A 56,388-nucleotide genomic window follows, 5' to 3' on the forward strand; every position below is an offset into this window, starting at 1 on the left:
AGCATTTAGCTGGCTGTCAGATCTGGACAACGGCAGTGTCGATACGTCAATCCATATCATTTGGAAAGAACATATCATAGGTTCTCTCTTAGCTTAGCTTAACTTAGCTAAACCGCTGCATTTAGAATTAGTCAGGCAGTTTTGGGGTGTTTAAACGAATAAATTCAAAATGAGGCAGACTCGAAAGGTTATAGAGCAGTTATAAGTTCGTCTTTCGATCTTATATGCGACGGATGATCACACTAAGTAAGCACATTGTCTTTGACTTGATTTTAGTATGGTAATTAATATGAGATTGATTCCATATTTTATGTTTTTAACCATCACTATTTTTCCAATGTTGAGGTGTGCATGAGAAATCGTTCTATTTTTGGGTGGAAGCTAAGCGAGAGTAGAGTTGTTTCTGTTGTTGAGCTTGAAAGTGGCACTCAGGATGACGTTGTCTGCCCTTGCTGCGGAGACTTCATGGTTGCCGCACATAGTAATAAAGGCATAGCTAGCTACTTACGCCATCAAAGTAACGCAGAATGTCGCTATTCGTATGAAACCCAGTTGCATTTGAGTGCAAAGGAGTTCATTGAACGGGAGAAGCTCATTCCTCATCCATATTCCAGTGGCATTTTTGATTCTAGTGATTGTGAAATGGTAGGAGTGAAAAATGTCCGGCTAGAGGTCTATCGAGACGGTAGGATTCCAGATATCGTCTGCCAGATTGGCAGGGAAGAGTATTATGTGGAAGTTACTAATACTCATGAGACCCCACCAGATAAAATAGTGGACTTTCGAAAGCAGGGTAGGAGTGCCCTTGAGTTATTTCTTGTTGGATTGGACTCAGATTCGCTGCTGAACAGCTATGAAAATGTAAAAGTTCAGATAACAGCATTAAATCCGCTAAATCCATTCTGGGATTTTATTGAGCAGCAAGCTGCGATGAGTATCAGCAAAGAAAGAAGTATGTTGTTGAGAAAGATAGCAAGGCACCGCAAACAAGTTCAAAGAATCACTGATAACATTTCTGAGCGTGAGGAACAGGCTGAGGAAAGGGTAGCCCGAATCAAACAAAGAGTTGAAAAGTGGCAAGAAAAAGAGCGGGAGCAAAAAGAGCTCTATACGCAGATAAAGTCCCTCGCTAATGACCTTCAAGTAGCGGTATCGCGGCTTGAAGAAGAGAAGTCATCTTTAAATCAAGAATTAGAACAACTCAAGCAAACCATTTATCTTAACAAGTTAGAAGCGGGAAGAATCATTAACAATGCGAGAGTTGAAGCAGAACAACAACGTGAAAAGGTCAGAGTAGAAGTTAGAGATGATGTTCTAGTTGAGTTAGCGTCGGAAATAGAAGATGCAAGAAAGAATGCTCAAATGATTACCGAGAATGCTCTAAAGCAAGAGCTATCAGTGATTGAAAGCGCTCAAAGAACAGCGCAACAAATATTGGATGGAGCGCATTACAAAGTCACGAGTGAGCTTGAGGCTGCACTAGATAGAAAAGGTGTATCAAGTGAAGCGTTGACCGAGTTAGAAAACCGTGTCAAATGGTTAAGGCAAGAAACGGAGAGTCTAGAGGAAAAGAAAGCTGAGCTCGAGAGTGGTGTAAATTTAGATGAACTTTGGAGTAAGCAACAACACTTGCTAGGTGCGATTGGCAAGGAGACAAAGCGTTTGAATGAGCTTAAAGAAGTTGGTGATAAATATGTCAAGATCATTAATGATATTGCCTTAGATTTTAAACAACTAGATACTGCGGAGTATGCCTCTCTTTTGCCTGAACGTATTCAAAAGAAAATAAAAACTCATCGAATGATCTTAGAGATGCAAAACTCAATAGAATACGAGCCGTTGTAACTAGCGGTATGTGCTTCGGAGTCTATGACTGTTACCAGCATTCGAGCAGAATCGAAATAATGATTAGTTCTGTTCCTACTCAGATCAGAGATAGGAGTCTTTTCTACTATACTTACTCTAGTGAGTTAAAACGGGACAAGGTAAAATTAGCTAGGGTGTATGCGTAATGAAATGCTTTTTTCTACCCAACTTGTAAGTTGAGCATAAATTCAAAGAGTTATATTTCTAGGTGTTAGGTCTCACTCACCGCCACATTCTTGAAAAAAGACGTCCTAGGGCGTCTTTTTTTGTATCTGCAGTTTAGAAACAACAAAAGCCCCGAGAGTTCGGGGCTTTTCGTTTTTGGCGAAGCGAGTGCTTGTTTAAAGTCGGTCTTATTGAGGTTGACTGAGCACTTGAACCTTTCTATTTAACAAAGCTTGTACCGCATTGGAATCTTTCTCGAAGCTTAAGATTGAGTTGCAAATATCGACGTTTGCAAGCATCGACAGAGACTCACTTAACTCTAGCTTGGAGTTAGCTCGGTTCACCTCTCGCTCTTTAGGGCTTATCTGCACAACGGTTCGACCTAGAAACGAGCCTTGCTTTACAGAGGCTGTTTGCTCGGTATGTTCTAACCGGTCGATAGACAAGTTCTTTGGTGTTGGTTGGATGTCATTGGACATAGGGTACCTAAACTCTTAAGTCCGAGCTCTGAAGCATAGATGGTGAAACTTCCATTGCGATATGGGCAGACAACAATGACTCCCAAGACTCGCTCTGTGTGAGCAGTTCAGCAAGTGCACTCTCAAACAACTCATAGTCGAGCTGCTCGGTCTGAAGCAACCTGTTTAAACAAAGCTTGTGCCTGTGATTATCTAGGCTAAAAAACAGTTGATGCTCAGACCAATGATAGTTGAATGCCAAAAAAGAACGATAAAGATCAGAATTAACAATTTGTAGGTCGACAATCTCTGCTTCTAGTTGAAGCGTTTCTGTATCTGGGTGGAAAATGAAATGCACTCTTAAGTTATCGTCAAAAGCTAAACCCAGTTCGTCTTCAGTCAAATGTAATTCAGGCAAACCTATTTGATGAGCAAACTTAAGCAAAACCTCATCTACGATTTGGCGCGCTGACATAGAAGCAGTCCTTTTTAGAATTTTATCATCGAAATTATGGAAAGTTAAAACTGATGTTTATCAATATTGGTTGGAATTTTTTATATAAGCGTTTTTTCTATGCGGATAATAAAAACTTATCAACTATGTTGCTTATGTCTCAAGTGTTGTACCACTTACCTTTGCAGAAAGTTTGAGCATTTATTTGGAAGCAGTATCAACTATAAAATAAAGGCAATAAAAATTCCTTATCAAATAATAATGAGTCTTACTTTTGAGAATCTATATTGTCCGAATGGTGTATAAAATAATAGTTGATCTTTTATATATTTGTGTACCAAAATTGCGCCTGCTCATTTTTATTTAAAACATATTCAGTCAAATAGAATCCATAATGAAATGTAATACGTATATTCCGATACTAAGTGCATTGCTTCTCAGCGCTTGTGCTACCACAAATACGGTATCAGATGGGTTTTCTAATCATATTCAAGGAACGCTATTTGGTTGGATAACGTTTGATGATTACGTCGCTCCAGTGAGTACTTCTGTAAACGTCGAAGTATGTCAGGTTTCAGATAATCAATGCTTTACAGTTGTACAGCAAGACTATCAAGGGGTTCAGTTACCTGTTCAGTACTCGGTTGTTATTGCTCCAATACAAGCTGGAAATGGCGAAATGAAAGTGCGCGCTATATTGCGTTCTCAAGGTGAAATTATCGCAAAAAAAGAAGAGCAGTATATTTTTACGCAAGGCAGTGTACATAAGGACTTAAAGCTAGAAGCTTATAAGAATTACTAAAAAAAGTAATCGTTTTCATTTGTCTTTATTATTTAAAAAATTAAGACAATTGAAAGTAATATCTCCAGACCTAGGTCTCTATTAATCAATCAACTTAGGTCATCGGGTCAGTTTGTCTTTATATGAATATCGGTTGCGCCCATCATAATTTTTATGGTTATATCCACCGCCTTGGATACGTTGGCTAGGTAGAATGGTTTAAAAATAAACAGCTCAAAGTTGTTAGAAATATCAATATAAATGAAGTGGACTTTAACATTAGTACTTTCATTTATTCTAATATAAAAAGAGTTTTTGCTGTTTTAGTATCACTAGTTATAAGTTGAACTTTAGCAAAAGCTTATTAATTCCCGAAAACAATACATAACAATATCGGGAAGGTTTCTTTGCCAAGATTATTTTGCTACCAAAGGTAGCGCTTGAGCTATTCGTTATTATTCGGGGGGTATGGGAGTGTTATGCGCTTCTATGCTCTTTTCTTTGCTTCTTTAATTGAAATTGTCCTGCGTTTGTCTTCGCACTGCGGGACTTTGACAGTTTCTCTGATGGGGATTAGAGAAATTAAAATTATGAAGGGTAGAAAATGGATGTGTTAGGCCAACTAAACACAGAAAGGGTCGACTCGCGCTTGCGAAAAATCCATAGTGCTTGCTGCTATGAAAAACACGATGAAGTATTTCATTCTAGTCAATCTCACATTGTTGTCGTTCACAATGGTCAACTGAGAGTCCAAACAGGGGATTGCACGCTAGACGTTGTTGCTGGTTGTGGAATTTATCTATCTCAAGGGGATTACTTACTAGAATACACACCGATAGATGGTCAATATACGGCTTCTGTTATCGAGTTTGACAATGAACTGGTGAGTCAACTATTGCAAAAGCATAGTGATCTTTTGATGTCGTTGCCAAAGGTTGAGAATGTTCAGTCTGGATTATTCCCTTTTACTCTCAACTTATTGATAGAACAGACACTATCAGGGATGAAGACGCTAGAAGAACAGTCTTTTCCTGATGCTATTATGCGCTTAAAGTATGAGGAAATGCTCATCTTATTGTTGCATGGGGACCAAGGTGAACACCTCTACGCGTTGTTATCACAACTGACAAACCGAACCTCAGATCGACTGCGTCGCTTTATGGAGCTTCATTACCTTAAAGAGTGGAAACTGACCGACTACGCCCAAGAATTTGGTGCGAGTTTGACTACGTTTAAAGAGCTCTTTAATGAATATTATGGTATTTCTCCTAGAGCGTGGATCAGTGAACGTCGTTTATTGCATGCTCACAAGCTATTGCTCACAAGCAAAATGAGCATCGTCGACGTTGCGATGGAAGCGGGGTTCTCAAGCCAATCTTACTTTACACAAAGTTATCGCCGCCGCTTCGGAACGACACCAAGTAAGGTTCGTTCTGGAGAGGAACAAGTAGCAATTGCTAAGTGAAATGTCTGACGACTAAAATTTTCTGACTAATTTTGAAAGGCATTAACTGACGTAAACTCTATTATGCTCAGCGTAACAACGAACAAAACTATTACCTCTACTTCCTTCTGGATTGTTCGAAGTAGATGCGGAGAAGAACACAAATGAAAAAGCAGCATTGGCGACGCCGTTCGCTTTTTCCTAACAACATTGTGACGCAAAGGAAGGTCACTGTATTACAGCGAGGCGCACGATACGAAGGTTTATCCCAATCATCGCAAGAGCCCAATGTTGTTAATGTCAATCACCGACAGCTACTCAGTGAAGGCGTTCTGAGTTACGACCAATTGTCTTTACTCCAGCGCTTGCTTGATCGCAATGTCGTCGATTGTTTATGTGCTAGTCAGCTGATTAAGACATATCAAAAGCTTGGGACGTATCTAGATCGATTTGCTATGCGCCTCTTTTTAGAGGTGGGTGGGCAACTCAGTGACAATCGTGCGTTGAGCACTTTTGAACAAAGACTGGATTACATTAATCACCGATTAGGTTACCGCTTCAATCTAGCGTCACCTAAAACGCTGATCCTTTCGATGTACTTGACTCTAAATGAGTGGGTTAATCAGCAGACGGATCAGACGGTGTTGCATGATTCCATCAAGCTTGAACAGTTAATCAATCAACTGAGTATTCAGAAAGAGTATTGGTTGAGATTGTCTGGAGAAGAGAGCAGTGCGATTTTTGCAGAGCAACAACTGGAACTGATTAAGAGCCAGCAGAGTGAATTGCATGAGCAGCTAAGTGTTCTCAATGAGCAGCAAAACCAAGTGGTTGAATCTCATCGAGCATTGGTTGAAGAGTGGAAACCAACTCTAGAAAAACTCAAGGGCTTATCTGAGTACAGCAGAACGTCGGATAAGTTTATCTCTGAATGGAAAATATGGTGTAGCGAAGCGCGAGTACAAGCGCCTGAGCTAAACGATGTTTGGGATGCGTGTGATCTTGTATACAGCGACCTAAATGCCGTCGCGAAAATTTGGCAATGGTTTCAAGACATGCAAACCGTTGGCAGCGTAGATCATTACTACTTTGACATTCAGAGCAACCAGTGCGGTCAAGCTTGTAACCATCTCAGCCAGATTTAAATAGGGCTAAATATGTTAGATCAAATGATGAAATCTCTAGCGGCAACGCTAGGGGTTGGGGATTTTATTGCCTCAAATAATGGTTCCTATGACATCGAAGTCGACCAGATGCTGCTTAACATTCGGCAGCAATCATCATGGGTCTTGTGGGAAACCGTTCTCCCATTTCAGTTTGAACAGCACCTTGATTATCAAAAAGAACAGGCGCTAAAGCACTGTATGCAGCTCTCTTTGAAAACGTTGCGAGATACGCGCAGCACGTTAACGGTGAACGACAAAGCGCAGTTGATTGTGCAAGGCAAAATGAATATGGAAAGCGCAACGACAGAAGCGCTTTGTTCGCAACTTTCTCAACACGTGAATTTGGTGGAGCAGTTCAGCGATTTGCTCGAGCACCAGCGTGTTAATCATACCGTTAGCCACAGTGTTTGGATTCCATAATGCTTGCAGTTTTAAAGACACAAATGCGCAGACTCGTGTTATCAGCGGTGTGTGCTTCAAGCTTGATGATGGCACTTCCTTCTCATGCTTCTGAGCTTAATTGGTCTGATCAACCGTTTCGTTACTACGCGGACAATGATTCGCTAAAAGAATTACTGAACAACTTTGGCGCAAACTACCGCGTTTCTGTATCGGTGAGCGATAAAGTAAATGACCGTGTCAGTGGTCGATTTACACCAGAAGACCCAGCCGAGTTTCTCGACTATTTGGCGCAAGTTTACAACTTGATGTGGTACTTCGATGGCGCGGTACTTCATGTATACAAAGCGACGGAAACTCGTTCGCGATTGCTACAGCTAGAACTGCTAACGGCTCGTGAACTGCGTAGCACGCTGATTTCAACCGGGATCTGGGACTCTCGTTACGGTTGGCGCGCAGCAGAAAATAAAGGTCTGGTTTACTTGGCTGGTCCTCCGAGGTACGTCGATCTGGTTGTGCAAACGGCAGAAGCGCTGGAAAGCCGACTGGTACAAAAATCCAACTCTACGGATGAATTGTTTGTTGACATTATTCCGTTGAAGTACGCCTCTGCGACGGATAGAGAGATCACTTATCGTGACCAAGGGGTGACGGTGCCAGGTATTGCTTCGGTATTGAGCCGAGTTCTATCCGGTGTTCAAACTCAAGTTAAGGTGGCGAATGAGAGCGACGAAGCAGGAGCGAGTAAGTCTGCGACAGTGACTAAAAAAGCTTCTGTCCATAGCGGCGCATCGGTAGAAGCTGAGCCAGGGTTAAACGCGATCATTGTGCGCGATACGCAAGCTCGATTGCCGTTGTATCGTAAGTTGATTGCTCAGTTGGATCAGCCGCAGTCAAGAATCGAAGTGGCGCTTTCAATTGTTGATATCAGCGCGAACGATTTGAGTCAGCTTGGTGTTGACTGGCGAGCTGGTGTTGCGGTTGGTAACAACAGCATTCTGGATCTCAAAACAACGGGTGACGTCGGTGATGGCGATGTCGAGCTTGGCAGCGGACAAACCTTTAAGTCTTTGCTTGACGCAACGAACTTGAATTACCTATTGGCTCAAATCCGTTTGCTTGAATCTAGAGGCAGCGCGCAGGTGGTTTCAAGACCAACCTTGCTAACACAAGAAAACGTGGAAGCCGTACTCAATAACAGCAGCACCTTTTACGTCAAGTTGATCGGTAAAGAGACGGCAGCATTAGAGCAAGTGACGTACGGTACGTTATTGAAAATCGTGCCTCGTATCGTCGGCGATCGATTTGTGGAAAGACCAGAAATCAACCTGAGTCTGCACTTAGAAGATGGTGCGCAAATCTCTGATGGTGACATCGACGGTGTGCCTTCAATTCGCAAGACAGAAATCAGCACACTGGCGACAGTGAAACAGGGACAAAGCCTGCTCATCGGTGGTGTATACCGTGACGAAATCAGCAACAAGCTGCGAAAAGTCCCTTTGCTAGGAGACATTCCATACCTTGGTGCTTTGTTTAGAAGTACGGAAAACACCACAAGAAGAACGGTACGTATGTTCATTATCGAACCAAGAATTGTTGTGGATGGTATTGGCGACAACGTTCTCATCGGCAATGAATATGATTTAAGACCAAAGATTGGCACGTTAAACAACATTTCAAACAACAGTGCAGACCTTAAATCAGCGCTTGCTCTATACAGCTGTACGACTCAAGTGCAAGCCGAGCGTTACCAGCAAGATTTGTTGTCACAAGGAAAGTCATCGTTGCTAGCAGAATGCGAGCTTCCTACGGGACAAAAAGGATGGCGAGTACAAATTAAAGAGTGTAATGGCTCAGAGAATCATTGCGTTCGACCATTAGAGGAGCAGTAGCCTCAATGCAGCAATGGAAAATTCGTATCCTCTCCGGTGTCCATTCCGGAGTGGAAGTCACCTTACCCAATGATTCATTGGTATTAGGTAGTGATGATTTTACTGCAGATTTGGTGTTAACCGACTCTGGCATCAAAGCAAGTCACCTTGTTTTGGTTTGCGATGGCGAAACAGTTTTATTGCGCGATTGTGAAGAGGTCTCCATCAACAATGAGAGTGTCACCGTGGATGCTGGTGGCATTGAGCTGGCGCGAAACGCGCTGGTCTCTGTGGGTCGTTTAACCTTTGCAGTCGGTTATCTAGAAGACGATTTGGTTATCGATGTGGCAAGCGATGCATCAGACAAGCAAGCTGCCCCCGTCAGCCATAAACCATCGTCAGGTTGGAAGAGAACACTGCTCATTGGATTGATGTGTAGCTTGATTCCAAGCGTGATATTTGCAGGCGTTTGGTACAGTCAAATTCATGCCAGTGACAAAGACGCCATCACCGCAGCAGAACCGATTGTCTTGGTGCGCAACATTCTTAGCGAGCTCAAACTTGACGATGTTCGTGTTGAATGGAACGCAAGTGCTCGACAGGCGGTACTTGAAGGTTACGTCGAAGACAGAACACAGAAACTCCAACTACTTGGTCGGATTGATGCCTTGGGTATCAACTACAAAAGTGACCTGAGAACGATGGAAGAGATACGCCGTGGTGTGCGCTTTATCTTGCGCAACCTCGGTTATCACCAAGTCAAAGTCGAAAATGGTGATGAGACAGGCACGCTGCTGCTAACGGGCTATATCGATGACGCAAGTCGTTGGAGCCAAGTTGAGCAGATATTAGAACGCGATGTCCCTGGACTTGTTGCTTGGAAGGTCGAGCTACAAAGAGCGGGTGCGTACATGGATACGCTTAAAGAACTGTTAGAAAAAGCGGAGCTCTTGAAGAAAGTTCAGCTTGTGACTAGCGGTGACCGCATCGAAGTTCGTGGTGAGCTTGATGACATTGAGACCACTCGATTTTATGGCGTAACGAGAGATTTCCGTGAGCAGTATGGCGAGAAACCTTATTTGGTTTTGAAGTCCATTCCTAAGGTAAGCAAAGGAACCAACATCGATTTTCCGTTTCGTAGCGTGAACTTTGGTCGAGTCCCTTACGTCATCCTCACAGACAATGTTCGTTACATGGTAGGTGCCCGCACTCCTCAAGGATATCGCATTTCTAGCGTTACTCCTGCAGGGATTGAACTCGTAAAAGGCGGGCGAGTGATCACTATTGATCTAGGGTACGAAGGTGAAAATACCAATGACAAATCTTGAGCAGTTATTACAAGGCGATTCAGGACAGCAAGAAAAAGAGGCGATCATCCTCAAGTTCAAGCAAGCGCAGTCAGCAGTAAAGCGTCAGCTCGATCTTGGTTGTTCACCACAAGAATATCAATTGCTACTCAAACAGCATGAGGCGTATCAAGCAGCCTTAACTGTAATTGAAACTTTCAAAGACAATAAATAAAAAGAGGCGATACCTATGTCATTTTATGATTCGAGTAAAAGTGTTTATCTCGACGACGTTAAGGCGAAACTAGAAGCACAAGCTCAAAAAGCGAACGAAGACGTAAACACGGCAATCAAAAACCTAGAAACGAACGCAGACGATCCGTCGAAGCTTGCAGAGCTGCAGCACACAATCAACAAATGGTCTGTGGTTTACAACATCAACGCGACCACAACTCGTGCAATCAAAGACGTGATGCAGTCGATTCTGCAGAAGGTGTAAGTTATGGATAAAGACATGCGTTTGCTGCTGGCTGAAACAGCGTTGATGGCAACCGGTCTGCATCGTCATGAAGAGGCAAATACCATCGCGGAATGCCTTGAGTCACAAGGTGGTGCAGAAGAAGTCGTCGCTATGATTCGTTCAATGAGTTTGATGAATCGTGGCTTGTACGAAGACGCTCATCGTCTACTTGAACCGCTTTGTATGACGTACCCAGACTTAATCAGTCTGGCAGCGTTAGCAGCAGGAAAAGCTGGGCTATCAAGCAAAGCGGAGTCTTGGCTAGATATGGCATCAAAAGGCAGTGAAGAAAACCAAGCCTTTGCCATGAGTTTCTCTAAGGACATCAGGAACCTTTAATGAAGGTTGAAAACAACGCATTCAACTACACGCTCGGTCATGTGCAGCAACCTTCTAGAGTTGATGCACATGATGCGAACAAGATGAGCCGGTTAATGAGTGATAGCTCATCAGATAAGAGCACATCGTCGACGCAAAAGAGCGCGGACAGCGTCACACAAGCCGAAGCCAAAACAACGGCGATAAAGGAATGGTACGAGACGCTAAAACGTACTGGAAATTTCAGTGCTACTACGCTCAACAGTACGCTTGAAGGTGCGTTTTCCTCGCCTAGCGAGAAGAAAGAAGCGTTATGGTACGCCTTTAGTCAGGAGAGAAGTGCAAAGGGCACCGATAAAGCGTCACCAGAATTGTTGGCATCATTAGAGCAAGAGTTGTTGGGCAGTTTTTCGGGGCGCTTATTAGCGGAACCCCCTAAAGACCGCCAAGAGTTGAAAGCGTTGCTTTCTGAGCATTTCCCGCTTGGCGCGCAAAAAGAACAAGCGCTTTGGCACAGTTGGGCAGAGTTGAAAGACATCCCCGATCAAGCCCCAGTGTTGGACATGGTCCGAAAAGAGCTGAGCTTTGTTATACAAAAGAATGCCATGGTCAAGAACATGTTGACTTACAGCCACAAACTAGACCTCTCATAGGAACGGATATGATCAATACGCAGTACACAGAAGTAATGCAAACCAACCTCGAGCAAGTGCAAGACGCACAAGCTGAAGAGGGGCTTAGTGAGCGTTTCGAGCAAGCGATGCTAGCACCGGAGGGAAACCACGGTTTAGAAGGTGGCTTGTTAGAAAACATTAGCGAACTGAAAAATACCATCGACAATGCAAAAACCAGTTTAACCGACAGCATGAAAATGGTCGGTGACGATCCCGCTCAACTTTTGCAGATGCAGTGGGCGTTGACTCGAATTACCTTTCAAGAAGAGCTGATTGCTAAGACGGTAGGTAAAACGACACAGAACGTAGAAACACTGTTGAAGGCCCAATAGTCATGATGAAGACAATGCGTGCCGCGTGCATGTTACTCGTTTTATTTTTAGTCGGTTGTCAGACGGAGCTATACACTGGAGTAAGCCAGAAAGAAGGCAATGAAATGCTGTCTATTCTGCTTTCTGAGGGCGTAGTGGCAACGAAAGAGCCAGATAAAGACAACACCGTTAAATTGATGGTCGATAACGCCCAGATTGCGTTTGCGGTTGATGCACTGAAACGTAAAGGTTATCCGAGAGAGCAATTTTCAACACTGAAAGAAGTGTTCCCGAAAGACGACCTGATCTCGTCTCCGCTTGCTGAAAGAGCGAGACTTATCTACGCGAAATCGCAAGAGCTGTCTTCAACCTTGTCACAAATTGATGGTGTGCTAGTGGCTCGCGTTCACGTTGTACTTGAAGATCAAAACCTTCGTCCAGGTGAGCGTCCGACGCCAGCATCGGCATCTGTGTTTATCAAACACGCAGCGGATGTCGCTCTGGATTCTTACGTCCCTCAAATCAAGCTGCTGGTGAACAACAGTATCGAAGGGCTGAATTACGATCGTATTAGCGTGGTTATGGTGCCATCTTCAGAAGTTCGAGTGACGGCTCAGGGCAACCAATTTGAAAGTATTTTGTCGATTCAAGTAACCAAAGACACGGCAAGCCATTTGATTGCAATCCTCGTATTCTTAGTGCTACTCGTCATTGGTTCTAACGCGGCGACGTTTGCATGGTGCCGCAGGAATGCAAAACGTGGTTAATTCTGATACGCCGGTTTCTCAGATTCAGCATCAGTTTAACTATTGTCCTTGCAGCTATATTGATGAGAGCTGGGTAAGCGAAAAACAGCCTTGGTTGTTACGACTCCAAGGCTGGAGGGAGCAAGCGACAATCAATCAGTGGTGCATTGAAGAGTGGCAGCTATCGTCGATTACTGACCATATCTTTAATCATCCATTTAACAGTTTGGCACTGTTGCCAGCCGAAGCGACCAACAGATTGTTGTTGATGATTGGCGGAGCAATGTATTGCGAATCGATGCGCCAAGTCGTATTGAAACAGCCTAAACAGTGTCTCAATCATGTTTTTGGTGTTGATGAAACCCGCTTTCTGATTCAGCAAGGACCAATGATGATTTCAAACTGGCCAAGCGGTTGGCAAAAATTGCTGCCGCCGACTTTAGATGAAGCCAGCTTTGAAAAGACTGCCCGTGAGCTCGGCTATCTATGGATAAGATTCCTATTGGCAAAATCGCCCTCTGAGCTCGTGCAAAGATGGCAGTTCAAACTCGAACGTTCACTCACTCAAACCACACTCAATGCAGATTGGTTGGATGAAACGCATCGAGATCTTGCTTATCGACTTATAAAGAAAATCGCAAAACAGGTAATTCCTCAATGGTTTCATTTGTTGAAATAAAAACCGACAACTTACAGTTGGCTCCGGGTCTAAAAATTCTCAAAGCAAAAGATTATGTGAGTTACTTAGATTCGCAACATTTGGTTGAAGCAGCACATTCCAAAGCCGAGAGCATTGTTGCTAAAGCCGACGAAGCCTATGAGTTAGAAAGACAACGTGGTTATCAAGATGGTATCGATCAAGCGAAGATCGAGAACGCGGAAACCATGATGGCGACGCTAGCAAGATGTAATGAATACTACTTGCAGGTCGAACAAAAAATGACAGGTGTAGTACTGGATGCAGTCAGAAAGATCATCAGCAGCTTTGATGATGTGGATACAACTGCAAGTGTCGTAAGAGAAGCACTTCAACTGGTTAGCAACCAAAAACAAGTCATCTTGCATGTGCACCCAGAGCAAGTGACTGAGGTTCGAGAAAAGGTTTCTTCAATACTCAGTGACTTCCCTGAAGTTGGTTATGTTGAAGTGATTGCCGATGCGCGACTCAAAAATGGCGGATGTATCTTAGAAACGGAAGTCGGCATCATTGATGCCAGTATCGACGGACAGTTGCAAGCGCTCAAACAAGCGATTACCAAGCAGTTCAGCGAGCGCCAACAGGTACTCTCATAACGCCTATCTTTGAAACTTGAAAGCTCAGCGATGCTGGGCTTTTTTGTTTTCAGTGGCTGGCTATTTCTAGATTCAGCATCAACTTTCTCTCACTAGCATGCAAATGAAAGCAGCGAGCGCTAACTGATAAAAGCCGCCCTAAAAACTTCTGACCAAAAGTGATATATGGCGAATGCCCTTGCGCTTATCGTTTTGATTATTCAATACGAAAAGGGGTCCTCGCAATGAACAAAGAAGAAATCATAAACAACTGGCTATCCGACTTATCTGGTGGGCAATGGCAGCTTTTGAATGGTCAATGTAACTTGGTTGGCGAAGACGGTATGCATTACGCCACGATTTTCAATTATGAAAATCGCATGGTGGTCATGTTCCCTTTGTCACCAGCCAAACAGCCAGAAGGGGGCATATCGCCTTCCAAACTGCTGGCGCTTAATTCTCACCCTGATGTCGTCGGCATTGCGTCGTTCTCGTTAGCGGCAGACAACGCTACTGTTGTACTCAATTTTGCTCTGCCGGATGACTCCGTGGTGAATAGCGACCTCAATGTCTTTTGGCAAAATGCGCTCAGTTTACGCAGTGCCTTGTTTGATGCGATCACTGAATCCACTGCGGGGTGAGCGATGCAAACGACGATTCGCACAGACGGGGCGACAAGCACCGCGGCTTTACTGTCCTCGCAACAGACACCAAGAGCGGTTAATACCTCTTTAAGTCAGACCCCATCGGTCTCCGTTTCCCTAGTTGGTAATCAGCCGCCGCTGAACACGCAACCTGTCTCAATGCCGCCATTGCGTCAGGCTGTGGAGGAGTTTAACCATGCCATCATGCGTGCTGCACAGTATGAAGGCAGCATTGAAAATTTGGTCCGAGATAAGGTGAATGCGCAGTTTCCAACAACCTCTGACGCGGTGAAAAACCAGATAGTTGCTCAGTCGGTGGAGAAGATTGCAGAAGCCAATCAAGCATTTGAGTTTAACCATTTGGGCAATGACCTGCTGCAGAACCCTGCAGTTGAGTACATGTCTCAATCGTTTTTGCGTCGAATCCTAGAAAATGTAGCGATCGCTCAAGCGAAAGATCCTTCAGTGCCAGTAGCAAAGACAAATGAAGACGCAGGTATCGGTTTTCTGGACGGCTGGAGTGACGACGACGCTAAGTGGGCAGAGCAGCTCAACAGCGTACTCAATGACCCTAAAGCCAATGCTCGGGTACTGACTACATTAGCTTATAGTCATTTGAGGGTATTTCGTGATCCTTCGCGACTTAAGATGATGGGCGATGCCGTGAATCAGCCATTGCTGAATGCTAAAGAAGCGAATCAAAGGCTGAACATTTTCCACTCACACGGTGCAGGGGCAAAACCTGAGATCTCGACTCCGACCACAACCCAGCCCCACGGTTGGGCATGGCTTAAGTATGCCGATTGGAATACAAGTGAAGCGCTTGGCAACAAAACCGGCAATGACTTTATCGGCAGTCGTCAAAACGGCGACCCTCATAAAGGGACCGGATTCAAGTTTCAAGGAATGCAGGAGGCCATGAAGCCTGCGGCTTATCACAACGACGCCGTTGCTTTAAAAGAGCGTTCAGAGCATGAGTCCGGCTATGGTGGTTTCGTTATCAATGATAAAACCTTAACCACGATTGGTCAGGATGAGCCAACTTCAGTCAACTGGCGCCAACAGAACATGGATAAGAAATTACCTATGTTTGCTGGACCATCTAGTACCACCTCTTTTATGTACGAAGTGGCACGCCTTCTCAAAATGCCCGCTTCTGAAGCGCAAGCATTTCGAGCCTTGCTATTGGGGTGGATGATTCAGCCACGTGATCACAGTTTTACAGAGATCATGGGAGCACTGGATGCTTATGCGATGGAGCACAACGACCACGGCGCTGCGACGGTAGACAGTGATGGCATGATGGCGTGGCAAGCGCGCGAGACGGGCAATTGGCTTGGTGCTTACGAGGGTCTAGTGAGCCAAGACATCGACTTACCCGGAATGGAAGCCAAGACAATCACGCTAAATGGGCAAGAAATTCATTTACCTGCGATTGAACCGGTGAAAATGAGTGTTGAGGAGTTCGACCATTCTGTGACTCAAGGGAAAGGCTACCCATCACAATATGCTGGGAGTGAATATCTTGATGCACTGGCGCAGGCTGCTCAGAGTCATCAAGAGGCGGACGATACCTTTGGTCTGGCTTCTGAGAAAATTCTCTACGCTGCGCAAAATATGAACGACTTGAAGTTATACAATACCGAGCAGAGAACCATGCCGGAATTGCCTGAGCGAACACCGTCAGGACAGCCATTCATTGACGGTGTTAAAGCGGAAGCGTTAGGCAATTGGTTAGAGCGTCAGTCTCCTGAGCAATACCAACAGCTTCTCAGCAATGCTGCGTCTTTGCTGGCGGAATCTTCACAGGAAGGATCGCTGAGTAATGTTTTTCGTTACGGCGACCGTAATGATGTGTGGGATACTTTTCGTACGGTAGATAAGTCAAACATGCTTGATGCTCAGTTGGTGCTAAAAAACAAACCTGATCACCAAGATGCGTTGGCCTTTTTGCAAGATGTCGTGAGTAGCAAAGCTACGCCAGCTGAACGCCAACAAGCGGTATTAGAAGCCATTGGTGATGATGCGAATAACCAAGCGACGTTGATTAACGTGATGCTGCTGGCGACGACTCGATTCTACACAGGGAATGGCGCGAATATTATCAACCCAGGCTACGGCGACTTTGCTCCGCCAAAGAACGAGAGTGAAATGGAGATTCGTCTTCAATCGTTCCTAAAACGTAACCAATACACCAGTTCTGCTGAGCGAGCGCAGGCGAAGAAAGAGTATCGCCAGACCGTGGATATGTTGCAGGCTGCGCTAGACTCTCCAATGTTTGAGCGATACTCCGGTAAAGTCTGGCATGGCTGTCACACTAGTGTCGCCGATGCGGCGTTAGAGAAAGGAACCGGTTTTCAGTTTCCTGGATTCATGAGTACAACGCGTGCTCCAGACGTGGCACAAAGTTACATGGCGAAAGGTGCACTTTTAGTCATCAACCCTACGCCAGACATCGGGATGAATATTGAACCTATCAGCAAAGCTGAAGGTGAGAGAGAAATCTTGGTTCCTGCGGGGACGTCTTTTACTGTTGAACAAAGCTACACCTTACATCTCGAGAAAGGTTACCCGTCTTCAGCCAATACTATGATGAAAAAGCGAATCCACGATGCAGAAGTTGCGATGGGTCGCCGCCAACCTCATGTGACCATACGTGTGACGACGCCAGAGATGGAAAAAGCGGGTTTGAGTGGTAAAAGCGATCCAAAAGGAGAGGCGGAGCTTGCTGACTTGATTGATCATATCAAGAAAAATAGCTCGAACATGGAAGAGCAAACCAAAGTTGTGGTTTTGAGCCGAGAATCCAGTGCACCAAACGTCAGTGTGGCGAATGCGGATAAACTGGCAACAGAAGCCTTTAAACCGATGTACTCTGGCGGCTTTGTTTAGCTAAGTCCTCATCTAATTAACGAAATCCATTCAACTTGAAGTATCTCAGTAGCTGTAACTTGCTTGAGATTGAAAGAGTAAAGATGTGTACACCGTGGTGAGATTCTTTGATTCTCACCATATACCTTTCTATAAACGGCTTAAAACGAAAAAAAGCCGACCATATCTGGCATATTCTGTCGCTGTTATTGAGCACAATACTCCCATCAACTGACAATCTGTTCATCTTTAAAGGCTTTACTCACTATTTAACTATTGCCTCATAAGAGCGGAACGTTTGCTCAAGAATACTTAATTTGGTTTTTGCAGTAATGGTTAGTTTAATAAAGTTAACCATAGTAATAAAAATAAAACAAAAATGATGTGATAGATGTATTTTAAATTCGATATTTTATATCTGGTTGTTAAATTAATACATCAATATTAAATATCAGGATAGTAGTTGAGTATGGATAAGGTGAATACCTTACTAATTGAACTTGGTAACACGCTCGATATTGATCGAGTGACGGCATATGATAATCAAATGTGGGCTGTATATATGTCTGCAGGCAAAGAAGTTGAAGTTCAAAGCTTGGATGAGAGAGAAGAACTGTTATTTTCAATCAAGGTTTGCCAAGGTGAAGAAGCATTTGAGCTTAAAAAACTGCAGACACTTTTAGAATATAACTTCTTATACCGCGAATCAGGTGGCGTGCAGTTCTGCATAAACCCAGAAAACCAAGAAGTACACATGCAAGTAAGCATGCCAATGACGTCAGAAGTGAGTCGAGTTTCGACCATGATTACTCAGCTTATGGAGCTTTGCCAGTTGTGGAATCAATATCTAACGACTCAGCATCAGTCGGCTGAACAACACGAAAAGCTGCACTCTTTCATCTCTGTTTAAAAGGTTATGGTCATGGTAAATATCAATACATCACATATGCACTCGCTCAGCGAGCTGACTGCACACCTATCTACGCAAAACCAATCAGACGACAAAGAAGTCCGAGCTCATGGTGGCAAAGATATCTTTGTTAAAGAAGGTGCGCCGAAAAACACAAGTGTAAGCGCTCGTATCAATCACCAAAACAAAGCGAAAGCGATTGTAGTGGGTTTATTGGTTAAGCAAGGTCTGCCGAAAGACGTCGCAAAAGCCATGATGCAAAACGTACTTAATGGTGAGAATAAGCTGACTCTTGGAAACCTTAAAGATTTAGAGCGACTATCGACAGGACCACGAGAGAACTGGCCGAGTGTTTCAAGCACTTCAAAGCCATCCAGTACGGGTAAAACTGACCCTGCAGATGCCCTGATCAGAAAGCATCAAGGCGCACTGCAAAAGCTGGGTGATTTTGCCTGTACTGACCTTAATACGTTCGGTGACAAGCGATCTGAGTTCTATCAATCGAAAGCGAAACCAAGATTAGAGGGGTTCTACGCCAACCCAGCGAGAGTTCAACAAGATAAAAAAGCAACCATGTCGGCAAACATGGTTCAAGTCGCAGCGCAAAGAGGCAATAGCCCTCAAATGGGCACACTGCAAAACATCGCGAAATCTGTTCAAGATGCTAAAGCCGGTTGCTGTACGACGTTTGCCTTTGCCGCCGCCTCTGAAATGATTCAAGGAATGCAAGGTGAAATGGATCAAAACACCAAGGTTGAAGTAGTGGCATTCAAGAAAGGACACTCAGGAACGCACTTGTATGTTCTGGTTGGTCGACAAGATGGTAGTGATATCAAAGACCCAAGTACATGGAATAAAGATGTGAAGATTGTAGACCCTTGGGCAGCATCAGCTTTTGGCGCAAGAATGTTTGGTGATATTGCTCATCCACCTGTTTCTAATATGTTCCCACCGTCTGAAGTTATTTTTGATAGCCATAAGCTAAATTAAAGATTTCATAATCGGTTGTTAATATTTAATCTCTTAAAAGAGCAGCATTTCGCTGCTCTTTTTTCATTTATTAAACTCAAAATTACTCATTGTTTATTTCTCATTTTTTGTGGCGCAAATCACGACAGTATCGTGAAACTAACAAAATAAAAGCCATTTTCGACATCGTAATTATGCCATTCGTTGTTTACTAGCAATAGTGAAACAGAAGGAATAAACGATGAATACATTACAAGTTCTATTGAAAGAGTTTTGCGAAATAAACGAGCTACCACCACTTTCTTTTTCTGAAGAAAATCGTTGCCAGTTATTGGTTGATGATCGTTACGTTATTTACTTTAGTGCAACAGAACAAAACGATCTTATTTTATCGGTGGCTTTTGGTGGGCTCGAAAAAAGCGGTGAACTGAGACTGAAAGGTCTCGAACTTCTCGCCCATGCTAATTATTTCGGTATTGCGGATGGGAGCTTAACGCTTTCACTTGCACCCAATGGTCGACAGTTGGTTCTTGCAGGGCGAAAGCCAATTGAGCATTTAAACGCAGCGAGCCTATCAACTTGGTTCCATGCCCTCAATGAGCAAACGCAACTCTGGCAGGCTCGATTTGCGATGCTAGACCAAGACCCAACCCAATTTATCAATCAAGAACAATCTCACGTTCAGACGCTTCGAGTTTAAGGAGTTCTCCCATGGTAAGTCCAACCAGCAAAATCAGTCAAAGCCCCGTTCCGAGCTTGGATCAATTCCGTTCTGTCGCGGCACAAAAAGATGATCGCGTTATCAGTAAGCGCGGTGAAGTCAAAGAGCCATCGACCTTCCATAAAGGGCAAAAATTCGCAGCGGTGAGTGAAAACGTGCTGCGCTCGAAATATCAAAAGTACTTCCAAGAAAACATTAAGACTCACTTAGATTTAAAACAGGCGCTGTTAAAAGAAGAAAAACCAGAAACGGCATTATTGGCGTTCTCTCTTGTTAGCCCATCAGGTTATCGCGGCGAGCCTTTGACTGAGCGTAAGATCCTTGAAGTCGTCAGCCTATTGGAAGAAGTAAAGGTTGACGGAAGCGCTTATGAAAATCTAAAAGGCACGTTCGATTCGATCAGCAAAGACCCACGTTTACAAGTCAGCATCGAAAACCAATACCCAGGAAAGATGGATGGCTTTGGTGCTGAGTTACTTGAGATGGCGAAAGAGAAGATTAAAGGGACTGGTGTCAACGCAGCGATTAACTTGGCGCTACCGGGTGTTGGCTTGTTGGTTGCCACTGGGCGTGAATTGCATAAAGCCGCCGTCAATGGCGATGCAGAGGCATACCACCACCAATTGGATCAAATTGCCCAGTTACCCGGTCGCGACCAAAGGTTGGCACTGCCAATGCAGCAAGCACTTGCACACGGGCACGCCACTCTGTCGGCAGAAGGCGCGATTGGTGCCACGTTAGGTATGGCAACAGGTGGTCTTGGAGCATTTGGTGTTACCTCCGTAGGTACCGCAGGTGTACTTCCTGTAGCAAAAGAAGCACTAGGCAGTGTGGCAGCATCGGGCTTAATCAGTGGCTCTGGTTTTGTTGCTGGTCAAGCTGGCTCTTACGGCTTGAACAACGAAGTTCAAGATCAACTTCGTCAAGAGCCGATGTCTGGCGTGTTACCACGTATTGAAGTGTCTAACAGCAAGGGTGACTTTACTTTCAGCATGCAAGATGCAGCATCAGTGCGCGCTTTAATGGCGTACTTAGGCCCAAAGGAAGACAAGTCTATGACATCGCCTCAAGCACCAAAAGAAGCGCAAGAAATGGAAGCTGCGCGTTTGACGCTCAAGAAGATGTTGGGCTCAGATGCTAGCGAGCATTTAGTACCAGATGTCGATCCTATGCTTAAACTGAGTGTGGAAGATGCTCCAAGTCAAACTGAATCGGTGGCGAATGGTGCGTTTAAGAAACTGCTCAATGAAGATTGGGACTGGTTGATGCCAGCCGTCCGAGCCATTGATCAAGGTAAGGCACAAGACATCAATAAGACTTTGACCTACAAACTGCCTCTTGATGCAGCGAACGGACGTGTGTACTTGGATAAAAGCCCGAACCTTGATGATGGGCAACTTTCGGCGCTGGAAAAGCTAGGTTCGCCAAGCCAACTACGTTTGATGTACTTAGCAGAAGGTTGGATTTAACTGATTTGGCTTTAAACCAAAGTCCGCAGTGAAATCCTAGCGAACAAGAAAACACAAAAGGGAGCAGATGCTCCCTTTTGTTTTTGATGAAAAACCGTCTAATGAAAAAACGTCAAAACAACCGTGGTCAAGGCTTGCTGTTGTAAAGACAAAACTTGCTTCTTGCTTATTGCTCTTCAGATTGCTCCAAAGACACAACCCAACGTAAGATCTCTGCGGTGGCTTCAATAAGATCGCCAGGTATGTATTGGTTTAGCTGGCCATCCGAATATAACGCACGTGCGAGTGGCACTTTCTGCATGACAGGAATCCCTTCTTCTTTGGCTATTGCAATCATGCGTTTCGCCATCGCATCGGTCTCTTTCAGGGTAATTACAGGTAGAGGTGTTTCGCCTTTCTTGTAGTACAAACCAATGGCAATGTGCGTTGGGTTTGTTACCAAAACATTCGAGCGTTTAACGTTATCTCTTTGGTTGGAGGCTTGTAGCTCTTGGTGCAACTGACGACGCTTACTTTTGATTTCTGGACTGCCTTCCATCTCTTTGTATTCGCGCTTCACTTCATCCTTGGTCATCTTCAATTGTTTGGTATGGTCAAACTTTTGGTAAGCAAAGTCGGCAGCAGCAATCACAATAAAACCAACTGCCGAAATGATCATTAATTGTTTGATTAGCACGCCAGTGATGGTCGGTACACACTCTAATCCACAGGTAGGAATCTGCAGTAAAGTGTTTAAGTTACCTTTTAACGTTACCCAAATAATGCATGAAAGCAGCGAAACTTTAAGGATCGACTTAATAAACTCAATAATGCTCTTTAACGAGAAAATTCGCTTGGCCCCTTCAACAGGGTTGATCTTCTTGATATCTGGTTTGACAGATTCGCCACTAAACAGAAAGCCGAACTGACCCATGTTCGCCATGATGGCAATGAGAGCGGCGACTAAGATGATCGGCGCGAGCAGATAAACCATTTCTTTGGCAATGGCGATTGCTACATCGAGAAGAGCATCTTGAAAGCCCTGATACGCCAGTTCACTTGGCAATAAAAGCAGGGCGGAGATATGCGACATATAGTAATCGGCAAACGCAAATAGCACGGTGATCAAAGCCAGAATCAACGCCGATGAAACGATTTCCTGACTTTTTGCAACTTGCCCTTTTTGACGGGCATCCCGGAGTTTTTTCGGAGTGGGGAGTTCTGTTTTTTCTCCGCTCATTACTGGGCCTGTTTATCTTTCATAGTTAAATTTAGTTCAATCTAAAAGCGTTTTAATCATCGGAGAGGAGGAAGCTAGTGAACAGTCACCTATTCGCCTCTCTCCACTGTGTTCTTATGCGATCACCAAATGGTATTGAGCTGCTCTCTGAACAGTACAATTTCAGAGAAAAGTGCTTGAAAGTGATTCATCATCAACGCCAAGTACACAATCAACAACACACTGGCGATGGCACTTTTGATTGGCATTGCCAAGAAGAAAACGTTCAGCTGTGGTGCAAAACGGCTGATCAATGCCAGACCAAATTCGGCAAGGAACATCGCCAATACTAAAGGCGCAGACATCAATACCCCAAGCCACATTAATTGTTCGAACTGGGCATAGAAAAAGTGTACCCACTCTTCCGTTACGGACGGGAAAAAGCTGATGACGGGCCATGAAGCGTAGCTGTTAAATAGCGCGTAAATAAAAGCGACAAAGCCACCGCCCGAGAAGAACAAGGTGATGAGAGTTTGAGTCAACAGTACTGCGGTTGGCGTCGATTGTGAGCCGAGGGTAGGGTTGAACATACTCGCCATTGCTGCGCCTCGTTGGTTATCCACGAGAAAGCCTGCCGCCTCGATTGCCCAAAAAGGGATCGCCGCAACAAAGCCAATCAGCAGACCTAACAGTACCTCTTTGCCCAAGATGATCATCAACCAGATCCCATCCGTTTCTGCGGGCAAATCCTGCTGGTTAATCATCGGAAAAATAAACAACGCAAGGGAGCACAAGACACCATTTCTCACCATGGTGCCGCCCAGAGTTTGCTTGTTTAAGATGGGCAGAAATATAAAGCAAGCCATTAACCTAGGAAGCGTTAAGCTGTATAGGAACAACGCTTGGTGCAAATCATCGTAACTCATCGTATTTGCGGGATTTTATCCAAAGCTAATGTTGCAAAGGCATGCAGTTCTGCGCCTAGCCACTGTGTGGTGACGAACAAGGTAATGATGACGGCGATCAGTTTAACGACAAAACCCAACGTCTGTTCCTGTACTTGAGTTAACGCCTGAATGAGCGAGACCAAAGTACCAACCAGCGCCGCAACGACAATCGGTGGCAACGACAAGAACAGAACAAGCGTCAAAGCTTGAGTGGTAAAGTGGATTATTTCAGCCGGATTCATGCTTCTCTCCTTACTATCCGTAACTGAGCACTAAGCCATGAGTCAGCTTGGTCCAACCGTCTAGCAATACAAACAGCAGCAGTTTGAACGGTAGCGAGATCGTCATCGGCGATACCATCATCATGCCCATTGCCAATAGGATGTTGGACACGATCAGGTCGATTGCGATGAAAGGTAGGTACAACAAGAAACCAATCTCAAACGCCCTAGTCAACTCGCTTACCGTAAAGGCGGGGAGCAACAACAATAAGCTGTCTGATTCCAAACGATCGACGTACTTTTGTGGCCACAATGTTCTTGCCGCATCGGTGAAAAATACCGATTCGGTTTCACGAATGTGCTTCTTCAAAAACTCACGATACGGTTGCAATCCGCTCTCAATCAGTCCTTCGATACTCTCGGAATCTTCTAAGGATATTTCATGCTGCGTCACGTAGTCATAGGTTTCAAAACCCACTGGTGCCATGATGAAGATCGACAGAATGATCGCCAATCCATAGAGCGCCATGTTAGGTGGTATTTGTTGTACACCCAGTGCGTTTCGCAATAGGGAAAACACCACCGCCAGCTTAACGAAAGAAGTCGCCATCATTGCAATGAAAGGAATCAAAGCAAGTAGGGCGAGTGTGACGATGAGGTTCAGTTCATCAGGTAACTGGATCATGCTGGCTCCTGACTACCGCCAAACAGTTCGAGTACACGCACACCTAGGCGTTCATTAATGTTCACCAATTCGCACTCACCAATGATTTTGCCATTTGCTCGCATTGTCACTGGGTTAGAAATTGGTTGGTTAAGTTCAAAGGTAAAACCAGGTTGCAGAGCGTTAAGTTGCTCTAAAGTAATGGTCTGCTGACCAACATCAAACGTGAGTTCAATTGGCAGTTGTTGGTGGTCGGTAAGTGCTTCAGAGCTATTGATATCGTTCATATTGGTTTCTTTTTCTAGGATATGGAGTGTGGTTTCGTCGAGTTTGCATCGCCAAAGGTTTTGATTGGATACCTGAAAGAGCACTTGATGTTGTGCGATGTAGCAATCATCGAAGAACACCACATCGCCCAGTTCCAATTGTTCAAATTGACCGAGTGCTAAACGTGTTTTGCCAAAGCTCAGCCAGAACGGCAGCGCAATGTTTTGGCTTAGGTAAGACGGTGCCTGTGGCAAGGCGTCAATCAGCACATCTCGACCTTCATTTACCCATAGGCTAAGAGAGGCGTCATCACGGTTGATGGTAAGCATCAACACATTCTCTTGCTGAGCTTGCTGTTCATGAGCTTGCAACTTACTCAACACTGGCAGTTGCCCAAACAGACGCTTAATGACATCGGTGTAGGGCTCAATCTGGCTGCTGAGTAACGCCATTTGCAATGAGTTTGGCAGCGATTCAAATGCCGTTGAGTCAAGCATGCCATGTAGCCACTGTTGTAACTGCGCACCACAAAAATCGATTTGAATCGTTTGTCCGCCAATGAGTAGCGTTAAACGGTAGCCCGAAAATTCAGGCTTTTGTCCAAGCGTGACCGACAGGCTGTTGCTCTGGCTATCTTGAAAGTGACATTGCTTCGCACACAGTTGGTTGCTTAGTGCGATGCTCGATGCGTCGACCTTGGGAAAATCAAGTATCATCGTTCGTCCTCAGGTTTCCATTCATCATAAATACTGCGTTGTTGTCGCGAGCGTTGTTGATCTTGTTGTTGGTTCATTTGTTCGCTGACCGAGATTCGAATTGGTTGGTCGATACCCAAGCGTTGCAAGCGCTCAACCAATTCTTGTTTAGCGTTTTGATTGATCAGTGACAGGGCATGCTCTTGCTTGATCAGGACGCTGTAACCAGAACTGTCATGTTTAATCGAGATCTCGCCACCTTTTAACTGACCTTCATTGAGAAGCAGTCGGACTTCCTTCTCGTTCGCACTTGGCAAAGACACATAGATCTTGTCAACCAACTTGCTGATCAGCTCGTTCACATCTCTTGCCGAACTTTGTGGTGCTTGCGCCTCCATACTCTTGAGGATCACATCACCTTGGGTGGTAGGCTGGCTTATATTCGACGCCGAGAACAGTTTGATGTCGGCTTCAGGCGTCGAATGATGTAAATCAATTTGCTTCGAGTGCTTTAGCTTCTCTTCAAATGCTGACAACGCAGCTTTCGTTTCTGCATTAATTTGCGCGTTACTTAAAGTGCCTGCTTCTTTTGTTGTCGTATCTGGCTTTTGTCGCTGACCATTTAATACGTTTTGCACGGCGGTAGCAGCTTTGCCATCAAGCTGGATTGGCGTTGGTTGACTATTCAAGTCTTTTTGGAAACCGCTAATAATGGCTTTAGGATCGTGATACAGACCATCAAGAGATGCGGTTGAACCTGCTGAATCAGCTTGGTTATCACGAGTCGTTTTTTCTTTTGTTGCTGAGGAACCGACGGATTGGTTTTTCACAATGATTTCCTCTTGCTGCTGTGCATGTTTACCTGCCATATTACTCAGAGGCGCTTTTTCAGATAGAGATTGAGCAGCGTCTTTATCTTTGTTTTCGGCAGGAGATTTGTCCTTACTTGGGCGCTCTGTTATCCCTGTATTGTGCAAGCTGTTCTCATGCTTTATGCGTTCTTTATCGCCAATAGCTTGCTCGACTAACGAGTTAGGCTTAACGGGTTTTGTGATATCTGATTCCGCTTCTGTCGCGGTCTTTGGCTGTTCTACAGCATCGCTGTTCGAAGCGTCTTTTGAAGCTTGATGATTTGTGCCTAGCGTAGAGTCTTTTTCTAACGGAGAAAGATTGGCTTTAGCAGCATGTTTCGCACTGTCTGAACTGTCAGCACCGTTTGTACTGCCAGCTTTGTCCGTTTTTTCAGAAGAAGCTTGGTCTTTGGCTCTTTCTTGCTCAGGCTGAGCTTTAGGCTTCAGGGGCTCAAACTTATCTAAACTCAATGCCGCTTTGTACAAACGAGTCGTCTCTTGACCATGCTCCGCTTCTGACGGCATTGGCTTAAGAGCGTTGTTAAAGCGAGACTCAAGTTCTTCAGAGATGTTGCTTGCTGGACTCTGTTGACCTTGTTGTGAGAATTCTGTTGTGTTTGGGTGATCGTGTTTGACTCGCATCTTTACCTTCTATGAAACAACGACGCTACGAAACTCTTCCTGTTCGAGCTCTTCTTGGTACTGCACTTGACGCATTTGTTCAGCAATTTCTTGTTCGTTTAGCTGAATGAATTTTTCTTTTGTTTTATGAGCGGCAAGGGCTTCTTGTTTTCTTTCTTTAAGCCGTTGGTTTTCTTGTTCTAATGCTTTTTTTGCCTCTGCGGCACGTTGTTTTAAATCTGCTTCTCTCTCCCTTAATAGCGCGATTTCTTGGCGTAATATTTCAAGCTCTTTTAGTACCACCGTTTTCTGCTTCGCTTTGGCAAACCGTCGCTCTTCTTCCTCTTTTCGCCATTGGTGATAATCGACCACGGACTGCTCGGCTTTTCGCAATAAAGAAAGCGCACTATTGACTCGATACTCTTGCTGCTGAACGGCACTGTCTGCTCGATCAGCTCGAATCTTTTTTATCTCTAGTAACTGCTCGATCATAAGCCCGCCAGTCCTCGTAACTGAGTCACGGTTTCGTCGAGTTCACTTGGTTCGTGTGTGCCTTGGCGCAAAAATGCTCGGATATCATCACCTTGTGCAATCGCCATATCCGCGCGGCTGTCAGCACCATGTTGGTATTCACCAATTTTGATCAGCAGTTCCACTTCTTCATATTTTGCCAACATTTCACGCATATGAGCTGCCGACGCTTGATGAGTTTTGTCCACGATTTGGTTCATCACACGGCTCGCGGAGCGAAGTACATCAATAGCTGGGTAGTGGTTCATCGCTGCCAGTTTGCGAGAAAGAATGATGTGACCATCCAGTATCGAACGGGTCTCATCGGCAACTGGCTCTGTCATATCGTCACCTTCTACAAGCACGGTATACAGCGCGGTGATGGAACCTTTGTCTGATTGACCCGCACGTTCCATCAGTTTTGGTAGTGCAGCGAAAACAGAGGGCGGATAGCCTCGTCGTGTTGGTGGTTCACCAGCAGCCAAGCCAATCTCACGCTGAGCTCGGGCAAAGCGCGTCACTGAATCCATAAGCAGCAAGACACGTTTACCCTGGTCTCGGAAGTACTCCGCGATAGAGGTCGCGACAAACGCTGCTTTGGCACGTTCCATTGCTGGTCTGTCGGAGGTCGCAACAACCAATACTGACCTTGCCATGCCTTCTTCACCAAGGTCGTGCTCGATAAATTCTCTTACCTCACGCCCCCTCTCACCGATAAGGGCGAGGACCGTTACATCAACATCGGCAGAGCGAATAAGTTTCGCGAGTAGGGTACTTTTACCACCGCCCGCTGCCGCAAAAATACCCATCCTTTGTCCTTCGCCACAGGTGAGCAATCCGTCTATCGAACGAACCCCCATGGAAATGGGTTTCTCGATCAGTTTTCTCTGCATCGGCGGCGGCGCGTCTCTGTAAACCGGATACCAAGCACTCGGCTCTTTGCTTTGGGTGCCATCAAACGGTCGCCCCAGACCATCCAGAATCTTCCCTAACAGGTGATCGCCAACACCCACTTCGTGCATCTTCCCAAGCGGGCTTACTTCGGTATTGGAGGAAATACCAAACATGTTGCCAAGTGGGGTGAGTAACGCGTGATGTTGTTGAAAGCCAACCACTTCCGCTAGCAGCGACAAGGTTTGATCCGGGTTACGCAACTCACAAAGTTCACCGACACGTACACCTGGCACCACGGCTTTGATGATGGTGCCGGTAACTTGAGTAACTCGACCGCGGATTTGGATCAAACGTGTCTGTTTGATTGCAGATTGTTGGGTTTCGGTGATGTATGAGAAGTCGTTCAATTTAGGAAAACATGCGCAATAACTGATGCTGAGAGAATAAAAAGGATGGTGCAGTATTTATAGTGACTATTGGTCGGGAGTTTTTAGAAAACTTAAAACGCCCTAAAAAAACACGTCTGATTTTGACAGCCCGTTGCAAATGCAATTCTTATAATTCGCTCATATTGTACGAAAGGAGTGCAAGTGAATGAGTATTATCAATAATCAAATTACAACGGGTAACAAGTTTGACGCGCCAATTCGAAGCGGTCTTGAGTCTTCACGTTCTGGGGAGTCAATTGGTGGCAACTATCGAGGCGAAACTGTCCGTGTACACAATGCTACTCAATCACTGTTTGACGCGATGGAAGAGCTGACGTCATTAGGCTCAGAAAAAGCGGAAAAAGATCTGACCAAACGCAAAGTGAAAGATGGCGGTATTCGCGTTAATGAAGCCCACGAGTTGGTTTCTGATTACCTAAGAAAAGTGCCTGATCTTGAGAAGAACCAAAAGATCAAAGACCTTGCTGCCAAAATGGCAAGTGGCAACTTATCAACAATTGCCCAGTTACAAGCGTACCTTAATGGTTTTTCTGAAGAGAAAAGCCACCAGTACCTTGCATTAAAAGCGGTGAAAAAGTTTCTTGGCGCTAACCCAGAAAGTAAGAACCTACTGGCGCTGATCGACCAAGCCCTTCTGAACTTTGAGCAAAACCCAGATTCGTGGTCTCAAATTGATACTGAAATTCGCGTATCCAGTTTTGCGGACGAATACAGCCAAGAACAAGGCTTCAGCAGTTTGCATCAACTGCGCGGTTTCTATCGCGACACCGTACATAGCTACCAAGGTTTAGGCTCAGCATACAAGGATGTGGTTGAGCGCTTTGGTGAAAAAGAGGTGTCTACGGCGGTCGACTTTATGTTGCAAGGCATGAGTGCTGACTTAAGCGTTCAAGGTAGCAATATCGACTCAGTTAAGTTGCAGCTTTTGATGTCAGATATGCAAAAGCTTAAAACACTGAACACCCTTCAAGACCAAGTTGGCAATCTCTATCAGATGTTTAAACCTCAGCAGGCAAGCCATGGCTTATCAAGTTACTGATTTGATGTCAGATGTCATTGCTTTGGTTGAGCAGCGCTGGGTGGGCAGTGAAGAGATCTGGAACTTAGCGAATGCCATGGAATTGGAATCCACCGAGCGAAAAATTAGCTTTTTCAGAGAGCTGCATAAACTGGTTCGGCATATCCCAATTGATGTGTTTAACGATGAAGAACAGCGACAAAACCTAATACAAGCCGTGCAAAAAGCGCTTGATGAAGCGATTGATTTAGAAGAAGAGGAAATGTGGGACGATGAATTGGATTGATGCGTCAGTGGATGATTTTTGCCGAGGAATGGGGCTTGACGCTGTAGATTTCTCGTCAGCAGGACGTGTTCAGTTGAGCTTTGAACAGAGCGGTACTTTGCACCTTGAGAAGCATCAGGACTGTTTGTTTCTTATGTTGGCGAAAGCGCTGCCGTGGCATCAATCTAATGAGCCGATCAAGAAGGCACTGAGCTTTTGCCATGCAGGGCAAGGTTGGCCATTTACCATTAAAACCGGATTGCTCGATGAACAGACGCTGGTTTTCTCTGCGCAAATTGAAGGTGATGAAGTGACATTGCCAACCATCGAACAAGCATTCGCGCTCTTGGTTCGCTTACACAATGATGTGGCGAATTCATGAGTAGAATTAGTACGTTAAACGTTGGTATTGAAGGCTTTACTCATGTCTCTCTTGAGCAAGTTGAAAACGATTTCCCACAGCGTTTTCAACTGCTGCCTGATGGTCAAGCCATCGCGACGCACTTAGAGAAACTGTATGAGCTTCGCCCATCTGAGCAGTACTTGATGTCGCTCGCCAAGCCAAAGCTTACCCATTCAGAGCTACTTCGCCCAGACAAGTATCGTCAGCAGTTTGATACGACTCAGCAGCGACTTCAGGAATTGGCACAGCAAAATGGTTCTCATGCGCTTTCCCAAGCGGTGGAAACGCTGCAAAACACGCAATTAGACCAACGTTATCTCACCATGGCGTTGAATCTACTGATTCAGGTTTAAGCCCCATGTTGCAAACAAAAGATGTGGAGCTATTGCTTATCCACGCTGCACTCCAAGTTCAATATCAAAAGCCCGAACAGGCGATCACGTTGCTGGATGCGTTGTTAGAAATCGAACCAGATCATCAAGAAGCTCGCCAAACACTGGCGGTGGCATGCCTGAATTCTGGTCGTTACACACGTTCAATCGAGCTGTGCGAAAGCTTATTGGAAGCAAACAACTCAAATAAAGCGGGCTTATGGTTTTGTCTCAGCCAAGCGCGCTGGAAACAAAATGATGTTGAGGGGGCACGCCGTGCTCATCGACGTTATCTGAAATCTCTAAATAGTGAATCAAATGAATAAGTTGATCGATATTCTAAACAAAGTTGGACAACGCAAAGACATCATGCTCGCCGTGATGCTATTGGCGATCGTCTTTATGATGATTTTGCCTTTACCGACGGCATTGGTGGATGTACTAATCGGTACCAACATGAGTATAGCGGTCGTCCTTTTGATGCTTGCTATCTACATTACCTCACCGCTGGAATTCTCTGCATTCCCGGCGGTTCTTTTGATTACAACGCTGTTTCGCTTGTCACTTTCTATTACGACAACGCGACTTATCCTTCTGCAAGGCGACGCCGGTCAGATCGTTTATACCTTCGGTAACTTCGTAGTTGGCGGTAACTTGGTCGTGGGTATCGTGGTGTTCCTGATCATCACCATCGTTCAGTTTATGGTGATCACCAAAGGTTCTGAAAGGGTTGCGGAAGTCAGTGCTCGATTCTCCCTTGATGCGATGCCGGGTAAGCAAATGAGTATCGACGGCGATATGCGTGCTGGGGTGATCGACGTTCATGAGGCGCGTCATCGTCGTTCATTGATCGAAAAAGAAAGCCAAATGTACGGTTCGATGGACGGTGCAATGAAGTTCGTAAAAGGGGACTCCATTGCCGGTCTGGTGATCATCGTGGTGAACATTCTGGGCGGTGTGACCATTGGTGTGACTCAAAAGGGTATGTCTGCGTCTGAAGCGCTTGAACTGTTTGCTATTTTGACCGTCGGTGATGGCCTGGTATCGCAGATTCCGGCGCTGTTTATCGCTATTACGGCCGGTATTATCGTTACACGTGTTTCAAATGAAGATTCCTCTGACCTAGGTTCAGATATCGGTGGTCAGGTTACCGCGCAACCAAGAGCTTTATTGATTGGTGGTGTCCTATTGGTGCTGTTTGCACTCATTCCAGGCTTCCCGAAAATCACTTTCCTTGTGCTTGCCGTTGTTGTAGGCGGTGGTGGTTTCTTCTTGTTCTATCAACAGAGAAAGCAAAGCGAATCTGACAGTTCTGATCTGCCTAGTTTTGTCGCCCAAGGGGCGGGCTCACCAGCCGCCAAACCGAATAAACCAACCCCTTCTCGCAACAGCAAAGGTAAATTGGGCGAGCAAGAAGAGTTTGCGATGACAGTACCGCTGCTCATCGACTTGGATTCTCGCTTACAAGAGAGCCTAGAAGCTGTGGCATTAAATGATGAACTCGCACGAGTCAGACGCGCGCTGTACCTCGATCTAGGTGTGCCATTCCCGGGCATCCACTTGCGATTTAATGAAGGGATGAGCAACGGTGAATACCTGATTCAATTGCAAGAAGTACCGGTTGCTCGCGGTCGAATTGAAAGCGAAAAATTGCTGGTGACAGAGGGCAATGAGCAGATCGATTTACTGGGTGTGCCTTACGAAAACGATGACGACTTTCTGCCGGGCATTTCGAGTATTTGGGTTGACCACAGTCACCGAGAAAAATTGCAAAACAGCCATGTGGGCTTTTTGACTCCCGACCGCATTCTGACTTACCACCTGTCTCACGTACTGAAAGAGTACGCGCAAGACTTTATCGGTATTCAAGAGACCCGTTACTTGCTTGAACAAATGGAAGGCAGCTACTCCGAATTAGTGAAAGAAGCGCAACGTATTGTGCCTTTACAAAAGATGACGGAAATCCTGCAACGCCTCGTTTCTGAAGATATTTCTATTCGTAACTTACGTGTGATCTTGGAGGCAATGGTTGAGTGGGGACAAAAAGAGAAAGACGTGGTTCAACTGACGGAATACATCCGTTCCAGCTTGAAACGCTACATCTGTTACAAGTACGCCAGCGGTCAAAATATGCTGCCTGCGTATCTGTTGGATCAGAGCTTGGAAGATACGATCCGTAACGGTATTCGCCAGACTTCAGCGGGCAGCTACTTAGCGCTTGACCCTTCTGTGACTCAACAGTTTGTCAGCGACGTTAAGCAAACCATCGGTGATTTGAGCCGCATGCCAAATAAACCTGTGCTGGTGGTGTCGATGGATGTGCGTCGTTACGTACGTAAATTGATTGAATCTGAATACTACGAACTGCCAGTGTTGTCGTTCCAAGAACTGACGCAGCAAATCAATATTCAACCGCTGGGAAGGGTAGGAATGTAATGGCGTGTGAACTCGCTCAATCTTTAATGGCGTCAGGAATCGAAGTGACGCCTTACTTTTGGCAGAAAAGCACCATCTTGCTCGGGCAACGATACGAGTGCGACGGTATGGAACTGGTATTCCGAGTAGAAGAAGGTGAAATCATCATCGTACTGCTGCGAAGAATCAGCCCTAATCAAGGTTTGAGCAATCCTTTCTCTGCACTGTTTTTGCTCGCAGAACACGCGATCCGATTGTACCCACCCGATTGGAGCATTCGCGGCAACGTTGACGTATTGCGAGGCAGCAATATGAGTAGCCAAAGATTAGCGCAGTTCTATTTAAGAGCCTGTGGGGCGAGCCACGATGAACAAGAAGATTGGTACTTTTTGCGCCTCAGTGATTACCGCCCACTTAAAAAGAGAAAAAAGTAAAAACTCTCGACTGTTACTGACAGCATCCAAGAGATGCTTCGCTTTAAGATAGGTATCAAGATGAAGCAACCCTTTACCGAAACCATTGAAAAATCAGAACTTGCTATCCGTAATGCGGAAGATAGAACTGATGTCTTCAATGAATTACTTGAAGGATTAGGCGTTGGTCCAGTAGCAGGCAATATTCTGCTCGATGGGTTAAATGCTTCGCCCCAATTGATGAAACAAGCAGAGCATGAACTGCTTGAAGAAGTACAACGCCGCAGACAACAACAGCATCAAGTGCAAGCCACGAGTACCAAAGGCTCTAGGCGCAAGCGACCAACAATGATGCGTGGCATGGTGATATAGAGGTTTCTAAATGACGGATATGACAACCATGAACTCTGTATCTGGAGTTCTAAATACAGCAACGAATCGTGACTCTCAAGCCTCTTTCCAGCAGCGTTTGGTAGAGACTCTTTCTCCAATTCTAGGCGATTCCGATGCAGCTCAATTAGAGTCTTTGATTCGCCAATTACCAATGGTAGTTGGGCGCACCGAACAAGAAAGTTTGGACCTATATGCAGATTCATTACGCACGCTGCTAGAAAAGCAAGCCGCCTTTACGGGGACTGCTGCCGCTGAGACTGCTGCGCATTGGATGCAGTCACTGCAACACCAAGCGGTGAATGGTCAGATTGCGCCTCAAGACGTAGTGACTGGCGTAAACAACACGCTCGCGCATCAATTCCAGTCTTGGTTCGATAAGCAATTAAAAGATACGGTCGACAGCTCGCTTCCAACAGATTTTATCAATGAGTTTCGTTTAGGCAGCCAAAGCACCCAAGCGCAGCAAATTGCAGCCTTAGATGCGAGCACGCTTACAGCCGCGACAGCAGAGATCAGCAAATTTGTAGACGCTCTTGCGCAGCAAATGAGCTCTAGCGAAGTCCGTGATAGTGCGATTTCATTTTTGCGCAATGCCTTTCGTAATCTAGGCTCGGTAGACATCAACGGGCTCAAGAACTCGGACTACTTGCTAACGCAAGAAAGCTTCAGTGCAGCGGTTACAGCTCAACTGGTTACTTCTTTGGACAGCGTAGGCATCACGTTAAGTAACAGTGATGCTAAGGCTTTGGCAGATAAGATTGCTTGGATTCCAGGTATATCCAAGCAAGAGCTTACCGGTGCATTAAATGACCTAGCAAAACAAGTGAAAGGTCAGTACGAAAACGAATACGGGGCAGGACAGGTTGGTCAACTGCAAAACGTGCTTAATGCCGTGGTAGCAAACCTCAAGAACTCCCCAAATGCGATAACACTTTCGAGTTTGTTTTCTAGCATTGCGGTAAGCCTTGTGAACACGCAAGTCGATACTTTTTACGGTAACCTCCATAAGGTACAGAAATACCAAGCGACGCAAGATCAGGTTGACCTAATAAAACAAAATACTGCACGAGACATAAACCTGCTATTTGAGAAGATTGTTGCCAGAAAAGACATTGGTACTGATTTCATTACGCGTCATCAAAAAATGATGGAGAACCTTAGCAAGTTAAATACGCGCTTGAGCAAAATCTCAGAAGAAGAAAAGAAGATAACCACAGGAGCTGACGGGAAAGAGCACGCTGATGTTAAAGCGGAACACTCTCTGACTGCTCGCGATTTACTGTCTGTGATTGAATCCAGCATTGGTGATCGCTTTGATGAGCGTGTGCTGTTTGCCTTAAACGAGCGTCGCGTTAACCGACTTGAAAAACGAGATCAGCAAAAAGAGGAACTTCAGTCTTATACAGCAAGGCTAAAAATCTTTGGCGAAGTACAGTCTCAGATACATATCAAGCAAAGTGGAAGCGGTACTTACGGTGAAGGTTATAACCCTGAAAGTTATAAATTTGACCACACCAGTTTTAACTACAGTACTCCAGAAGAATTTCATAAGTCACCTGAGTTTAAACATCTAAGTGAAGTTTTTCGAAGTGACAAAGGCTGGGGGCAACCTGGACCAGGTAAGAGAGCGAATATATATCAAGATTATATCGATTTTGACGCGATAAACAGAGACAAGGTTAACTTGTCTAGTGTCATCGAGCGTCGAAATGGAACAGATGTTCGATTCATTTTTACTAAAGAGAATGTCGAGAAATACATCAAGCCAGAATTTCGACATCCATCTGGTGGAATTCAGCCTTCACCCGAAGACGTACTAAAGGTCACACACCGTATGTTTTTGAGATATGAAGGTATTGATGCAAAAAATGAGAATTATCAAAATGGCGAGAAATCCAAAAAATTGTCTGATTTCTCTAGTTCTGTCAGTGATAAATCCAAGTTGCTTAACGATGAAGTGCAAATCAAAACCACTGAGCTGAACGACACCAGTTCTCAATACAACTCTACCGTTGAAGCTATGAACAAGTTTGTTCAGAAGTACCACAGTATTTTACAAGAAATCCTACGAGCGATTTAAGGATAAACAACCATGACTACACAAAACGCGGCAACTGACCCATCTCAAATGCAAGCAGAGGAACTACTTTCGTTTCTAGAGGATGGGGGTACGTTAAAAATGCTGCACGACGTATCGGCAGATACTATCGAGCACATTTATGCGGTTGGATACAACTTTTTCCAATCAGGCAAGGTAGAGCAAGCCGCTAAGGTTTTCCAACTACTTAGTATGCTTGATCATTACCAAGCGCGCTTTTTTATTGGTTTGGGAGCCGCTCGTCAGGAACTGGGTGAGTACCTGCAGGCGATTGATGCCTACAGCTACGCTGCGCTTGTGGATATTAATGATCCACGCCCACCTTTCCACTCTGCAGAATGTCACCTTAAGCTTGAGCAATTGACAGAAGCAGAGAGTGGGTTTTACAGCGCGAAGGAGATGTCTGCCGGGAAATCAGAGTATGCAGACTTGCATCAACGAGCAGACATCATGTTAGAAGCGGTGAGAAACAAAAGGAGTAACTAGAATATGAATTCTATTGCACTTGACCGCACTCAGAGTCAGGTATACACACCTGATTCTGGCCAAACTACGTTAGACAAGGTAACGAAGACCGCATCTCATGCGTCACCTTCTGTAACCGTTGAAAACGTAAAAGGTAAAGATGCTGAAGCATTGAACACTGGTAAAGTTAAAGTTCAGCTTGATGCACCTAATGCCGCAGTAAGCGATAAGGTTAATGAACTTACGCTGAAAGCCATGGCTCAGCTACAAAAAATCGTAGACTCGATTGCCAAGGTTTTGCATGCGGTTGCCGACAATACGGGCTCGCTAGCAGTGAGAATCATCGCAGGTTCTGCGGATGATTTTGAAGTAGAGCTGGCTGCAATCACAGACAAACTGAAGAGCGCTCAAAACGAGCTTAAAATTCAGGAAGTGAAAGTAGCGAAAGCGAAGCACGAGCAAGAAATGGCAGAAAACCAAGAGAAGATCAAAGAGTCTGAAGCTGCGGCAAAAGAAGCTCAGAAGTCAGGCTTAGCCTCTAAGATCTTCGGTTGGATCAGTGCTGTTGTCTCTATTGTCGTTGGTGCCATCATGGTGGCTACTGGTGTTGGTGCGGCAGCAGGCGCATTAATGATTGCCGGCGGCGTGATGGGCGCGGTTAGCATGGTTCTACAAGAGCCAGCTGTACAAGACGCGATGAAAGAGGCTGGCATTAATGTCGATGCTCTCAACAAGGTCGTGATGGCTCTAGAGATTGCCGTAGCAGTTATCGGGGCAATCGTCACCTTTGGCGGCGCCGCTGCAGGTGGTATCGCGAAATTGGCGGCGAAGAGTGCAGGTAAGATTGCACAGAAAGTCACTGATATTGCGACCAAAGCAGCAGCGAACATGGCGAAGATCGCAGATATGGGCTCTAAAGCTGCGACTACGACTGCGAAAGCAATCCGTTTTGGTGCAGAAACCGTCGACCTTGCTGTCAATGTTGGTAAGGGGACCACTGATGCGGTTCATGCTTCTAATAACGCGAAAGTTACTAATATCCAATCGGATATCACTGACTTGCGAGCGAAGATGACCCTTAGCCAAGCGGTTATCGACAAGCTTAAAGAAGAGATCGCTAAGCTGATGGAAGACTTCCAAGAGCTGATGAGTGTCATCATGCAGATGATTCAGGCGAAAGGCGAAACGATGCAAGCGGTGATGAGCCGTCCAGCGACGGTTTAAGGAGCGTTTATGTTAGATAAAATTGGCAATACTGGACGTGCAGATCTTTACGGTTTGGGCGAGCTAGGTAAAACCACTAAGGCTGAAAAAGCGCCTGAGACAAAAACGGAAGCTGCGGCAATCCGTGGTAACAGCGAGGCAGCAGTATCAGGTCCTAAACATTACCAATTGGATGGTCCAAAAGCACCTGCAATCGGCGATCAAGCTCGAGTAGTTGAAAAGCTGATGAGCGCATTGGCGCCAACTGTGAATCTGCTAATGCAGACAACAGAAAAAGCCCTAAACGGTGAGCAGGTCATTAAATCTCCATCGGACGCGATTTCACAATCACTGTCTCTGCTTACGCTGCTTTATCAAGTGTCTAAGCTAAGCCGTGAGCAGCAAGTACTGCAACGTGAAATTGCTGTTGAAGCAAACGTAGCAAGCCTTAAGAGCCAAGCACAAGAGCTTAACAACTCAGCCAAAGCGATGATCGCAATGGCGGTTATCTCTGGTGTTATGGCGGGTGTTACTGCAATCATGGGCGCAGTTGGCTCAATGAAAGCAGGTAAGAAGATCAAACAAGAAGCCGCTGGTAACAAAGCATTTAAGGGGCAACAAGCAAACTTAGATGCCAAAATGGCTGAGATCAAAAACACCAAAGGTTTTGAAGGCGCGAAAGCAAAACGTGGGGAAATGCACCGCGAAGCAAATATGATTCGTACCGATATGGATCATATCAAAGCGGATACCACGGCTTACGGACGTAAGTTTGATAAGCAAATGGGCAACAACCAAGCGACGAACTCAGTCATTCAAGCTCTGACTCAAATGGCAAACTCTGCGTCAAACGTAGAGCAAACCAAAGCTCAGGCTCGTAGTAAAGAAGACGAAGTTCTAGCGACACGCGCACAAGCATCTAAACAGAAAGCAGACGAAAACGTCGGCTTCCAAGAAGGGTTGCTAAAAGAGTTGCGTGAACTGTTCCGCTCAATTGCTGATAGCCAAAACCAAGCATGGCGTGCATCTATCCCAACGGTTTAAACCATAACGGATAAGATCGCATAAAGAGTTAAGGCGCTGTATATACAGCGCCTTTTTTGTGTGGATCGCAATGGTATAAGCCGTAAAAGCCAGACTATTCTTTTGGTTTTGAAACGCTTTGCTTCCGGTAGTAGCTGAACGCAATGATGCTCTCTACGGCTAAGATTGAAAACAGCTTCATGTTGTCCGATAGCAGTAGAAGTAGAATACAGACCAGTGCGGTAACGCTAGCGGTCAAACAAATTGATATCCGATGCTTTTGACGTTCCATGTCGAGTCCTACGGTATGGTTTTCAATGTCTTGTTACTTGGCGTTTTCATCAAGAAGGTTGAGTTTAGGCTACCTAATTTGTTGGATCATCGCTTCTTTCTATATGATTAAAGCTATTGAAAATTTGAGTGCCTTTATAGCACAGGTGCTTTGAAGGGCTAGCTGCCTTGGTTCGTATGTTTCGTTAACGATTTTTGATTTAGAACCACTAGATCTTCAAATTGTTGCCTCGCCTTCAAACCAAGTCATTCTTGCTGAACCTAGCACCTTGAGATTACTTGGGTATAAAGCAATTTAAGTAGGGAAATGAGCATGAACATGAGTGAGTTTTCGAAGCGTGTTGAACTGTCGCCTCATACACTCAGATATTATGAAAAAATTGGTTTATTGAAGAATATTCAAAGATCCCCCAGTGGACATAGGATGTATACCACCAAAGACTTGTCTTGGATCGAGTTCGTCAAACGTTTGAAAGACACCGCGATGCCGCTTGAAGAGATCCTTAAGTACGCACATTTACGTGAAGTAGGCGAGAGCACGATTGAAGAGCGTCAGGTATTGCTAGAGAAACATCAAGAAAAACTGACTGAATACCTAGAGTTACAGAAGCAACACCTTGCAGCGCTAGAAGCAAAAATAGATTTGTATAAGCAAGGAAAAGTTCGTTGACTTAGAGTTAACTCTAACTTGTAGAGTGTTCCTAGATTCATACAAAAGGAGCATAAACATGTCATCGTCACGCTTTGATCAAGGATTAAAACTGCTTTCAGACATCGATGGTGAGGCAGGGCATAACGTTATTGATAGTCTGCAAGATATCTGTCCGGACTTAGCCAAGTTCACCATTGAATACCCGTTCGGAGATATTTACTCGCGACCTGCACTGGATATCAAATCGCGTGAAATCGCGACGGTTGCGGCATTAACAGCATTGGGGCACTGTCAGCCGCAGTTAAAAGTACACTTAAATGCAGCATTGAATGTTGGGTGTACAGCAGAAGAGATAAAAGAAGTCTTACTGCAAATGTCGGTTTATGCAGGTTTTCCTGTGGCATTAAACGGAATGTTTGCGTTCAAGGAGGTCCTCGCTGAACGGAGTGATCTGAATTAATAGGGAGCTCGCAGGTCGTAGCATCAAACCGCACTCAAGGTCTTGAAAAGGTAATACAACAAAGCCAGAGCGTCGAATCTGGCTTTTTCTTAACTCATCTCATCTCTAATCTACTAAGAAGGCGAGGACAACATGGGATGATCTTCTTATCTCTGCATGTTTGTTCGATTTCACTGGCAAATGAGCCAAGTCGAAGCAGCACATTTGAGGCGATTAAAAGAGCAAAAGCCGCTGGTGGTTTCATTAGCTTTGACCCTAACTTGCGTGATGAAGTGTGGCAAGATCAATCAGAAATCCAAGCTGTCGTGATGAAGGCTGTAGCGATGGCTGATGTGGTTAAGTTCTCTGAAGAGGAGCTTTTGTTCTTAACTGACTCAACATCGATAGCGCAAGGTTTACAACAAATAGCCGCTTTGAATATTGCTTTGGTCTTGGTGACACAAGGTGCGAAAGGTGTTTGGCGCGTCTTTGAAAGTCAGAGTGAGCTGATCACAGGTCAAGTCGTTAGTCCGATTGATACCACAGGTACGGGTGATGCTTTTGTCGGAGGGCTACTGGCATGTCTGTCTCAACATGACGATTGGAAAAATCATCCTGTTGTTAGCTCTGCGACTCAATGGGCAAATGGCTGTGGTGCATTAGCGACGACGCAAAAAGGCGCAATGACCGCGCTTCCAACCCAGACAGAATTGCTGCAATTTATTGGGCAATGATCTTCAGATCCAATTTCAGTTGAGAAAAATTATGAGCTTAGACAACCGTTGGACTGTAGAGCAAAGATATCGCCGACTTGAACAAATCCCTCAGTGTGATATCGAAGAAATGACACTTTTACGTCAGCAAGATAAAGGCTTTCCTAGTTTTCATATAGCCCCTAGATTTGGGCTGTTAAATGACCCAAATGGGTTGTGCTATTTCAATGGTGAGCACCACATCTTTTACCAGTGGACGCCTGTGGGACCAGTTCATGGAATGAAGTATTGGTATCACCTTTCTACTAAAGACTTCATCCATTTTACTGATCATGGCGTGGGTCTTCATCCTGACCAAGACTACGATTCACATGGTGTCTATTCGGGCGGCGCTTTGGTGGAAAACAACAAGGCTTTGCTGTTTTTTACTGGCAACAAGCGTGACCAAAACTGGAATCGAATCCCAACACAGTGTTTTGCCACCATGGATTCAGACGGCAACATTGAAAAGCACGGTGTGGTCATTGAGAACGAACATTACACGGAGCACTTTCGTGATCCAAAAGTTTGGAAGAAAGGCGACGACTATTTGATGGTGGTGGGTGCTCAAACCAAAACTGAACATGGTTCAATGGCGCTCTATCAAAGCAAAGATTTGAAAACGTGGCAGCATAAAGGTTCTATCAAGACCAAGTTTTCTGACCTTGGGTACATGTGGGAGTGTCCTGATTTCTTTGAGATTAATGGTCAATCGGTGATGCTGTTTTCTCCACAGGGCGTGAGCAGTAGTAATCCTTATGATTTTAAAAACATCTATTCTGTCGCGTATATCGTGGGTGATCAGTTGAACCTAGAGTCGATGACTTTAGAAAACCACCAAGATATTTTGCAGCCAGATTATGGGTTTGATTTCTACGCCCCACAAACCTATTTAGATGAGAATGGGCGTCGCATTCTTATTGCGTGGATAGGGTTGCCAGAAATCGACACACCATCGGTCACACACCAGTGGGCAGGAATGTTGTCTCTTCCTAGAGAACTAGCGTTGACAGATGGTTTTCTTGTTCAAACTCCGCTCCCTGAGCTGAAAAGTTTAAGAAAAGAAGAGGTGATCTTTGCACAATCCCATACACTGGAAAGCACCAGTTGTTTGATCCAATTAGACCTTGTGGGCGATGGCTTTGAACTTGAGCTGAGCAACCTCAAAGGTGATAACATCGTCTTTAGTGCGACAGAGCATGAGTTTATGCTGGACCGTCGTCACATGTCGCACTTGTACGCAGAGGAATTTGGTGGCATTCGAAAAGCACCAAGATTGGACGCTAAGCAGACGATTGAGATGTATATCGACAATTCTGTCATCGAGATTTTCATTAATGGTGGCAAACACACGATGACCAGTCGTTTCTTTATTGACGACCTCAATACGGTAACGTTGAGAGGGTTGGATCAAGCAAGGCTTTTCCCTTTGAAAGGTATTACAGGCTTGTTTGAATCGTCTATGTAGTTCGGCGCATCAAACGGCGTTGTCCTAGGGTAAGAGATGACGCCGTTTTCAATCAGCTTTGTTTTTCGATATATACGATAGTTTGCAAATAGGCTCGATAAGGTGAGCAATTACCATTACCATATTGGCAAATTCATTAGCTCGTGATTATTTATGTCTTTACCTCCTTGCCCAAATTGTAACTCAGAATACGTTTATCCAGATCAAGACCACTTAGTTTGCCCTGAATGCGCACACGAGTGGAACCCGACTCAGGCAGCAGAAGAAGACGCCGTAAACGTGAAAGATGCCAACGGCACTTTGCTGCAGGAAGGTGATAAGGTCACGTTAGCCAAAGATCTAAAAGTAAAAGGCAGCTCATTGGTGCTGAAGATCGGCACCAAAGCTGTGATTCGTCGTATTAAAGACGGCAAAGATCATCAACTAGATTGTAAAGTCGATGGTGCTGGCGAGATGATGGTGACGGCGCAGTTTGTGAAGAAGGCGTAATACCTGCACTTAGATATCGCTTTCAGAAGCAATAAAAACAGCTCATTAGGAGCTGTTTTTTTGTTTTTAAGCAACGCTTGATTATTGAGGGCAAAACGTTTGATTGAGCTCTTTTGCTACCTCGATACTTGCTAGCCCAAATCCACCCAATAAGGCGCCACTTGGTACGACAAGGATATTTTTGTTGATGCCGGCTGGCGTTGATTTTAGAACCGGCAACTTGTCCAGAATCTTATCCGCACTCTGATACATATCCCACGCTCTTTGACTCACTAAAATGTAGTCGGGTTGCATCTCTAACATCGCTTCCATACTGGTTGAGCGATAGCCTTTAAAGTGTGCTTGTGCAGGATTAATCGCCCCTGCGAGAGTAATGATGGTGTCGATTGCCGTATCAGCGCCACCGACGCGTGTTGCTCCAGAGCGGTCAAGCATAAAGAAAATAGCTTTTGGCTTGGTTTGGCATTGTTTGTGTTCTAGTTTCTCAATTTCTGATGTCACGCTTTGTTTTAGCTGCTTGGCTTCAGTAGGATGCCCCATGACTGCTGCCAGAGTGTCTATTCGAGACAACAGCTGAGGGACATGTTGCCCTGAAGGGATTGTTACCACTTCGACACCACTTTTCGCAATTTGTTTGATGGCAGTTTGTGGTCCCATTTCATCAGTGCCGATCAAGTGGGTAGGGCGCAGTGCCATTACTCCTTCAGCAGAGAGACGAACATGTAAGCCTAACTGTGCGATGTCTTCATTGCCTTCAATCAAATGTCTACTGGTAAAATCTGCACCGACTAGCTTGTCTTGCGCGCCTAATGCATAAATGATTTCTGTTACCCCAAAGCCTGCGCTGAGCATGCGATCTTCAGCATGCAAGGGCATCGTGACCAAAGAAGCGAGTGCCAAACATAAGAGTTTTTTCATGTATTTCACCTTACATACCATGAACAAATACGGGTATGTTTGATAAATCAAAGCCCCTCCGTAGAAGAAGGGGCTAAATAGTATAAATGTGCTTTAGAAAACGTATTTCGCGTTCACGCCGAAGTTGATACCTGGCGAAGTTAACGAGTCTGAATTTGCAACGGACGTTGGTGTTAACCCTTTCACACGGCTGTAGTTCCAGTATTTCTTATCAAATACGTTAAATACACCACCTCGAATGGTTAGGTTCTTGATTGGTTGCGCATAGGCGGTAACATCAACGATGCCGTAGCCTGGTGCTGACAAGTTATCTTTATTGCTCCAATCGCTGCCATCTTTGCTAGCAACAGCCGTTAAGGTGGTTTCCCAGCCGTACAGTGCATTGGCTTGGTCGAAGCCAAGACCCAATACCCCGCTCAGTGGTGCGACACTGTCTATGGCTTTTCCTGAGTCTTTATCCTCACCTTCAGACCATGCACCACTGACACGTAAGTAAGTGCCATTTGGTACAGGCATTAATGCTCCGAGCTGCAGGGCACTTGAGAATTCCACACCGTAGATTTTCGCGTTGTCGATGTTCTCGTTTTTGCTGTACATGTATCGAGTACCTTGGTGCACTTCAGTCCAAGATGTCGAGTTAATGAAGTCACTGTAATCGTTGTAGTACGCTGCTAATTCCCAGTTCAACGCTTGGTAGTTCTGGCGAACACCCAGTTCAATAGAATCACTGGATTCGGGCTTCAAATCAGGGTTTGCAAGCACTACAACATGCATTCCAGGGACGGGATTACGCTCAAAGCTGTAGTAAAGCTCTTCTGGTGTTGGTGCTTTAAAACCACGCGCGTATTTAGCGAAGGCGCTGGTGGTATCGGTAAAGTGGAACACGCCCCCCAATTGTCCTGTGATTGCATCTGTATCGAGATCTTTGTATTCACCTAGGTTGCCGTCGATATTACGATGATCTTTGGTTGGTCGGTATTGGAACATGTCGTAGCGAAGACCAGTGGTTACAATCAAGCGGTCATTCATAAGATACATCTGATCTTGCGCGAAAAGCCCAGCTTTGCGTACGTCAGTTTTTGGTGGCATTTCAACAACGCCACTGGTGTCTTTCCCTTTATTATCCGTGTCACGAGTTTCGAGCTTGAACTCGCTGTCGATTAAGGTTGCTCCGTAAATAAAGTCGTGATTTGTGTTTCCTAGCACGAACGATTTATCGAGCTGTACATCCAGCTGGAGCGATGTATCCTTCGCGTTACGTTGTCTGGTTCGATCGGTGCTGGTCCAAGGTGGGAAAGAACTGGTTAGCGTATCTTTGGTGGTGTTTTTCGCTTCCGAAATCTGCCAGTTTGCTTGCCAAGTTAGGCGATCAAAAGCGGAGTATTGAGCATTCCAAGTGTGCTCAATGCCAACGCGGCCTCTGCGCTGAGTGTCCTCGAAATGATAGTTAGAATATTTATTGAAGCCACTAGAGCTGCCTTCTAGAGAACGACTTTTCCCATCCGAGTCTTGTTCGAAGTACTGCCCAGTAAACACGAAATGATGCTTTTCACTGGCTTGAAGTTCTAACTTAGACAAAATGTTGTTTGATGTGTAGTTCATCGGATCGGCTTTACCGCGACCTTCGCCAGTGATATCAGCCCCATCGCCATGCGTTTCCAGTTCGTCACCATCGCGGTGAGTAAAGATAATCATCCCTTTAAGGTCTTCATTAAACTGGCGAGCCGCGTTTACGGTTGCTTTGTAACTGCCGTCGCGAGATTGATACCCTGCGTCGACACTCGCATTACCTTCTTCGCCTTGGAGGAGATCATCCGCGGATTTTGTTCTCATCAAAACGCTGCCGCCGAGTGCACCACTGCCGTACAAACTTGAAGACGAACCTTTGTTAACTTCAATGGCGGTGAGCGTATCAACTTCGACTTGCCCTTGACCTTTGCCAAGAACATTCATCACAGTTCCGCTGACTCCTGAACCGTAAGCGACGGGTTGTTCTACGCCATCGACTAGAACTTTAACCCGGCTTCCGTCCATTCCTCGGACATTGAAATCTGACGCCCCAAAACGTGAGTTGCCATTCATGCTGACGCCCGGTATGTAACGTAGGCTTTCTTCGATATTGTTTGCCATCTGCTTTTCAATATCTTCTGAGCTGACAACCGCCACACTACCTGCGACGTCAGAAATAGACTGTTCCATACGAGACGCAACGACGACAACTGTTTCCATTTTTTGTGTGTTTGCCGTGGGCTTTTGTTGTTCGGCATCACTAGATGCATAGGTGAGAGGGGCAATAAGCGTTGGCAGCAATAATGTAAAAGGTGCCACCCTTGGCTTTAAAAGAGACATACTGCATTTCCTTAGAAAAATCGCACTAAAAATAAAAGCTCTTAGCACTCCAAGTGGGAATGGTTATCATTATTATCGCAGTATGATGAACAAGATTTACTCACCCAGATTTGATCTTTATCAATTAATAATGCATCTCATTTACATCTTTTGGGTAGTGGTGGATTGTTCAAGTCAGCAAACACCGCTGATGGCTGCCTCTCAATCTTGCTGGAATATTTCTGGAGCTAACTCCACGGCTTCGCACATGGCGGGAATATCTAGCAGCGTGATATGACTTTCGCACTCAGTAATAAAACCATCGTTTTTCAGTTTTTTGAACGTTCTAGAAAGCGTCTCTGGCGTCATTCCTAGCTGTGTTGCAAGCAGCTTTTTTGTCACGGGTAACGTGATTTTCCCTTCGCTTCTTGATTGAGCGCGATAGAAGTCAGCCAATTTCATCACCAGTCTTTGACTCGCGTTTACTTGCGTCAAAATGTTCACGGTATCCATCAGCTGGTGGATGCGATTGGTCATGTAGTTCATGACTTTTAATGAAGTTTGCGGAGACTGAGTAAACACCGTTAACACATCTTGGTAGTGGAACACAGACAACTCCGTATCCTGATCGACGCGAGCACTCATCGGATAGGTTCTTGGGGACATAAACATCGCCATTTCCGCAATCATTTCTCCCGCCATAAACACTCTAAACAGCTTTTCGTCGCCGTTTGGCATCAAACGAAACAGCGAGACTTTTCCTCTCTCTACCAAATACATATTTTCCGCAGGTTCCCCACGTTCAAACAGTTGATGTCCTGCATCGCAATGCAAAGGCGAGCGTTTTGAAAAGAGTTGCGTTTTTTCTTCTTCGTTAAGGAGCGAAACAATAGAGCCGGGCACGCTGTTTTCCTTAGCTTGATAATTATCAAGCAGCAAATTCGGAATTGGGGGATAAGATACAAATAATAATCATTATTGATTAATGTGCCAACTTATCCAACCTGAGAAAGGAGAACAGTTATGGACGGTATTAGCCACGTATTTCGATGGGTTGCCTTGTGCGGTCTGGTCGTTCTTTTTGTTCCCGTCGCCATCTTTGCTTAGGAGTCATTATGTCTAAACGATTAGCGATGCCCAATGAAGGGCGAGAAGTGACAAAAACACCGGGACACTGGGTACTCGCTCAACTGGGTAAGAAAGTGCTGCGTCCTGGTGGCAAAGAGCTGACACAAAAAATGTTGCAAGGGTTGGCGATTACTCGTGGTGACCGCGTTGTCGAATTCGCGCCCGGTATGGGTTACACGGCACGTTTGTGCTTGGAAAAATCCCCTGCAAGCTACACCGCAATCGAACAAAATGAGCAGGCAGCGGAGATTGTTCGCTCTTACTTACAGGGTGCAAACCAACGTTGTCAGGTCGGGAATGCACAAGAGACAGGGTTAGAGCCAGAATGCGCTTCTGTGGTTTATGGCGAAGCTATGCTGACGATGCAATCCGATGCGCGTAAAAATGAAATTATTGCTGAGGCTGCTCGAATCCTCGCAACTCATGGTCGTTACGGTATCCATGAGCTGTGCATTACGCCAGATACTATCGATGAAGATAAAAAGCGCGCAATTCAAAGAGAAGTTTCCGAGACCATTCAACACCCCGCCAAACCCATCACACCCGCAGAGTGGAAAGCTCTGATGGAAGAGAATGGGTTTGTCGTTGAATTTGAAGCCGTTGCTCCAATGCATTTACTCGAACCAAAACGCGTTATCGCCGATGAAGGCTTGAGTGGGTTCTTAAAAATCGTGAAAAACGTACTGACTAAACCGCAAGCGAGAAAGCGTGTGTTAGGCATGCGTAAGATTTTCCGTAAGCACGAAAAGAACCTATCTGCGATAACGCTTGTCGCAAGAAAGAAGGAAAGCTAAATCATGTTTGAATACACTTTATATGAAGATCTCGCCAGCGAAGTGGATATCCCCAAAGCAGGTATCACGAGTTGCCCTGTGTACAAAAGTGAGCGTTTGCGAGGTGTTATCTTCGGGTTCGCCGAAGGTGAAGAAATGAGCGAACATACTGCAGCTGTACCAGCGATTGCCCAAATACTCGAAGGAGAATGTACGTTCACGTTAGAAGAAGAGGCGAAGGAACTAAAAGCTGGCGCTTGGTTGCTAATGGACGCGCATTTGCCTCACAGCATTATCGCGAAAACGCCATTGAAGCTGATGCTGTACCTGTTGCGCGAGCCTAAGTAACACGCAGTATTGAAATACAAACCAATGTAAATTCAGCCCCAATCAAGTGTTGGGACTTTTGCGTTTATTGCTGCCGGTACTTATCTGACGAAGTTCTGCAATCCTGCCACGCTGGCAAAGTTATAGAGAATAAAACCCGATGCCACCATAGTAACTGCCAAAACAAGGTTAAGCGTATCGCTCAAGTTGGCATTAGGTTTGGCGCTGTGGTTTTTCATTTGGCGTTGAATCGTTAAAGCGTTGAACACCAATATCGAGTTGGTCATTGCTGTTCCTAAAGCCATCACGAATGTCGCGATCATGCCCCACATTAAGCTGCCTAACATGTTAGAGAGAAACAGAACCAGCACCGCGCCAGTACAAGGGCGAAAGCCGATAAGCAGTAGTGCTTTCCATGAAATATTGCCGTTAGAGCCTTCGGAATCATCATCTTTTTGAGAGGGTGTTTGCTTGATACGGCGTTTAACCACAGACGCAAACTCTTTCAACGCCAATAAGATAATAAACACCGCACAACCTTGCGTCAGCAGACGAACATTATCGGAAAGGCTGAAAGCAAACTGCTCGGCAATCTTGGCGGTAATCACGAAAAGAATGCACGCGCTCGCGGCTTGTAAGGCGGCAATAATCGCGACCAAAACAAGCGCTTGTCGACGACGGTAGCTATGAATCAGGCTCATTGACGTCACTGTCGTTTTACCGTGTCCAGGGGCAACTGAATGCAGCAAACCATACAGAAAGCTAAACCCTAACAAGTACCAACCGTACAACAGTTGCCCTTGGCTGATGAGCATCAGGTATTCACTGAGCGAGTTTACCGTGTCACGTTGAAACCGAATCAACTGCATCCAGTAAGCAGGGAAGTGATTCCAAATATGCAGAGTAATGGCTAATAGCATTACGCTAAACACAGCGAACAGAGCGCGTTTGAAGACTGGCGAGTTTCCCATTACTTCTCCTCCGGATCACAGGTGAAGAGGGCTTTTTGGGTAAATAGCTGACCGAGTTCGTTATCTGGATCTGCATCAACAGAGAGTGACATCGCGTAAGTCACTTGCTCAGGCGTTGGGTTTGGTTCAACCACGTCGATATGACAACGATCAGAGTAAGGCTTATTGATGGTGATGGCGTGCTTATGTTCCCAGCTCATATCTACGAAGTAGCTTGGGTCAAAGATAAGCAGACGCAGATCAGGTGTGTAGATACTGGTGGGCTTAGCGAGTTCAAGATTGAACTTCAATGTTGCTTTTGCACCATTCATCTCGATAGACCCTTCTTCCACCATCTTGTAGCGAATCGGTTCATCGTCGGTATAAAAGTAGGTGAAGTAATGGCTTGATAACAGGTTGTAAATCACCTGACTAGAGAGGGTCGAAAGTACCTCATCTCGATTTTCGTCGGTGAGCTTTTCTCCCGCGAGCATGTAAGCCGTGGTCATGGCGTCAAACTCCCAGTTCATTGAGAGTGATTGAATCTTATCTTCTTTGATATTGATTTTGGTTTCCATTGTCACCCAAGAATGAGGGTGGGCGTGGACAAAACAAGAAAACAGCAGCGAGAGAGCAGTAAGAGTTAGGCGTAATCTAGAAAGAGAAAACGATCCAAATATGGACATCCGATTACCTATGATTAAAATGATGCGAAAATTTTCGATTGTTATAACATAACATTAGTAGCATTTGAACATTGTTCATTACTGTTAGTGTGGTTATTTATCGACGATTTATCCGTTTACCTGTTGAGATGCATAGGGTGGCAATAAAGCTGATGGGTTAACTATTTTATTGATTTTCGTTCTCATTCTTTTTCCCATTTTGTGGTTAACTTGAGCTCATTAAACAAATAGAATGCAGTTCGGTGGTGAGATGACTTAAACCGCTTCTTCATGCGTTCTGCACTTTTCTAACCAACTTTTTCAAATCATGAACCTGACTCATAAAGACTATTTTAAAATCGCATTTCCTTTCATTGTTTCTACGGTTACCCAACCATTATTGGGGGCGGTGGACACCGCGGTGATCGGTAAACTCGGTGTGGCTGAGATGATTGGTGGTGTGGCGATCGGCACCGTTATCATGAATACCTTGTATTGGCTGTTTGGCTTTTTCCGCGTCAGTACGACTGGGCAAAGTGCAATCGCATTAGGTAAAAATAACCCAGAAGATCAAGCGAGCAGCTTGTTCCGTCCTTTCGTGCTTTCGCTCTGCCTTGGCTTGATTTTCATTGCGTTGCAGTCCGTGATTTGGATGGGGGCAGAGCTGATTATCTCCCCTGATGCCGTCGTGGCAGAAAACGCGAAGATTTACTTCGATATCATGATCTTTGGTGCGCCGTTTGTGCTGCTGAACTACACCGTGATTGGTTGGTTGATGGGGCAGGCGAAAGCCAAAGAAACCTTGTTCACGCAAGTGTTTGGTAACGTGCTGAACATCGTGCTGGATATCGTATTTGTGTTGTACTTCGATATGGGCATTGCTGGTGTTGCGGTGGCGACACTTATCGCGCAAATCTCGACGTTTGTTATTGGTGCGGTGCTGGTGTTGAAAACCTGTCGCTTCCCACTGTTTGATTACATTCAAACAGCGAAAATGACGCGTAAAGATCTCAAAGTTATCGCGTCTTCCAATATGGATCTGCTGCTTCGTACTGTGTGTCTATTGGTATTCTTCAACATGATGGCGCGTGTAGGCTCTCAGCTTGGTTCTGATGTGCTCGCGGCGAACGCAATCTTGATGCAAGTGACCTTCATCGTCAGCTATATGTTCGATGGTGTGGCGAATGCGTCGAGCGTCTTTGCAGGTAAAGCCGTAGGGCAGAAGAATCCAACATTGCTTGATAACGTGATTAAGCTAAACACGCAATGGACCGCGGCGTTCGTTGTTGTATTGACCTTGCTGTTGGTGCTGTTCAAACACCAAGTGGTGACGTTGTTTACCACTTTGCCAAACCTTGTTGCGCTGTACCTAGACATGAGCCCTTGGTTATTGGCATTCCCGTTGGTTGCTGGTTTTGGTCTTACGTTTTACGGCATCTTCACCGGCACAGGGACGACGCGACCAGTACGTAACTCTACCTTCCTAACCATGGTGTTGTTCTTAGTGACGCAATTTATTGCGGTGCAATATTGGGGCAATCACGGTTTGTGGCTGGCATTCACCTTGTTCTACGTTGGGCGCTTTGTCTTCTTGTTCCCATCCCTCGATCAAGTAAAACAAAAGTGTCAGTAATTCACGCTTTTACAATCGATTTTTTATCACAAGGGCGGAGCCATCTGCCCATGTTGATAAAAGCGTGAAAAAGGTGATGAAATAACCCCTCTGAGTTGTTTTCTTGCTCAGACCTGCGTGATACTATCGTTATGTTATATTGTTACATTTAGTTTGATGTCGTGATTTCTCAACCAATACTCTCCGTTAATAATCTCAGCCTTACAGACTCAGAACGCACACTCTTCAAAGACATTTCTTTTGAGCTGTTTCAAGGTGAAGTTCTTGCCATTATGGGACCTTCCGGCATTGGTAAATCCATGTTGTCGAAAGCCGTCGCAGGTTTTTTGCCGTCTGATATTTGGGTAGACGGAAGTATCCAGCTTAACAGCAGTGAAGTCGCACAAACTGCCATGCTGCAACGGAGTCAATCGCAGCGTCCCGCGGTCATTTTCCAAGATGCACTTAAAGCGCTGAATCCATTGGCGTCTGTCGAACAACAACTGTGTTTGACATTGACGGGCAACAAAACACGCTTGTCTTCAGCAAACCGAGAAACGGTGATGACCTTGCTGTCTCAACTCGGATTTGCGGATCCAAAAGCAGCCTTAGCGCAGCATCCAAGCCAGCTATCTGGTGGTCAGCGCCAGCGTATTTGTATTGCCATTGCGTTGCTTGGTAGTGCCAACTTGATCATCGCGGATGAGCCCACCAGTGCGCTCGATCCAATCACCGAAGCGGAGATCCTTGAGTTGTTCCGCAGCAGTGTTCAGCAACGCAGCATCAGTGGTTTGTTGATCACGCACGATCTATCTGCGGCTTTGGCGTGTGACAAAGTCTTGGTGATTGCGGACAACACCATGGTGGCTTATGGCGAACCGTGGCAAGCCATTCAGCAAAGTTCGCATCCTTTCTGCCAACAACTTGCGCAACTGCTGCCTTAACCTCATCTCTGGAGCCTATTTTGACTAAGCACAACTTGAGCGGACACACGCAGCCTAAATCGGCGGAAGTTCGCTTTGAGCAAGCCAGTGTTCACTATTACTCCAAACCAAGTTGGTTAGGGGGCAAACCGTTCAAAGCGCTCGAACAATTGGATCTTGCTATCGACACAAAGAACATTGCGATTGTTGGTCCTTCTGGTGCGGGTAAATCGACCTTGATTGAGCTTCTGTTCGGTCTTCGTAAGCCCACATCTGGTGAAGTGTATGTGTGTGGTTATCCGTTATCGCGTAGCTCGGCTAAGCAGCGACAAGAGTTGTGTCAGCACATTCAGCTGATCCCACAAGAGCCGCAGTCTAGCTTGAATCCGTACTACACCGTTCGCCAGATCTTACTGGAGCCGCTAAGCAACATTGGTTTGACGCAAGAGCTTAACGAGAAGGTGGAAAAGGTCTTAGCGGATGTCGGTTTGGATCTCACATTGTTGGATCGTAACCCGCAGCAGTTATCTGTTGGGCAAGCTCAACGTGTGGCTATCGCCAGAGCTTTGATTGTTGAGCCTTGCGTGTTGGTTGCCGATGAGCCAACCAGCAGCCTAGACCCCGTCAGTCGTAAACAGATTCTCGACTTGTTGGCAGGCATTCAAAAGAGTCGTCAGATGCGCCTGATTTTGGTGACACATGACCTCGATGCGGCACAAACCCTATGCGATGAAATCCTAGTGTTAGACAAAGGACGCGTTGTCGAGCACGGCACAGCACAAAACGTGACAAATAACCCATCACACTTGATCACGAGAGCATTGATGAGCGCTCAACACAAAAGTAATGAATTCACAAAAACCATTGGAGAGGTTTCTTATGCACCTTAGTACTCCCAAGTTAGCTTTGTCGCTGGCTTTAAGCGCACTGCTGACGGGTTGTTTTGACTCTGGCGAAAGCAAGCCAGAAGCGGAAAAAGCAGCCGCACCACAAGCAACGGAAATTCGCGTTGCCATGATGCAACCACCACGCACAGGTTTGTCACCACTTTCAGATGACGCGTTCAAACTGTCACGTTGGAGCACGGCAGAAACGCTAGTGAACCTTAACGATCAGTCGGTAGCAGAGCCTATGCTGGCAACAGAGTGGGAACAAGTTGACCCGATGACGTGGCAATTTACGGTACGTAAGGGCGTGAAATTCCACGATGGTTCTGACCTTGATGCCAACGCGGTTGTGAACTCTCTGCAAAAAGCATTAGATGCTGCACCAAAGCCACGCATCTTGGACGGTATCGAATGGCAAGTTCGCACATTGGACGACTTCACTGTTGAAATCAAAACGACCTTTAACGATCCACTGTTGCCAAGCCGTCTTTCTAGCCCACAGCTAGCGATCCTTTCTGGTGCTGCATATCAAGAAAACGGTCGTGTTGTGCCAATCAATGCGGGTACGGGTCCATTCGTTCTGACAGAAATCAACGGTACAACCAGCGCGAAACTGAAGCGTTTTGACGGTTACTGGGGCGAAAAAGCAAAAGTAGACAGTATCTTTGCTGAATACGTACCAAACGGTTTTGCTCGTGCTGCTGCACTGCGTACCGGTGAGGCGGATGTAGTTGAAGCGGTTCCTGTTTCGCAAATCGCGATGATGGAATCTTCACAGCTGCACGAAGTCGCAATGCCACGTACCAACACGCTTTACCTAAACAATAAATCAGATGTGTTTAGCCAGTTCGGTTTGCGTAAAGCAGCGGCTCAAGCGGTTAACCGTGAGCAAATCATCAAAACGGTTTACGAGAACCACGCCGATTCAGCGAAAGGTCTGTTAGGTCCTGCATTGGCATGGGCTCAACCAATTCGTGATGCGAACCCTCGTATGGAAACCATGGAAATGCGCCACGCGAACGGTGAGAAGATCACCATCGGTACATTTACCGACCGTGCTGAGTTGCCAGAAGTGGCGGTGCTGCTAAAGCAACAACTTGAAGCGGCTGGCTTTGTGGTTGAACTAGACGTTCGTGAATACGCACAAATCGAAAACGATGCACTAGCAGGTAAGTTCGATGCGTTCTTGTTGTCACGTGCAACAGTGCTGGATTCTGGTGACCCAGTAGCGTACATGCAAAGTGACTTTAGTTGTAAAGGTTCTTACAACCTAGGTCAGTTCTGCTCTGAAGAAGTGGACGCAGCATTGAAACACGCTGATCGTCAGCCATTGGGTGAGAAACGCCAACAAGCGATAATCGAAGCAGAAAGCAAAATCCTTGAGCAATACGCTGTGATTCCACTGCTTCACGAGCGTGTAATCCAAGGTGAGAGTGACCGCGTGAAGAATGCACAACGTGACCCACGTGAGCGTCGCCTGATCGACCAGTTTACTGAGGTGAACTAACTCGATGTCGTCTGTTGCCAACATGCGTTCTCGTTGGAGCGCTTGTATGCCTGAATGGTTTACGCGTTTTTTGTCGCGCTTCCTGTCACTCGGGGTAGTGGTTGTGCTGGTGGGTTTGATGCCGGATATTGCAGGTATCGACCCAAGCCAATCAATCCTCCGTGCCCGTGCGGGTGCTCAACAATTGCTGACGGCAGAAGCTCTGCAAGCTATTCGAGAAGATCTTCAACTTGACCGCAGCGCTGCTGAGCGACTGTGGGATTGGTTGACGCTTGCCATGCAAGGTGACTTAGGTGTCTCTTGGGTGAGTGGCGCATCCGTGATGGAGAGCGTTCAACAAACCGCAAAAACGTCACTATTACTGATGCTTACAGCGTTAGGCATGGCATTTGTAATGTGCATGGCGAGTGTGCTTTACACTGTGCGTCGTTGGCAACAGAATCGTTTAGACAAACATCATGACACGCTCAGTTCGGTATTGGTCTCACTGCCTGAATACGTGATTGCTTCGTTGCTGATCATGGTGTTTTCCATTTGGTTGGGCTGGTTCCCGCCTTATGGTTGGCAAGGCGTGCAAAACCTCTGGCTACCAAGTTTGGCAATGGCATTGCCTGCTGCTGGCTTGTTCGGGCGCTTGCTCAATGACAGCCTCAAGCGTGTACTAGATGAGCCTTGGGTGATCACTTGGCTATCGGCGAACGTGAGTAAGTTTCAAATCTTACGCTTTGCCTTGTGGCGTGCCGTTAGTAACTTGATTCCTCAAATCGCAATGACGGTGATCGGTTTAACCGGCGGCGCGGTTGCTGTGGAGCAAGTGTTTTCCATTCCGGGTATCGGACGACTAATCTTAGGCGCAGCGAAGTCACAAGATCTGCCGATGCTGCAAGGTGGCTTGTTGGTGTTGCTGGTGTTCTCGATGTTGATCAGCAGTGCGAGCATCTTATTGCAACGCTGGTTACTCGGGCACAGTGTCACAAGTGGCAAGCTGATCAGCAGCCACAGCACGTTCCGTTTTACCCAAAGCACCACCAAACGTATCGTCAGTGCGACAATCTTTGTCTTGCTGATTGGTTGTGCGGGATGGGCGTTAATGCGCGATCCTTACACCATCCAATTTACCCGCCTTGAATCGCCAAGCTTAGCAGCACCGTTTGGTGCCGATGCGGTTGGACGAGATCTGCTTGCGCGTGTAGGTGGCGGTATGATGTCGACAATCAAAATGGGCATCATCGCGACCTTCCTAAGTTTGGTGATTGGTTTGCTGCTCGGCTTCGTGACTCGTTATAGCCAAGGCTTAATTGAGATCACCAAAGGTGTGCCATACATTGTGGCGGGTCTGTTGATTGCTGGTCTAACGGGGATGAACCCAAACAGTGCCTTGATTGCGATTGTAATGGTGTCATGGGCACCATTAGCAGCGCACTGTGCGAGCTTGTTGATGGAAGCCAAAGCGCAGCCTTACACGCATCTTGCGCCCATTTGGGGAACCAGTCAGTGGCGAGTACTCCGTTACTACTTGTTGCCTTACGTGCTGCCGCCATTGATTCGTCACGCGTTTCTACGTTTGCCTTACATTACGC

General features: G+C 45.6%; 60 protein-coding genes and 1 pseudogene (1 of these 61 only partly in view). 45 read left to right on the top strand and 16 right to left on the bottom strand.

All coding sequences use genetic code 11. The features are described from left to right. Positions 1-351: 351 nt before the first annotated feature. Complete coding sequence (locus AACR11_RS06855) at positions 352-1,845, top strand: hypothetical protein (protein ID WP_079324585.1); 1,494 nt, start codon at positions 352-354, stop codon at positions 1,843-1,845. Positions 1,846-2,219: 374 nt separating this feature from the next. Here AACR11_RS06855 and exsE2 read toward each other — a convergent pair whose 3' ends face one another. Beyond that, positions 2,220-2,510 (bottom strand): T3SS regulon translocated regulator ExsE2, encoded by a 291-nt coding sequence (gene exsE2 / locus AACR11_RS06860; protein ID WP_005450284.1) that lies wholly within the window; start codon positions 2,508-2,510, stop codon positions 2,220-2,222. 7 nt (positions 2,511-2,517) lie between these two features. Continuing rightward, positions 2,518-2,964: a type III secretion system chaperone gene (locus AACR11_RS06865; RefSeq protein WP_005450282.1), complete on the bottom strand. Its 447-nt coding sequence runs from the start codon at positions 2,962-2,964 to the stop codon at positions 2,518-2,520. Between the two features lie 373 nt (positions 2,965-3,337). Between AACR11_RS06865 and AACR11_RS06870 the strand changes: the two genes are divergently transcribed. The 20 genes from AACR11_RS06870 (at position 3,338) to AACR11_RS06965 (ending at position 21,315) form a co-directional block, all read left to right on the top strand. After that, the gene (locus AACR11_RS06870) at positions 3,338-3,745 is read left to right on the top strand and encodes a YscW family type III secretion system pilotin (protein ID WP_005450280.1); all 408 of its coding nucleotides are present in this window, start codon (positions 3,338-3,340) and stop codon (positions 3,743-3,745) included. A 583-nt stretch (positions 3,746-4,328) separates the two neighbouring features. Then, on the top strand, positions 4,329-5,189 hold the full coding sequence (locus AACR11_RS06875) for a helix-turn-helix transcriptional regulator (RefSeq protein ID WP_029789044.1): 861 nt from the start codon (positions 4,329-4,331) through the stop codon (positions 5,187-5,189). Between the two features lie 143 nt (positions 5,190-5,332). Then, positions 5,333-6,313: a T3SS regulon anti-activator ExsD domain-containing protein gene (locus tag AACR11_RS06880; protein ID WP_079324587.1), complete on the top strand. Its 981-nt coding sequence runs from the start codon at positions 5,333-5,335 to the stop codon at positions 6,311-6,313. 12 nt (positions 6,314-6,325) lie between these two features. Next, positions 6,326-6,754 (top strand): YscB family type III secretion system chaperone, encoded by a 429-nt coding sequence (locus AACR11_RS06885; RefSeq protein WP_029789046.1) that lies wholly within the window; start codon positions 6,326-6,328, stop codon positions 6,752-6,754. Positions 6,755-6,819: 65 nt separating this feature from the next. Further along, the gene (gene sctC, locus AACR11_RS06890; RefSeq protein WP_223295722.1) at positions 6,820-8,625 is read left to right on the top strand and encodes a type III secretion system outer membrane ring subunit SctC; all 1,806 of its coding nucleotides are present in this window, start codon (positions 6,820-6,822) and stop codon (positions 8,623-8,625) included. Positions 8,626-8,630: 5 nt separating this feature from the next. After that, positions 8,631-9,932 carry a type III secretion system inner membrane ring subunit SctD gene (sctD, locus tag AACR11_RS06895; protein ID WP_005450275.1) on the top strand — a complete coding sequence of 434 codons (1,302 nt, stop codon included), beginning with the start codon at positions 8,631-8,633 and terminating at the stop codon, positions 9,930-9,932. After that, positions 9,919-10,125, top strand: coding sequence for an EscE/YscE/SsaE family type III secretion system needle protein co-chaperone (locus AACR11_RS06900; RefSeq protein WP_005450274.1), 207 nt, complete (start codon positions 9,919-9,921; stop codon positions 10,123-10,125). Before sctD ends, AACR11_RS06900 begins: the two co-directional genes overlap by 14 nt. A gap of 15 nt (positions 10,126-10,140) precedes the next feature. After that, positions 10,141-10,389, top strand: coding sequence for a type III secretion system needle filament subunit SctF (gene sctF, locus AACR11_RS06905; RefSeq protein WP_009698265.1), 249 nt, complete (start codon positions 10,141-10,143; stop codon positions 10,387-10,389). 3 nt (positions 10,390-10,392) lie between these two features. Then, positions 10,393-10,749: a YscG family type III secretion system chaperone gene (locus tag AACR11_RS06910; RefSeq protein ID WP_005441753.1), complete on the top strand. Its 357-nt coding sequence runs from the start codon at positions 10,393-10,395 to the stop codon at positions 10,747-10,749. Continuing rightward, positions 10,749-11,381 (top strand): YopR family T3SS polymerization control protein, encoded by a 633-nt coding sequence (locus tag AACR11_RS06915; RefSeq protein WP_061065747.1) that lies wholly within the window; start codon positions 10,749-10,751, stop codon positions 11,379-11,381. Before AACR11_RS06910 ends, AACR11_RS06915 begins: the two co-directional genes overlap by 1 nt. Before the next feature lie 8 nt (positions 11,382-11,389). Further along, positions 11,390-11,734: a type III secretion system inner rod subunit SctI gene (gene sctI / locus AACR11_RS06920; RefSeq protein ID WP_005450269.1), complete on the top strand. Its 345-nt coding sequence runs from the start codon at positions 11,390-11,392 to the stop codon at positions 11,732-11,734. 2 nt (positions 11,735-11,736) lie between these two features. Beyond that, positions 11,737-12,480 (top strand): type III secretion system inner membrane ring lipoprotein SctJ, encoded by a 744-nt coding sequence (gene sctJ / locus AACR11_RS06925; protein WP_005441767.1) that lies wholly within the window; start codon positions 11,737-11,739, stop codon positions 12,478-12,480. Beyond that, positions 12,473-13,138, top strand: coding sequence for a SctK family type III secretion system sorting platform protein VscK (gene vscK, locus AACR11_RS06930; protein WP_029789048.1), 666 nt, complete (start codon positions 12,473-12,475; stop codon positions 13,136-13,138). The genes sctJ and vscK overlap by 8 nt, the downstream gene beginning before the upstream one ends. Further along, positions 13,117-13,752, top strand: coding sequence for an HrpE/YscL family type III secretion apparatus protein (locus AACR11_RS06935; protein ID WP_017819085.1), 636 nt, complete (start codon positions 13,117-13,119; stop codon positions 13,750-13,752). The genes vscK and AACR11_RS06935 overlap by 22 nt, the downstream gene beginning before the upstream one ends. Positions 13,753-13,976: 224 nt before the next feature. Further along, positions 13,977-14,372 carry a hypothetical protein gene (locus AACR11_RS06940; RefSeq protein WP_029789050.1) on the top strand — a complete coding sequence of 132 codons (396 nt, stop codon included), beginning with the start codon at positions 13,977-13,979 and terminating at the stop codon, positions 14,370-14,372. A gap of 3 nt (positions 14,373-14,375) precedes the next feature. Beyond that, on the top strand, positions 14,376-17,267 hold the full coding sequence (locus tag AACR11_RS06945; RefSeq protein WP_029789051.1) for an ADP-ribosyltransferase: 2,892 nt from the start codon (positions 14,376-14,378) through the stop codon (positions 17,265-17,267). 448 nt (positions 17,268-17,715) lie between these two features. Continuing rightward, complete coding sequence (locus tag AACR11_RS06950; protein WP_005450259.1) at positions 17,716-18,156, top strand: type III secretion system chaperone; 441 nt, start codon at positions 17,716-17,718, stop codon at positions 18,154-18,156. A 12-nt stretch (positions 18,157-18,168) separates the two neighbouring features. Further along, entirely contained in the window at positions 18,169-19,146 is a 978-nt protein-coding gene (locus AACR11_RS06955) for a hypothetical protein (protein ID WP_009698260.1), read from the top strand. A 220-nt stretch (positions 19,147-19,366) separates the two neighbouring features. After that, on the top strand, positions 19,367-19,825 hold the full coding sequence (locus AACR11_RS06960; protein WP_017188265.1) for a CesT family type III secretion system chaperone: 459 nt from the start codon (positions 19,367-19,369) through the stop codon (positions 19,823-19,825). Positions 19,826-19,836: 11 nt separating this feature from the next. Further along, positions 19,837-21,315, top strand: coding sequence for a cation transporter (locus AACR11_RS06965; RefSeq protein WP_029789052.1), 1,479 nt, complete (start codon positions 19,837-19,839; stop codon positions 21,313-21,315). Positions 21,316-21,481: 166 nt separating this feature from the next. Here the strand turns inward: AACR11_RS06965 and sctU are convergent, their stop codons facing one another. The 8 genes from sctU to vscN all read right to left on the bottom strand — a co-directional run bounded on the left by sctU (position 21,482) and on the right by vscN (position 28,590). Beyond that, the gene (gene sctU / locus AACR11_RS06970; protein ID WP_079324589.1) at positions 21,482-22,534 is read right to left on the bottom strand and encodes a type III secretion system export apparatus subunit SctU; all 1,053 of its coding nucleotides are present in this window, start codon (positions 22,532-22,534) and stop codon (positions 21,482-21,484) included. Positions 22,535-22,656: 122 nt separating this feature from the next. Further along, entirely contained in the window at positions 22,657-23,439 is a 783-nt protein-coding gene (gene sctT, locus AACR11_RS06975) for a type III secretion system export apparatus subunit SctT (protein WP_005441782.1), read from the bottom strand. Continuing rightward, a complete protein-coding gene (vscS, locus tag AACR11_RS06980; RefSeq protein WP_005441784.1) occupies positions 23,436-23,702 on the bottom strand; it encodes a SctS family type III secretion system export apparatus subunit VscS in 267 nt (88 codons plus the stop codon). Before vscS ends, sctT begins: the two co-directional genes overlap by 4 nt. Before the next feature lie 13 nt (positions 23,703-23,715). After that, entirely contained in the window at positions 23,716-24,366 is a 651-nt protein-coding gene (vscR, locus tag AACR11_RS06985; protein ID WP_005426130.1) for a SctR family type III secretion system export apparatus subunit VscR, read from the bottom strand. Then, positions 24,363-25,328 (bottom strand): type III secretion system cytoplasmic ring protein SctQ, encoded by a 966-nt coding sequence (gene sctQ / locus AACR11_RS06990; RefSeq protein WP_029789053.1) that lies wholly within the window; start codon positions 25,326-25,328, stop codon positions 24,363-24,365. Before sctQ ends, vscR begins: the two co-directional genes overlap by 4 nt. Then, positions 25,325-26,800, bottom strand: a complete 1,476-nt coding sequence (locus AACR11_RS06995; protein WP_079324591.1) for a type III secretion system needle length determinant — start codon at positions 26,798-26,800, stop codon at positions 25,325-25,327. Before AACR11_RS06995 ends, sctQ begins: the two co-directional genes overlap by 4 nt. Positions 26,801-26,809: 9 nt before the next feature. Then, positions 26,810-27,271 carry a type III secretion protein gene (locus AACR11_RS07000; protein WP_005441793.1) on the bottom strand — a complete coding sequence of 154 codons (462 nt, stop codon included), beginning with the start codon at positions 27,269-27,271 and terminating at the stop codon, positions 26,810-26,812. Further along, complete coding sequence (vscN, locus tag AACR11_RS07005; RefSeq protein WP_017188262.1) at positions 27,268-28,590, bottom strand: SctN family type III secretion system ATPase VscN; 1,323 nt, start codon at positions 28,588-28,590, stop codon at positions 27,268-27,270. The genes AACR11_RS07000 and vscN overlap by 4 nt, the downstream gene beginning before the upstream one ends. 187 nt (positions 28,591-28,777) lie before the next feature. Between vscN and sctW the strand changes: the two genes are divergently transcribed. The 12 genes from sctW to vopD are packed head-to-tail and all read left to right on the top strand — an operon-like array spanning position 28,778 to position 38,720. Continuing rightward, entirely contained in the window at positions 28,778-29,671 is an 894-nt protein-coding gene (sctW, locus tag AACR11_RS07010) for a type III secretion system gatekeeper subunit SctW (protein ID WP_029789055.1), read from the top strand. Beyond that, a complete protein-coding gene (locus AACR11_RS07015) occupies positions 29,652-29,936 on the top strand; it encodes a TyeA family type III secretion system gatekeeper subunit (protein ID WP_005441806.1) in 285 nt (94 codons plus the stop codon). The genes sctW and AACR11_RS07015 overlap by 20 nt, the downstream gene beginning before the upstream one ends. Beyond that, complete coding sequence (gene sycN, locus AACR11_RS07020; RefSeq protein ID WP_005441809.1) at positions 29,923-30,297, top strand: type III secretion chaperone SycN; 375 nt, start codon at positions 29,923-29,925, stop codon at positions 30,295-30,297. The genes AACR11_RS07015 and sycN overlap by 14 nt, the downstream gene beginning before the upstream one ends. Then, a complete protein-coding gene (gene vscX, locus AACR11_RS07025) occupies positions 30,294-30,671 on the top strand; it encodes a type III secretion system protein VscX (RefSeq protein ID WP_005441811.1) in 378 nt (125 codons plus the stop codon). The genes sycN and vscX overlap by 4 nt, the downstream gene beginning before the upstream one ends. 5 nt (positions 30,672-30,676) lie before the next feature. Next, positions 30,677-31,015: a type III secretion system chaperone VscY gene (gene vscY, locus AACR11_RS07030; RefSeq protein WP_009698254.1), complete on the top strand. Its 339-nt coding sequence runs from the start codon at positions 30,677-30,679 to the stop codon at positions 31,013-31,015. Then, positions 30,999-33,125, top strand: coding sequence for a SctV family type III secretion system export apparatus subunit VcrD (vcrD, locus tag AACR11_RS07035; protein ID WP_086028144.1), 2,127 nt, complete (start codon positions 30,999-31,001; stop codon positions 33,123-33,125). Before vscY ends, vcrD begins: the two co-directional genes overlap by 17 nt. Then, complete coding sequence (locus tag AACR11_RS07040; protein ID WP_029789057.1) at positions 33,125-33,538, top strand: LcrR family type III secretion system chaperone; 414 nt, start codon at positions 33,125-33,127, stop codon at positions 33,536-33,538. The genes vcrD and AACR11_RS07040 overlap by 1 nt, the downstream gene beginning before the upstream one ends. 60 nt (positions 33,539-33,598) lie before the next feature. Beyond that, entirely contained in the window at positions 33,599-33,889 is a 291-nt protein-coding gene (locus tag AACR11_RS07045) for an LcrG family type III secretion system chaperone (RefSeq protein WP_005441819.1), read from the top strand. A gap of 10 nt (positions 33,890-33,899) precedes the next feature. Next, on the top strand, positions 33,900-35,990 hold the full coding sequence (locus AACR11_RS07050; RefSeq protein ID WP_029789058.1) for a virulence-associated V antigen: 2,091 nt from the start codon (positions 33,900-33,902) through the stop codon (positions 35,988-35,990). A gap of 12 nt (positions 35,991-36,002) precedes the next feature. Then, positions 36,003-36,494 (top strand): SycD/LcrH family type III secretion system chaperone VcrH, encoded by a 492-nt coding sequence (gene vcrH / locus AACR11_RS07055; protein WP_005450229.1) that lies wholly within the window; start codon positions 36,003-36,005, stop codon positions 36,492-36,494. Between the two features lie 3 nt (positions 36,495-36,497). Further along, positions 36,498-37,697, top strand: a complete 1,200-nt coding sequence (gene vopB / locus AACR11_RS07060; RefSeq protein ID WP_009698249.1) for a type III secretion system translocon subunit VopB — start codon at positions 36,498-36,500, stop codon at positions 37,695-37,697. 9 nt (positions 37,698-37,706) lie between these two features. Next, positions 37,707-38,720, top strand: a complete 1,014-nt coding sequence (vopD, locus tag AACR11_RS07065; protein ID WP_005450225.1) for a type III secretion system translocon subunit VopD — start codon at positions 37,707-37,709, stop codon at positions 38,718-38,720. Positions 38,721-38,814: 94 nt separating this feature from the next. Here the strand turns inward: vopD and AACR11_RS07070 are convergent, their stop codons facing one another. Beyond that, positions 38,815-38,991 (bottom strand): hypothetical protein, encoded by a 177-nt coding sequence (locus tag AACR11_RS07070; RefSeq protein WP_162860686.1) that lies wholly within the window; start codon positions 38,989-38,991, stop codon positions 38,815-38,817. A gap of 312 nt (positions 38,992-39,303) precedes the next feature. Between AACR11_RS07070 and AACR11_RS07075 the strand changes: the two genes are divergently transcribed. The 5 genes and pseudogenes from AACR11_RS07075 to AACR11_RS07095 all read left to right on the top strand — a co-directional run bounded on the left by AACR11_RS07075 (position 39,304) and on the right by AACR11_RS07095 (position 42,790). Further along, a complete protein-coding gene (locus AACR11_RS07075; protein WP_079324593.1) occupies positions 39,304-39,660 on the top strand; it encodes a MerR family transcriptional regulator in 357 nt (118 codons plus the stop codon). A 58-nt stretch (positions 39,661-39,718) separates the two neighbouring features. Then, positions 39,719-40,102, top strand: a complete 384-nt coding sequence (locus AACR11_RS07080; protein WP_029789061.1) for a carboxymuconolactone decarboxylase family protein — start codon at positions 39,719-39,721, stop codon at positions 40,100-40,102. 152 nt (positions 40,103-40,254) lie between these two features. Continuing rightward, positions 40,255-40,815, top strand: a pseudogene (locus tag AACR11_RS07085) (PfkB family carbohydrate kinase); the annotation flags it as partial. 31 nt (positions 40,816-40,846) lie between these two features. Next, positions 40,847-42,301: a sucrose-6-phosphate hydrolase gene (locus tag AACR11_RS07090; RefSeq protein WP_029789063.1), complete on the top strand. Its 1,455-nt coding sequence runs from the start codon at positions 40,847-40,849 to the stop codon at positions 42,299-42,301. Between the two features lie 153 nt (positions 42,302-42,454). Next, positions 42,455-42,790, top strand: a complete 336-nt coding sequence (locus AACR11_RS07095; RefSeq protein WP_005450215.1) for a zinc ribbon domain-containing protein YjdM — start codon at positions 42,455-42,457, stop codon at positions 42,788-42,790. Between the two features lie 81 nt (positions 42,791-42,871). Here AACR11_RS07095 and AACR11_RS07100 read toward each other — a convergent pair whose 3' ends face one another. The 3 genes from AACR11_RS07100 to AACR11_RS07110 all read right to left on the bottom strand — a co-directional run bounded on the left by AACR11_RS07100 (position 42,872) and on the right by AACR11_RS07110 (position 46,939). Further along, a complete protein-coding gene (locus AACR11_RS07100; RefSeq protein ID WP_029789064.1) occupies positions 42,872-43,708 on the bottom strand; it encodes a heme/hemin ABC transporter substrate-binding protein in 837 nt (278 codons plus the stop codon). Between the two features lie 93 nt (positions 43,709-43,801). Next, positions 43,802-46,057 carry a TonB-dependent hemoglobin/transferrin/lactoferrin family receptor gene (locus AACR11_RS07105; protein ID WP_029789065.1) on the bottom strand — a complete coding sequence of 752 codons (2,256 nt, stop codon included), beginning with the start codon at positions 46,055-46,057 and terminating at the stop codon, positions 43,802-43,804. Between the two features lie 201 nt (positions 46,058-46,258). Beyond that, positions 46,259-46,939 carry a Crp/Fnr family transcriptional regulator gene (locus AACR11_RS07110; RefSeq protein WP_029789066.1) on the bottom strand — a complete coding sequence of 227 codons (681 nt, stop codon included), beginning with the start codon at positions 46,937-46,939 and terminating at the stop codon, positions 46,259-46,261. A 212-nt stretch (positions 46,940-47,151) separates the two neighbouring features. Between AACR11_RS07110 and AACR11_RS07115 the strand changes: the two genes are divergently transcribed. Beyond that, positions 47,152-47,958, top strand: a complete 807-nt coding sequence (locus AACR11_RS07115) for a class I SAM-dependent methyltransferase (protein ID WP_029789067.1) — start codon at positions 47,152-47,154, stop codon at positions 47,956-47,958. A 3-nt stretch (positions 47,959-47,961) separates the two neighbouring features. After that, the gene (locus tag AACR11_RS07120) at positions 47,962-48,285 is read left to right on the top strand and encodes a cupin domain-containing protein (protein WP_009698239.1); all 324 of its coding nucleotides are present in this window, start codon (positions 47,962-47,964) and stop codon (positions 48,283-48,285) included. An 80-nt stretch (positions 48,286-48,365) separates the two neighbouring features. Here AACR11_RS07120 and AACR11_RS07125 read toward each other — a convergent pair whose 3' ends face one another. Both AACR11_RS07125 and AACR11_RS07130 read right to left on the bottom strand, forming a co-directional pair. Further along, positions 48,366-49,235 (bottom strand): nickel/cobalt transporter, encoded by an 870-nt coding sequence (locus tag AACR11_RS07125; RefSeq protein ID WP_029789068.1) that lies wholly within the window; start codon positions 49,233-49,235, stop codon positions 48,366-48,368. Beyond that, a complete protein-coding gene (locus AACR11_RS07130; protein ID WP_079324595.1) occupies positions 49,235-49,900 on the bottom strand; it encodes a DUF1007 family protein in 666 nt (221 codons plus the stop codon). Before AACR11_RS07130 ends, AACR11_RS07125 begins: the two co-directional genes overlap by 1 nt. A gap of 307 nt (positions 49,901-50,207) precedes the next feature. On the opposite strand from AACR11_RS07130, the gene AACR11_RS07135 reads away from it, so the two are divergent. From AACR11_RS07135 to AACR11_RS07155, 5 genes are all read left to right on the top strand, one after another. After that, entirely contained in the window at positions 50,208-51,512 is a 1,305-nt protein-coding gene (locus AACR11_RS07135; protein WP_029789070.1) for an MATE family efflux transporter, read from the top strand. Between the two features lie 161 nt (positions 51,513-51,673). Next, positions 51,674-52,435, top strand: coding sequence for an ATP-binding cassette domain-containing protein (locus AACR11_RS07140; protein WP_079324597.1), 762 nt, complete (start codon positions 51,674-51,676; stop codon positions 52,433-52,435). A 20-nt stretch (positions 52,436-52,455) separates the two neighbouring features. Continuing rightward, on the top strand, positions 52,456-53,304 hold the full coding sequence (locus AACR11_RS07145) for an ABC transporter ATP-binding protein (protein ID WP_009698234.1): 849 nt from the start codon (positions 52,456-52,458) through the stop codon (positions 53,302-53,304). After that, positions 53,294-54,808 carry an ABC transporter substrate-binding protein gene (locus AACR11_RS07150; protein WP_029789072.1) on the top strand — a complete coding sequence of 505 codons (1,515 nt, stop codon included), beginning with the start codon at positions 53,294-53,296 and terminating at the stop codon, positions 54,806-54,808. Before AACR11_RS07145 ends, AACR11_RS07150 begins: the two co-directional genes overlap by 11 nt. Positions 54,809-54,812: 4 nt before the next feature. Then, positions 54,813-56,388, top strand: the 5' portion of a protein-coding gene (locus AACR11_RS07155; RefSeq protein ID WP_033001306.1) for an ABC transporter permease subunit. Its footprint extends 176 nt past the window's final position; the window shows 1,576 of its 1,752 coding nt (coding positions 1-1,576); its start codon is at positions 54,813-54,815; the stop codon falls past the right edge of the window.

The organism is Vibrio sp. L85, from assembly GCF_963871815.1.
Taxonomy (GTDB): domain Bacteria; phylum Pseudomonadota; class Gammaproteobacteria; order Enterobacterales; family Vibrionaceae; genus Vibrio; species Vibrio harveyi.

What these genes read in the sequence shown, in the direction of transcription:
- vcrH (WP_005450229.1), top strand. Translation starts at nt 36,003, where the DNA reads ATGACTACACAAAACGCGGCAACTGACCCATCTCAAATGCAAGCAGAG.
- AACR11_RS06865 (WP_005450282.1), bottom strand. Translation starts at nt 2,964, where the DNA reads ATGTCAGCGCGCCAAATCGTAGATGAGGTTTTGCTTAAGTTTGCTCAT.
- AACR11_RS06935 (WP_017819085.1), top strand. Translation starts at nt 13,117, where the DNA reads ATGGTTTCATTTGTTGAAATAAAAACCGACAACTTACAGTTGGCTCCG.
- exsE2 (WP_005450284.1), bottom strand. Translation starts at nt 2,510, where the DNA reads ATGTCCAATGACATCCAACCAACACCAAAGAACTTGTCTATCGACCGG.
- AACR11_RS07015 (WP_005441806.1), top strand. Translation starts at nt 29,652, where the DNA reads ATGGCTTATCAAGTTACTGATTTGATGTCAGATGTCATTGCTTTGGTT.
- AACR11_RS07120 (WP_009698239.1), top strand. Translation starts at nt 47,962, where the DNA reads ATGTTTGAATACACTTTATATGAAGATCTCGCCAGCGAAGTGGATATC.
- AACR11_RS07095 (WP_005450215.1), top strand. Translation starts at nt 42,455, where the DNA reads ATGTCTTTACCTCCTTGCCCAAATTGTAACTCAGAATACGTTTATCCA.
- vscS (WP_005441784.1), bottom strand. Translation starts at nt 23,702, where the DNA reads ATGAATCCGGCTGAAATAATCCACTTTACCACTCAAGCTTTGACGCTT.
- AACR11_RS07000 (WP_005441793.1), bottom strand. Translation starts at nt 27,271, where the DNA reads ATGATCGAGCAGTTACTAGAGATAAAAAAGATTCGAGCTGATCGAGCA.
- AACR11_RS07150 (WP_029789072.1), top strand. Translation starts at nt 53,294, where the DNA reads ATGCACCTTAGTACTCCCAAGTTAGCTTTGTCGCTGGCTTTAAGCGCA.
- AACR11_RS07075 (WP_079324593.1), top strand. Translation starts at nt 39,304, where the DNA reads ATGAACATGAGTGAGTTTTCGAAGCGTGTTGAACTGTCGCCTCATACA.
- AACR11_RS06915 (WP_061065747.1), top strand. Translation starts at nt 10,749, where the DNA reads ATGAAGGTTGAAAACAACGCATTCAACTACACGCTCGGTCATGTGCAG.
- AACR11_RS06855 (WP_079324585.1), top strand. Translation starts at nt 352, where the DNA reads ATGAGAAATCGTTCTATTTTTGGGTGGAAGCTAAGCGAGAGTAGAGTT.
- AACR11_RS06995 (WP_079324591.1), bottom strand. Translation starts at nt 26,800, where the DNA reads ATGCGAGTCAAACACGATCACCCAAACACAACAGAATTCTCACAACAA.
- sctC (WP_223295722.1), top strand. Translation starts at nt 6,820, where the DNA reads ATGATGGCACTTCCTTCTCATGCTTCTGAGCTTAATTGGTCTGATCAA.
- vscY (WP_009698254.1), top strand. Translation starts at nt 30,677, where the DNA reads ATGTTGCAAACAAAAGATGTGGAGCTATTGCTTATCCACGCTGCACTC.
- AACR11_RS07115 (WP_029789067.1), top strand. Translation starts at nt 47,152, where the DNA reads ATGTCTAAACGATTAGCGATGCCCAATGAAGGGCGAGAAGTGACAAAA.
- AACR11_RS06950 (WP_005450259.1), top strand. Translation starts at nt 17,716, where the DNA reads ATGGATAAGGTGAATACCTTACTAATTGAACTTGGTAACACGCTCGAT.
- AACR11_RS07125 (WP_029789068.1), bottom strand. Translation starts at nt 49,235, where the DNA reads ATGGGAAACTCGCCAGTCTTCAAACGCGCTCTGTTCGCTGTGTTTAGC.
- AACR11_RS06880 (WP_079324587.1), top strand. Translation starts at nt 5,333, where the DNA reads ATGAAAAAGCAGCATTGGCGACGCCGTTCGCTTTTTCCTAACAACATT.
- AACR11_RS07080 (WP_029789061.1), top strand. Translation starts at nt 39,719, where the DNA reads ATGTCATCGTCACGCTTTGATCAAGGATTAAAACTGCTTTCAGACATC.
- AACR11_RS06955 (WP_009698260.1), top strand. Translation starts at nt 18,169, where the DNA reads ATGGTAAATATCAATACATCACATATGCACTCGCTCAGCGAGCTGACT.
- sctU (WP_079324589.1), bottom strand. Translation starts at nt 22,534, where the DNA reads ATGAGCGGAGAAAAAACAGAACTCCCCACTCCGAAAAAACTCCGGGAT.
- AACR11_RS06885 (WP_029789046.1), top strand. Translation starts at nt 6,326, where the DNA reads ATGTTAGATCAAATGATGAAATCTCTAGCGGCAACGCTAGGGGTTGGG.
- AACR11_RS06960 (WP_017188265.1), top strand. Translation starts at nt 19,367, where the DNA reads ATGAATACATTACAAGTTCTATTGAAAGAGTTTTGCGAAATAAACGAG.
- AACR11_RS07135 (WP_029789070.1), top strand. Translation starts at nt 50,208, where the DNA reads ATGAACCTGACTCATAAAGACTATTTTAAAATCGCATTTCCTTTCATT.
- sctF (WP_009698265.1), top strand. Translation starts at nt 10,141, where the DNA reads ATGTCATTTTATGATTCGAGTAAAAGTGTTTATCTCGACGACGTTAAG.
- AACR11_RS07090 (WP_029789063.1), top strand. Translation starts at nt 40,847, where the DNA reads ATGAGCTTAGACAACCGTTGGACTGTAGAGCAAAGATATCGCCGACTT.
- AACR11_RS07130 (WP_079324595.1), bottom strand. Translation starts at nt 49,900, where the DNA reads ATGTCCATATTTGGATCGTTTTCTCTTTCTAGATTACGCCTAACTCTT.
- vopB (WP_009698249.1), top strand. Translation starts at nt 36,498, where the DNA reads ATGAATTCTATTGCACTTGACCGCACTCAGAGTCAGGTATACACACCT.
- AACR11_RS07100 (WP_029789064.1), bottom strand. Translation starts at nt 43,708, where the DNA reads ATGAAAAAACTCTTATGTTTGGCACTCGCTTCTTTGGTCACGATGCCC.
- AACR11_RS06940 (WP_029789050.1), top strand. Translation starts at nt 13,977, where the DNA reads ATGAACAAAGAAGAAATCATAAACAACTGGCTATCCGACTTATCTGGT.
- AACR11_RS06875 (WP_029789044.1), top strand. Translation starts at nt 4,329, where the DNA reads ATGGATGTGTTAGGCCAACTAAACACAGAAAGGGTCGACTCGCGCTTG.
- AACR11_RS06965 (WP_029789052.1), top strand. Translation starts at nt 19,837, where the DNA reads ATGGTAAGTCCAACCAGCAAAATCAGTCAAAGCCCCGTTCCGAGCTTG.
- AACR11_RS07050 (WP_029789058.1), top strand. Translation starts at nt 33,900, where the DNA reads ATGACGGATATGACAACCATGAACTCTGTATCTGGAGTTCTAAATACA.
- AACR11_RS07040 (WP_029789057.1), top strand. Translation starts at nt 33,125, where the DNA reads ATGGCGTGTGAACTCGCTCAATCTTTAATGGCGTCAGGAATCGAAGTG.
- AACR11_RS07045 (WP_005441819.1), top strand. Translation starts at nt 33,599, where the DNA reads ATGAAGCAACCCTTTACCGAAACCATTGAAAAATCAGAACTTGCTATC.
- sctI (WP_005450269.1), top strand. Translation starts at nt 11,390, where the DNA reads ATGATCAATACGCAGTACACAGAAGTAATGCAAACCAACCTCGAGCAA.
- AACR11_RS06870 (WP_005450280.1), top strand. Translation starts at nt 3,338, where the DNA reads ATGAAATGTAATACGTATATTCCGATACTAAGTGCATTGCTTCTCAGC.
- AACR11_RS07105 (WP_029789065.1), bottom strand. Translation starts at nt 46,057, where the DNA reads ATGTCTCTTTTAAAGCCAAGGGTGGCACCTTTTACATTATTGCTGCCA.
- AACR11_RS07070 (WP_162860686.1), bottom strand. Translation starts at nt 38,991, where the DNA reads ATGGAACGTCAAAAGCATCGGATATCAATTTGTTTGACCGCTAGCGTT.
- AACR11_RS06900 (WP_005450274.1), top strand. Translation starts at nt 9,919, where the DNA reads ATGACAAATCTTGAGCAGTTATTACAAGGCGATTCAGGACAGCAAGAA.
- AACR11_RS06910 (WP_005441753.1), top strand. Translation starts at nt 10,393, where the DNA reads ATGGATAAAGACATGCGTTTGCTGCTGGCTGAAACAGCGTTGATGGCA.
- sctT (WP_005441782.1), bottom strand. Translation starts at nt 23,439, where the DNA reads ATGAGTTACGATGATTTGCACCAAGCGTTGTTCCTATACAGCTTAACG.
- vscX (WP_005441811.1), top strand. Translation starts at nt 30,294, where the DNA reads ATGAGTAGAATTAGTACGTTAAACGTTGGTATTGAAGGCTTTACTCAT.
- vscR (WP_005426130.1), bottom strand. Translation starts at nt 24,366, where the DNA reads ATGATCCAGTTACCTGATGAACTGAACCTCATCGTCACACTCGCCCTA.
- sctJ (WP_005441767.1), top strand. Translation starts at nt 11,737, where the DNA reads ATGATGAAGACAATGCGTGCCGCGTGCATGTTACTCGTTTTATTTTTA.
- sctW (WP_029789055.1), top strand. Translation starts at nt 28,778, where the DNA reads ATGAGTATTATCAATAATCAAATTACAACGGGTAACAAGTTTGACGCG.
- vopD (WP_005450225.1), top strand. Translation starts at nt 37,707, where the DNA reads ATGTTAGATAAAATTGGCAATACTGGACGTGCAGATCTTTACGGTTTG.
- sctD (WP_005450275.1), top strand. Translation starts at nt 8,631, where the DNA reads ATGCAGCAATGGAAAATTCGTATCCTCTCCGGTGTCCATTCCGGAGTG.
- AACR11_RS06945 (WP_029789051.1), top strand. Translation starts at nt 14,376, where the DNA reads ATGCAAACGACGATTCGCACAGACGGGGCGACAAGCACCGCGGCTTTA.
- sctQ (WP_029789053.1), bottom strand. Translation starts at nt 25,328, where the DNA reads ATGATACTTGATTTTCCCAAGGTCGACGCATCGAGCATCGCACTAAGC.
- sycN (WP_005441809.1), top strand. Translation starts at nt 29,923, where the DNA reads ATGAATTGGATTGATGCGTCAGTGGATGATTTTTGCCGAGGAATGGGG.